Below are 46,016 nucleotides of genomic sequence, written 5' to 3'. Positions count from 1 at the left end.
ACCACGACATCGTTCGGGCCGGGATCGGGAATGGTGATCGTTTCGATCGAGACGGGTGCGCCCTTGCTCTTGGCAACGACGGCACGGACCTGCTGCGGCATGTGTTCCTCCACTGTGTATCGGGGCACTGTTCTATCGGGTGTTGCGTGCTCTGTTCAGCCTCGCACAACGCATCAGCACGTGGCGACATCTGCATGGGTCGGCGCACCGAGTCGTGGAGTTCACAAGGTTGTGACCGGGTGGGCACGCAGTCTTTGCGTGAGAGCGGTACCTATGACGAATGCCTGAACCCATGCAGTACGACCTGGTGGTCATCGGCTCCGGCCCCGGTGGCCAGAAGGCGGCCATCGCGGCTGCGAAGCTCGGCAAGCGGGTGGCGATCGTGGAGAAGGGCCACATGCTCGGCGGCGTGTGCGTCAATACCGGCACCATTCCCTCCAAAACGCTGCGCGAGGCCGTTCTGTATCTCACGGGCATGAATCAACGTGAGCTGTACGGGGCGAGTTACCGTGTCAAAGCCGACATCACTCCCGCCGATCTCCTTGCGCGCACCCAGCACGTGATCGGCAGGGAGATCGAGACGGTTCGCTCGCAATTGCTCCGCAACCGCATCGAGTTGATCACCGGCGTCGGCAAGTTCCTCGACGCACACACCATCGTCATCGAGGACGAGGCGCGGGGCGAACGCATCACGGTCTCGGCCGCCAACGTGGTGATCGCCACCGGTACCGCCCCCGCGCGACCCGCCGACGTCGCGTTCGACGATTACCGGGTGTTGGACTCCGACGGCATTCTCAATTTGGAGTTCATTCCGGCATCGATGGTCGTCGTCGGTGCCGGCGTCATCGGGATCGAGTACGCCTCGATGTTCGCCGCCCTCGGTACCAAGGTGACCGTCGTCGAGAAGCGTGATTCGATGCTCGACTTCTGCGACCGCGAGATCATCGAATCACTACAGTTCCACCTCCGCGATCTCGCGGTGACGTTCCGCTTCGGCGAGGCAGTCACCGCGGTCGATGTCGGCCCGAACGGAACGGTGACCACTCTGGCGAGCGGTAAACGTATTCCGGCGGAAACGGTGATGTATTCGGCCGGCCGACAGGGGTTGACCACAGCCCTCGACCTCGAGAACGCGGGCCTCGAGGCGGACGCGCGCGGTCGCATCTTCGTCGACGAGCACTTGCAGACGAAGGTCGATCACATCTATGCGGTCGGCGACGTCATCGGGTTTCCGGCGCTGGCTGCGACGTCGATGGATCAGGGCAGGCTGGCGGCCTACCACGCGTTCGGTGAGTCCAGCTCCAAATTGACCGATCTACAGCCCATCGGCATCTACTCGATCCCGGAAGTGTCCTACGTGGGTGCGACGGAGGTCGATCTGACGAAGGGATCGGTTCCGTACGAGGTCGGGGTGTCCAGGTACCGAGAACTTGCCCGCGGCCAGATCGCCGGCGACTCCTACGGGATGTTGAAGTTGCTCGTGTCCACCGAGGACCGGTCGATCCTGGGCGTTCACATCTTCGGTTCGGGTGCGACGGATCTTGTGCACATCGGCCAGGCAGTCATGGGCTGCGGCGGGACCGTCGACTACCTGGTCGACGCGGTGTTCAATTACCCGACGCTGTCCGAGGCCTACAAGGTCGCCGCCCTCGACGTCACCAACAAGATCCGAGCGCTCGCCAACTTCGACCGCTGAGGAGCGCCCTGGAGGACAACACGACGACGACCGGGGAATGAACGACGACCGTGTCGTTGTTCTTGTCATCAGTGATTCGCCACGTTCGACGTCGGCGCGTACACGGTGCAAGGAGAGGGGCGGCGTATTCTGGCTCCCGATCTCGCGTCGAGGTACCGACGAGTCGATCCGAAAGGGGCCCGGCCATGACCGAACAGTCGAAGATGTACGAGCTGGAGTTTCCGGCACCGCAAATTTTTTCCAACGACGGCGTCGGACCCGTCCTGGTGCACGGTTTGGAGGGGTTCTCCGACGCAGGTCATGCAGTGAAGCTGGCTACGACGCATCTGCGGGAGAGCCTGGAATCCGAACTGGTTGCGTCGTTCGACGTCGACGAGTTGATCGACTACCGGTCCCGTCGGCCGACCATGACCTTCAAGTCGGACCATTTTTCCGACTACGACGCTCCCGAATTGAATCTGTACGCGGTCAAGGACCGTGCGGGCACGCCGTTCCTGCTGCTCGCCGGAATGGAGCCGGATCTGCGGTGGGAGAAGTTCACCACCGCTGTCCGACTCCTGGCCGAGCAGCTCGGGGTTCGACGCACCATCGGCCTGGGCTCCATCCCGATGGCAATCCCGCATACGCGCCCCCTCGGGGTTACGGCCCACGCCAGCGACCGCGAGTTGGTCAAGGAGGGCAACAGCTGGGCCGGCGACATTCAGGTCCCCGGAAGCGCATCGTCGCTGCTCGAGCTGCGGATGGCGCAGCACGGCCACGAATCGATGGGTTTCTCGGTGCACGTTCCGCACTATCTCGCTCAGACGGACTACCCGGGTGCTGCCGAGACTCTGCTCGAGAACGTCGGCGAGGCTGCCGACCTGGACCTACCGCTTGCGGCGCTCGGCGAGGCCGCGGCGCGAGTCCGCGAACAGGTGAACGAGCACATCACCGGTAACGACGAGGTCCAGTCGGTAGTACAGGCGCTCGAGCGTCAGTACGACACCTACGTCGCCGCACAGGAACAACAGTCCACGTTGCTCGCCGGCGACGAGCCGCTGCCGAGCGGAGACGAACTCGGTGCCGAATTCGAGCGTTTCCTGGCCGAGCAAGCAGGCCAGGGTGAGGGTGGCGACACGAGCGACCAGTGACACGTCGCTCGACGCCAGTGTGAGTGGTCACAGTGCAACGTCGTGGTCGCCGTCCCATACGACAGCGCCAGCAAATCGAAACATGCCTGTAACCGCAAATACGCGCGATGTTCTGCCCTGAACGTCATCTCGTGCGAGAGTCGTAACGACACGTACTTAGGTATGTACCGTCAACACACTCGTACACGGCGATGCCGTACTGCGTTGCGCGTGCTGCGCAGCAGGGAAACAGGAGGCGCAGATGGCGATCACTCCGCGCAGTCGCAAGCTCCGCCCGGTTCCCGACGAAGAGCCACGGCTGATCTTTCGGACTGTTCATGGGTACCGCCGCGCCTTCCGTATGGCCGGCGAGGGGCCGGTTGTCCTGTTGATCCATGGGATCGGCGACAACTCGGAGACGTGGAACGAGGTCATCCCACATCTTGCGAAGAACTACACCGTCATCGCGCCTGATCTCCTCGGACACGGACGGTCCGACAAACCCCGCGCGGACTACTCCGTCGCCGCGTACGCGAACGGCATGCGCGACCTACTCTCGGTGCTCGGCATCGAGCACGTGACCGTTGTCGGCCATTCGCTCGGAGGTGGGGTGGCCATGCAGTTCGCCTACCAGTTCCCCAACATGGTCGACAGGCTGGCGCTGGTGTCCTCCGGTGGCGTCACCAAGGACGTGCACCCCATTCTTCGACTGGCTTCGATGCCGTTTCTGAGCGAGGCGGTCAAACTACTTCGCCTGCCGGGCGCAATACCCGTGGTCAAGCTGGCCGGCGGGATATTGAGCAAGCTACACAGCTCGCCGCTGCGACCCGGTTCGCTGCTGCACGACACCCCGGATCTCATCAGGGTGCTGAGTGAACTTCCGGCCCCCACCACGTACGAGGCATATCTGCGAACACTGCGCGCAGTGGTGGACTGGCGCGGTCAGGTGGTCACGATGCTGGACCGCTGCTACCTCACCGAGAACCTGCCCGTGCTGCTGGTCTGGGGTGACCAGGATTCCGTCATTCCGGTCAGCCATGCGCGCCTCGCCCACTCGGCCATGCCCGGCTCGACGTTGGAGGTGTTCGAGAACTCGGGACATTTTCCGTTCCGCGACGATCCGATGCGCTTCCTCCAGGTTCTCGAGGACTTCATCGACTCGACACCGTCGCTGACGTTCGACGAGGTGCGATGGCGAAATCTGCTCATCACCGGAGTCGGCGAAGACATGATCACCGGGAGCGCCAGCACCCGAATGGCCGTGCTCGGTGCCATGGGCTCGGACGAGCGCAGCGCGACCTGACGCGTCGTCCCGGACACCGACGCTCGGTGTCGATGCGGGAGAGACGGCATATCCCACATAGCCTGTAGAGGTGCTCCTCACCGAACTGATTCCCGATGTCTCCGCCGAGAATTCCGACGGTGTCGACCCGGATGTCCTGTTCGACACCTTCGCCAGCTGGACCGCCGATCGCGGGCTCACGCTCTATCCTGCTCAAGAGGAAGCTCTCATAGAGCTGGTCTCCGGCTCCAACGTCATCCTCGCGACCCCGACCGGGTCGGGCAAGTCGATGGTTGCCATCGGTGCCCATTACGCCGCCATGGCCTCAGGCGTTCGCAGCTTCTACACCGCGCCGATCAAGGCACTCGTCAGCGAAAAATTCTTCGCACTCTGCGAGATTTTCGGTGCCCAGAACGTGGGCATGATGACCGGCGATGCGTCCGTCAATTCCGGAGCCCCGATCATCTGCGCCACAGCCGAGATCGTGGCGAACCTCGCCCTGCGCCAGGGCGCCGGATCGGATATCGGTCAAGTGATCATGGACGAGTTCCACTACTACTCCGAACCCGACCGCGGATGGGCCTGGCAGGTTCCACTGATCGAACTGCCGCATGCGCAATTCCTGTTGATGTCGGCGACCTTGGGCGACGTTTCATTCTTCCGCGACGATTTGACCAGGCGTACCGGGCGAACCACAACGGTGGTCTCCGGCACGGAGCGTCCCGTTCCGTTGATGTTCTCGTACGTCACCACGCCCATCAGCGAGACCATCGAGGAATTGGTGCAGACGCATCTCGCGCCGGTGTACGTCGTGCACTTCACCCAGGCCTCGGCCCTCGAACGCGCCCAGGCGCTGACGAGCGTCAACGTCGCGTCCAAACAGGAAAAAGCCGAGATTGCCGAGGCCATCGGCAACTTTCGCTTCACCACCGGGTTCGGCAAGACCCTCTCGAGACTGGTCAGACACGGTATCGGCGTGCACCACGCCGGCATGCTGCCCAAGTATCGACGCCTGGTCGAGAAACTCGCGCAGGACGGTCTGCTCAAGGTCATCTGTGGGACGGACACTCTGGGCGTCGGTATCAACGTTCCCATTCGTACGGTGCTGTTCACCGGACTGACCAAGTACGACGGCATCAGAACGCGCAAGCTCCGGGCGCGCGAATTCCATCAGATTGCCGGCCGGGCGGGCCGGGCGGGATACGACACGCTCGGCACCGTCGTCGTCGAGGCCCCCGAGCACGACATCGAGAACGCGCGCTTGGTGGCCAAGGCCGGCGACGATCCCAAGAAGCTCAAGCGCGTGCAACGCAAGAAAGCACCCGACGGCTTCGTCTCGTGGGGCGAGCCGACGTTCGAGCGGATCATCGCAGCGAACCCCGAGCCCCTCACGTCCCGATTCTCCGTGAGCAACGCCATGCTGCTCAATGTCATTGCGCGGCCTGGCAATTGCTTCTACGCCATGCGTCACCTGCTCGAAGACAATCACGAGACTCGGCCCGCGCAACGCAAGCACATACTGCGGGCGCTCTCGCTCTACCGCGGCCTGGTCGACGCGGGCATCGTCGAGCAACTCGACGAGCCGGACGCCGACGGTCGACACGCTCGATTGACCGTCGACCTGCAACCGGATTTTGCGCTCAACCAGCCGCTGTCCACGTTCGCAGTCGCTTCATTCGAGCTTCTCGACGTCGAGTCCCCCTCCCACGCACTCGATGTGGTGTCGATCATCGAATCGACTCTCGACGATCCTCGCCAGATTCTCATGGCGCAGCAACATGCCGCGCGGGGCGAAGCTGTGTCGCAGATGAAGGCGGACGGCATCGAGTACGACGAGCGAATGGAATTGCTCGAGGAGGTCACCTGGCCGAAACCTCTTGCGGAACTGCTTGTTCCGGCTTTCGAGATCTACCGCGGGACCCATCCGTGGCTTTCCGAGATCGGGCTGTCGCCGAAATCCGTGGTCCGCGACATGGTCGAGCGCGCGATGACCTTCGCCGAGCTGATCAGCCACTACGGTCTGATGCGGTCGGAGGGACTGGTGTTGCGATATCTTGCCGATGCCTATCGCACACTGCGCCAGACGGTTCCGCCGGAGTCGCGAACCGAAGAGGTCCAGGACATCACCGAGTGGCTGGGTGAGCTGGTCCGACAGGTGGATTCGAGCTTGCTGGACGAGTGGGAGAACCTCACCGATCCCGGTGCCGAGCCCGAAGCCCTCGTGGAGGCGTACGGATCCGATGCACCGCGTCCGATCTCGGCCAATCCCAGGGCGTTTCGGGTTCTGGCCCGCAACGCGATCTTTCGGCGAGTCGACCTGGCGGCGCGCCGCCAGTGGAATGCGCTCGACGAACTGGACGACGGTCCGGATTGGGAGGCCGAACTGGAGCCGTTCTTCGCAGAGTACGGCGAGATCGGTACGGGCCCGTCGGCCAGAGGGCCAGCTCTGTTCACCCTGAATGTCGGCGCGGAATCCACCACCGTCCGCCAGGTACTCGAGGATCCGGACGGGGACCACGGTTGGTCGCTCGACGCCGTCATCGACGTGCCGGAATCCGATGCCGCGGGAGAGATCGTCTTCGATGACATCGTGATCACCGCCGGCTGAGACAGTGTGCCCTCGTCGGCACTCCGTTCGATGCCGACCGCCGATCACACGGAGCGGGGCACGTCGACTTCGATTTCCTCACCCAGGCGGAAGCCCACGGCCAGCGGGAGTCGGTCGCCGCTCCAGAACTTGCCGGGGTCGAACCAGTTGGCTTTCTTGTGACCGGTGAGGAGTCCCATCGAGTCGTAGGTCATGGCGACCACCTCTGCGCAGTAGGCGGCTTCGAGCGTCGATCCGTCATGCTCGCGTGGCCGCCGCGTCGGCACCCGTCCCCGGAACCAGCGGCCCGCGAGCGCCGTCGTGGTGGGAAACGCGGTTCCGTCCATACGCGCTATCGTGCGGAGCAGCGCGTCCTCCTGCGCCTTCGTGATGACCGGAGCGGCACCTGCGGAACGCTCTTCGGGCGACGAGCTCACAGAAAGCTCCGGAGACACATCCAGTTGACGCAACCAGCAACGCTGTCGATACTTCGTGGCCCACTGGGTGACTGCCGCGCGCAGATTGTTCAGCTGCACTCCACGCTGAAAGTTACCGGTCCACATGTCCTGCAGCGACTTTCCCAGCTCTGCGTGCCACATCAGCGGGGGTAGGTCGTCGATCACCACTGCCATTCCGACATGATTGACCGGGCTGTTGGTCAGCGCCTGAATTGCCCGGTCGGCCGTGGACTCTCCGCGAAAAATCCAGATGTCGCCCGTTCTGGTGGCGTCGATGGCGGTATCGAGGCTGATTCGCGACGGATTCATGGCTCTCACCCTAGGTCGTGACGCCGCGGCAACCGCACGTCCGGACGGTACGGTTGCCGAATGAACGTGTGGAAAGCTCTCGGCCTCGCCGGGATGGCCGGTGTCGCGGCCACCGGTGCGCTGGTGGTGCGCTCCGAGCGAAAGCGTCGCGCATACGCGCCGAACGAAGTGCGCGAGCAGCTACACCAACGGTTCGCGGCACTGTCGAGTGAACCGGAACCTGTTGCTGCTCCCCCGCTCTCGCGGAGGCAACAGCTACGCAGCAAGCTCCGGTTCAGCCGAGCGCGCTGAGTATCCGCGCGGCCAGCTCTTCGATCTCGGCGTCCGTCATCACGAACGCCGGTGAGATCTGCATCGCGCCCTGCCCGGCTGCACGGCCGGAAACGCCATGCGCGCGCAGCGTTTTGACGAAGGGTAACGCCTCTGCCGGGTCTGCCAGCTGAACCGCGGCCACCGCGCCGATTCCGCTGCGGATCTCCGACACCCGATCGTGCTCGGCGAGCGGCGCGAGGTGGGTATGAAGCGAGGCTTCGATGCGCTTGGAATGTGCCAGCAGGTCCTCACGCTCGATGATGTCGAGGTTGGCCATCGCGGCGGCGGCAGCGCCTGCGTGACCGCCGTAGGTGTAGCCGTGTCGCCACCAGACTCCGCCCGCGAAGAACGGTTCGGCGATCTTCGGGGCGATGAACACTGCCCCCATGGGAACGTATCCGGAGGTCAGTCCCTTGGCGGTCGTCATCAGATCGGGTTCGAGCTCGAACCGAGTGGACGCGAACCAACTGCCACCGATACGTCCGAATCCGGTGACCACCTCGTCGGCGACGAACAGAACGTCGTGGTCGCGGCAGATCTGCCGAACCTCACGTAGGTAGCCCTCCGGCGGCAGGTAGATCCCGCCTGCTCCGATCACCGGCTCGCAGAAGAAGGCGGCGACGTTCTCGGCACCGACCTCCTCGATCAACGTGAGCAGGGATTTCGCGTCGTCCCACGACACCGTCCTGGCGTCGGGCATGAGTTCACCGTAGTGCTCCTTGTTGACCGGGATGCCGGCCAGCGAGGTGCCTGCAACGTGCATGCCGTGATAAGCCTTCTGCCGACCGACGATCATCTTCTTGGACGGTTGTCCCATTTCCACCCAGTAGCGGCGCGCGAGCTTCGCGGCGGTGTCTATGGAGTCCGATCCGCCCGAGGTGAAGAAGATCTTGCTGCCCGGGACCGGCGCGATTGCAGCGAGGCGATCCGCCAGAGCCAGCGTCGTCTCGGGAACGAAGTCACCGAAGTTCGAGTAGTGGGCAATCGAGCTCAGCTGCGCGGCAACGGCGTCGGCGATTTCACGACGTCCGTGGCCGACGTTGGTGAACCACAGGCCAGCGGTCGCGTCCAGGTACTCGGTGCCCGCGTGGTCGTAGATGTAGGCACCCTCGCCGCGAGAGACGACGAACGGGCCACTGGCCGTGACAGAGCCCATGTCGGCGAAACCGTGCCAGAGCGCGGAAGAGTGTGTGGTTCCGGTGGCAGAAGACATGCGTCACACAGTAGTGGAGGCGCTGCGGCGGTCGACGGTTCGGACGGCATCGCCCGAACGGATATCCTGGACCGAGTATGTCTACCTCCAATCCGTCCGGTCAGCGCAAGGCTTTGGCCACCCGTCTGGCCCAGGTCACCATCCGCGACGAGAACCGGCTTCGTCGTCGACTCGACAAAGCCCGCACCGACGACGCCTTCGCCGCCCTCGAACGCGACATCGTACGTGCGGAAGCCGTGGTCGCGAACCGACGAGCGGCGGTCCCCACCCTCGACTTTCCCGAGTCCCTTCCCGTCAGTCTGCGCAAGGACGACATTGCCGCGGCCATCGCCGAGCATCAGGTCGTGATCGTCGCCGGCGAAACCGGATCCGGTAAGACGACACAGATTCCCAAGATCGCGTTGCAGTTGGGCCGCGGAATTCGCGGGTCGATCGGCCATACCCAACCCAGACGACTCGCCGCTCGCACGGTTTCCGAGCGCATCGCCGAGGAGGTCGGCGAGCCGCTGGGTGAGTCCATCGGCTACAAGGTGAGGTTCACCGACCAGTCCTCGGATTCGACGCTCGTCAAGTTGATGACCGACGGCATTCTCCTGGCCGAGATTCAGCGAGACAGACTGCTTCGCCAGTACGACACCCTCATCATCGACGAGGCCCACGAGCGCAGCCTCAACATCGATTTCATCCTCGGCTACCTCGCGCAACTACTCCCCCGGCGACCCGATCTCAAGATCATCATCACCTCGGCGACGATCGATCCGGAACGATTTGCCCAACACTTCGCCCGCGGCGGTATACCCGCCCCGATCATCGAAGTCTCGGGCCGCACGTTCCCGGTCGAAATGCGGTACAGACCACTGACGGTCGATGCCGGAGAGACGACCATCGACCTGGACCCCGTCGACGCCACGTGCCAAGCCGTCGACGAACTGATGGCCGAGGGCGACGGTGACATCCTGGTCTTCCTGTCGGGTGAGCGCGAGATTCGCGACACTGCAGACGCGTTGAACGACCGCAATCTGCGCAACACCGAGATCGTGCCGTTATACGCAAGGCTCTCTGCGGCCGAACAGCATCGGGTGTTCTCACCGCACTCCGGCCGACGTGTGGTGCTCTCGACCAACGTCGCGGAAACGTCGTTGACCGTCCCGGGAATCCGCTACGTCGTCGATCCCGGCACCGCGCGCATTTCGCGATATTCGTTGCGTACCAAGGTGCAACGATTGCCCATCGAACCGATCTCCCAGGCGTCGGCGCGCCAGCGAGCGGGCCGCTGTGGCCGCGTCGCCGACGGAATCTGCATCCGGTTGTACTCGGAGGAGGATTTCGAGTCCCGTCCGCAGTTCACCGAGCCGGAGATTCTTCGCACCAACCTGGCCTCGGTCATCCTGCAGATGACCGCCCTCGGGCTCGGCAAGATCGACGCATTCCCCTTCGTCGAACCGCCGGACCCGCGCAGCATCCGAGACGGGATCGGACTCCTCGAAGAACTCGGGGCGTTGAAGCCGGCAACCAAGGGCGGCACCGCGGAGCTCACCCCCATCGGCCGTGAACTCTCGGCGCTGCCGGTCGATCCCCGTATGGCTCGAATGCTCGTCGAGGCCAACGGCAACGGCTCGCTGCGCGACGCATTGGTGGTCGTGGCGGCCCTGTCCATTCAGGACGTTCGGGAGCGACCTGCCGAGCATCAGCAGGCGGCGGACGAGAAACACGCCCGATTCGCAGTGGAGAACTCGGACTTCCTGGCCTACGTCAAGCTGTGGACGTATCTTCGCGAACAACGTAACGAGCTGTCGTCCAACCAGTTTCGACGCATGTGCCGTACCGAGTTTCTACACTACCTGCGAATTCGCGAGTGGCAGGATCTCCATGGCCAACTCCGTCAGATCACCCGTGGGCTCGGCTGGACCGTGCCCGACGCGGACTCCACCGAGACAGCGCTCCACCAATCGCTGCTGTCGGGACTGCTGTCGCACGTAGGACTGCGAGAGGGTGACAAGCGCGAGTTCCTGGGTGCCCGCGGCGCACACTTCGCAATCTTCCCCGGATCGGGGCTGTTCAAGAAGCCCCCGCGATGGGTCATGGCCGCCGAATTGGTCGAGACCGGACGCCTGTGGGGCCGAATGGCTGCTCGCATCGAACCCGAATGGGCCGAGCGGCTCGCACCGCACTTGGTCAAGCGCACGTACTCCGAACCGCACTGGTCCATCAAGCGCGAATCGGCGATGGCCTACGAGCGGGTGACGCTGTACGGAATTCCGCTGGTCACCCAGCGACCGGTGAACTACCACCGTATCGACGCCGAAGCGTCACGGGAATTGTTCATCAGACATGCGCTGGTGGAGGGCGAATGGAAAACCCAGCACGCGTTCTTCCACAAGAACCGGGCGCTACTGGACGACGTCGGTGAACTCGAACACCGCGCCCGGCGACGCGACATCGTCGTCGACGACGACGCGCTGTTCGACTTCTACGACGCACGTATCGCACCGGAAGCTGTCTCGGCCCGGCACTTCGACACGTGGTGGAAGAAGGCACGCAGGCAGAATCCACACCTACTCGACTTCACGACCGACACAGTCGTCAACTCCGACGCGGCCTCGGTGCTCACGGGGGCGTATCCCGACGCCTGGCGACAGGGCGAGATCCAGTTTCCGTTGACCTATCAGTTCGAGCCGGGCACTGCGGCCGACGGAGTCACCGCGCGTATTCCGATTGCTCTGCTCGCTCAGGTGCAGCCAGTGGGATTCGATTGGCTGGTTCCGGGGATGCGCGCAGAGTTGGTGACGGCACTGATCAAGTCGCTTCCGAAACCGTTGCGCCGCAACGTCGTTCCTGCCCCCGACTTCGCCGCCGCGGCGTTGGCGGTCATGAGGCCGCGTGCCGAGACTCTGGTGACGGCGTTGGCCCGCGAGCTGTCGAGGGCCGCACAGTGCCACATCACCGCGAAGGACTTCGACACAGCAGCGCTGCCCGACCACCTGAAGATGACGTTCGCGGCCGTCGACCCGGCAGGAAAAGTGTTGGGGAGCGACAAAGATCTGACCGCGCTGCGCGCCCGTCTGTCCGGCGAAGTCGGTCGTCAGGTTGCGAGTGCGGTCGGCGACGCGGAACGCGCACCCACTCTCGCGTGGACCTCGGGCACGTTGGGCCGACTGGAGTCGACCGTCACCCGTGATGTGGGCGGACAGAAGGTCACCGGGTACCCGGCCCTCGTACCGGAAGGACCGGGCGTGGCGGTACGAGTGCTGAGCACACCCGCCCAACAGCGAGCAGCGATGCGCTCCGGTACCCGCACTCTGCTGTTGTCGACGGCACCGAAAGGTACGAAAGCTCTGCTGGCCGGTCTCCCGACTGCGGAACGCCTGGCCCTCGGGCAGAATCCGTACGGCGGAGTCGATGCCCTCCTGGAGGAATGCCGAGTTCTGGCGGTCGAGGAGGCAATGGACGCGCACGGTGGGCCGGTTCGGGATCCGGAGGCCTTCGAGAGACTACGAGCATCGGTCAACGCCGAGGTTCCGCAGCGCACTGCCGCGGCGCTCGCCCTCGTTCGCCCTGTATTGACGGGCGCTCTTGCCGTATCGGGACAACTGCAGACGGCCTCCGGTGAGCCTGCCGAGGATGTCCGCGAACAGCTCGCAGGATTGGTTTTTCGCGGCTTCATCACCGAATTCGGCTCTCGCAGGCTCGCGGACTTGCCCCGATATCTGGCTGCGGCAACCAAGAGGCTGGCCACGCTTCCGAGCAGTGCAGGGCGTGATGCGGCTGCGATGGACGTACTCGACCGCGTCTACGCCTCGTACGGACGGCTACTGGATTCGCTTCCGGACAGCAGAAAGTCCAGCGCCGGTGTGCAGGAACTGTTCTGGATGATCGAAGAACTGCGGGTAGGGCTGTTCGCCCAAGGAATTCGGACGGCGTACCCGGTCTCGGAGAAACGCATCGAGAAGGCGATCGCGGATCAAGCGCGCTGACGAACCGGGCCGTCAGTCGATGTCGGCAGACTCTCGGTGCTTACGCAGCTCGTGAATTTCCTTCTCGAAATCCTCGGCCGAGCTGAACGATCGGTACACGGACGCAAATCGCAGATACGCGACCTCGTCCAGGTCGCGAAGCGGGCCGAGAATGGCCAAGCCCACCTCGTTGCTGGGAATCTCGGCGGAACCGGCGGCGCGAATGGCATCTTCCACCTGCTGAGCCAGGAGATTGAGTGCGTCGTTGTCGACATCTCTCCCCTGGCAGGCCCGGCGTACGCCTTTGACCACTTTCTCGCGGCTGAACGGTTCGGTGACGCCACTGCGCTTCACGACAGCGAGCACTGCGGCCTCGACCGTGGTGAAGCGACGACCGCATTCCGGGCAGGAGCGACGACGGCGGATTGCCTGCCCCTCGTCCATTTCGCGCGAATCGACCACGCGCGAGTCGGGGTGCCTGCAGAACGGGCAATGCATGAAGGAGCCTCCGTCGTAGCCGATGCTCCGACGTCGAACATCTCGGTCGGGGCAGTCAGTCGAGGATACTCAGTCATGACGCACGCAGTGGGACCGGTGGTCATCCGACAGGCGCATACTCGACCACAGCTCCGTCGTGCACCTCGACCACACCGGCCGGCTGCGCGCCGGCATCCGGTGACACGGCCCGGAGATTGGCGATACCGATCAGGCCGGCGGCCACGACGACGACTGCCAGCACCCACAACACCATCGATCGCATCCGAACGGACTGACCGGCGAAGTGCGCCGAGGTCTCGTCGAACTCGCGATCTGCCGCCTCGCGATCGGTGACGTCGGTCCACGACGGCTCCAGCACCGGCAGGCACGGAGTCGTCCGCGCCTCGCGTATCTCGACGGAACTGCGCATCTCGACGGAACTGCGCATCTCGATGGAACTCCGCAGCGCGGGACGAGCACGGCGGCGACGCTCGACGACGGTGGACCGGGTACGGACACCTGCAGTGGTGGGACGATCGGTGGTGATGGTCATCGGAACCTCGTCTTCGCTCATTGGATCGATTGTTCGATCAGGCGTTCGATGGACGCTTGTTCGAAGTTCTATCACGAGCCTCCGACAAAGTCTGTAGAAAACGCGACACGAGTCGAACAGATGTTTGATTCAACAGCTGATACACGCTAGATTCGTGTCAGAAACCACACGCCACACGAGTCGACACCATCAACTCCAGTCCGCGCAGACAGAACCACGCAGACCGGATCCAGAACACCAGCAGGAGGCCGACAGCATGAAGGACCAGACCTCGACGAGGTCGACCACGGGTGCCGAGACGACGGGTTCCAAGACGACGGGTTCCAAGACGACGGGTTCCAAGACGACGGGTTCCAAGACGACCGCCACCACGAAGGTCGCGGCAGGGAAACCGGCCGCGGAGCCGACGCCCAAGGCCATGGAGGTCGGCACCGACATCAGCGCCGGCCTGACGGAGCGTCAGCGCAAAGTGCTCGAGGTCATCAGAGCATCGGTGACCGAGCGTGGCTACCCGCCCAGCATTCGCGAGATCGGCGACGCCGTCGGCCTGACATCGACGTCGTCGGTGGCCCATCAGCTGCGGACTCTGGAGCGGAAGGGATTTCTGCGGCGCGACGCCAACCGCCCCCGCGCGGTCGACGTACGGGGCCTCGACGAGGTGCAGGCAGATCAAGCCGCGGCCGCGGTCGACGGTTCGTCCGAGGAACAGGACCGGTTGCCGACGCCCACGTTCGTTCCCGTTCTGGGTCGCATTGCCGCCGGTGGACCGATTCTTGCCGAGGAAGCCGTCGAGGATGTGTTTCCACTCCCCCGCGAGCTGGTCGGTCAGGGTTCTCTGTTCCTGCTGAAGGTCGTCGGTGAGTCGATGATCGACGCGGCCATCTGTGACGGCGACTGGGTGGTGGTTCGGCAACAGTCCGTGGCGGACAACGGCGATATCGTGGCGGCCATGATCGACGGCGAGGCCACCGTCAAGACGTTCAAGCGATCCAAGGGCGAGGTGTGGCTCATGCCGCACAATCCATTGTTCGAGCCGATTCCGGGCAACAACGCGGCAATCCTGGGCAAGGTCGTCACCGTGATGCGCAAGCTCTGAACTCTGTTCGGACACAACGAAGAAGGGCCGCAGCACACACGCTGCGGCCCTTCTCGTCGGTCCTGAACGATCAGCGGATCACAGATTCAATCCGCGACCGATGATCTCCTTCATGATCTCGGTGGTGCCGCCGTAGATGGTCTGGACGCGAGAGTCCATGTATGCCTTGGCGATCGGGTATTCCTTCATGTAGCCGTAGCCGCCGTGCAGCTGCAGGCACCGGTCGATCAACTTGACCTGATTCTCGGTGGTCCACCACTTCGCCATCGCGGCTTCCTGGACGGTCAACTTGTCGTCGTTGAGCAGTTCGATGAACTTGTCCACCATGATGCGGGTGGCTGTGGTCTCGGTTGCCAACTCCGCCAACACGAAACGGGTGTTCTGGAACTTGCCGATCGACTTACCGAACGCCTTGCGGTCGCGGCAGTACTGGATGGTCATGTCCAGTGCCGATTCCATGGCCGCCGCGGCGACGACGGCGATCGACAGCCGCTCCTGGGGAAGGTTCTGCATGAGGTAGATGAAGCCCATGCCTTCTTCGCCGAGCAGGTTGGCTGCGGGCACTCGAACGTCCGTGAAGCTCAGTTCCGCTGTGTCCTGGGCCTTCATACCGATCTTGTCGAGATTGCGGCCACGCTCGAAGCCGGGCATATCGCGCTCGACGACCAACAGGCTGAAGCCCTGGGCACCCTTTTCCGGGTCGGTGCAGGCCACGACGATGATGAGATCGGCGTTGATTCCGTTGGTGATGAACGTCTTCGACCCGTTCAGCACCCAGTCGTCGCCGTCGCGGACGGCCTTGGTCTTGATGCCCTGCAGGTCGCTGCCGGTGCCCGGCTCGGTCATGGCGATCGCGGTGATCAGCTCACCCGAGCAGAATCCGGGGAGCCAACGCTGCTTCTGCTCGTCGTTGGCCAACTCGATGAAGTACGGCGCGACGACGTCGTTGTGCAGTGTGAAGCCGATGCCGCTGTAGCCGCCGCGGGTGGTTTCCTCGGTGACGATGGCGTTGTAGCGGAAGTCCTTGACTCCGCCGCCGCCGAACTCCTCCGGCGCAGCAGTTCCGAGGAAGCCCTGCTTACCGGCCTCGACCCAGACGCCGCGGTCGACGATGTTCTGCTCTTCCCACTTCGCGTGATTGGGCGCTACGTGCTGTTCGAGAAACTTCCGGTACGACTCCCGGAACAGCTCGTGCTCGGGCTCGAAAAGTGTGCGTTCCACGCAGATCTCCTTGTTCGATGCGCACCGTCGTCGACCACGAGAAAGGGGTGTCACAGCGCGGTCGTCGGTGCGACTGACGTCACCGTTCAACAGTACGTTCGCAGTGCACCGGGGGTCGATGACCAAAACGCGCGCGATCCGTGACCGCCCTCGCTAGCTCCGCCTGCCCGTTCTGCCTCGGGCGAGCGCCGAGACGATCGGGTAGCCGATCAGGATTCCGAGCGAGCCCCACGCGATACCGCCGAGTTCCACCGAGCCGACCGACAGCGTCAGGTCACCGATACCCGCGACGAGCGCCGCGGCGACCACCATGAGATTGACCGGATCGGTGAAGTCGACCTTCGCGTCGGTCCAGATGCGAACGCCCAGCAGTCCGATGAGCCCGTACAGAACCAATGTTGCGCCGCCGATGACGCCGTCGGGCACGGTGAAGATCAGGGCACCGAACTTGGGCGAGAACGCCAGCACGATCGCGGTGACGGCCGCGACCCAATACGCCGCCGTCGAATAGACGCGGGTGGCCGCCATGACGCCGATGTTCTCGGCGTACGTGGTGGTACCCGAACCACCACCGACTCCGGCCAGCGTGGTGGCCAGGCCGTCGGCGATCAGTGCATCACCGGCTACGTCGTCGAGGTTCTTGCCGGTCATTGCCGCTACGGCCTTGACGTGGCCCACGTTCTCGGCGACGAGGACGATCACCACCGGCAGTGCCACCAGAATCACCGAGAGCTCGAACGTTGGTCCGCGGAACTCGGGCAGGCCGATCCAGCTCGCCGCGTCCAGCGCGTCGAGCCGGGCTTGCGCGATGCCACCGGTGACAGCGGCGAACACCCAGCCCACGACGACACCGACGAGAATTCCGAGCCGGCCGACCAGCCCTGGTCCGACCGCTGTGGCCAGCAGGATGGCGACCAGCGTGACGGCGGCGATCAGAGGTTGCGCCTCGAACGACGTGGTTGCGGCCGGAGCGAGGTTGAGCCCGATGAGCACCACCACGGCACCGGTCACGACAGGAGGCATCGCGGCGTCCAACACGCGTCGGCCTGCGACCTTGACGACGACACCGATGGCGGCAAGAACGAGACCTACGCACAGAACTGCACCGAGCTGAGCAGCCGGGCCGTCGGCCTGGGTGGCACCGAGAGGTGCCAGGAATGCAAAGGACGATCCGAGGTAGCTCGGCACCCGGCCCCTGGTGATCACGAGGAACAGGACCGTTCCGATACCCGAGAACAGCAGCGTTGTCGAGACCGGGAAGCCGGTGATCGTCGGGACCAGCAGCGTCGCGCCGAACATCGCGACGACGTGCTGCATGCCGATCCCGATGGTGCGCGGCCAGGTCAACCGCTCGTCCGGTGCCACCACCGCTCCGGCCTCGACGGTTCGTCCGTTTCCGTGCAGCGCCCAACCCAGATTTCTCATGATGGCAAGAGACTATTGCGTCAGCCGAGGATCGCGCTCACTGCCTCACGGGCGGCGGCGGTGCTGTCGGTTTTCAGGGCAGCAGCAGCTGCGGCCTTGCACTGATCGAGGGTGACCGTTGCCAACTTGGAACCCACGTGTGCGACGGCAGCCGACGCAGCGGACAGGGACGTGATGCCCAACCCCACCAACACGCACGCCAGGAGCGGATCGGCAGCGGCCTCGCCACACACACCGACGGGCTTGCCGACTTTGACACCGGCCGCTGCGGTGTGAGCCACGAGCGCCAACACCGCCGGTTGCCACGGGTCGGTCAGCCCGGCGAGCTGCGCAGACATCCGGTCCGCGGCCATCGTGTACTGAGCCAGATCGTTGGTGCCGATGGACAGGAAGTCCACGTGCTCGAGGATGTGTTCGGCGAGCAGAGCCGCGGCGGGAATCTCGATCATCACGCCGGGGGTGAGGCCCCGCTCGCGGACGTCGGCGGCGAAGTCCTTCGCCTCCAGCGCGGTCGCGATCATCGGAGCCATCACCCACGGGGAGGAGTCGGTGGCCTTGGCGGCTGCTGCGATCCCGTCGAGCTGGCGGTACAGAATGCCGCGATCCGCCTCGGCGATGCGAATACCGCGAATTCCCAGTGCCGGGTTGGCCTCGTCGGGATGGGTGGCGAACCGCAGCGGCTTGTCCGAGCCTGCGTCGAGAGTGCGCACGACGACCTTCATGCCTGCGAAGGCATCGAGCACCTGGCCGTAGATCTCGGCCTGCTCGTCGACGGTCGGTTCCACATCGCGGTCCAGGAAGCACAGTTCGGTACGGAACAGTCCGACGCCGTCGGCTGCACTCGATCGCGCGGCGCGGGCACCTGCCCCGTCCTGCACGTTGGCGAGGATGTCGACCGCATGGCCGTCGGCGGTGGTGCCCGGACCCGTCCACTTCGATACCCGGTCGAGCTCGTCGCGGGCGGAGATCACTGCAGCGCGGGCGGACTCGGCGTCCGGTTCGAGGTCGATGCGGCCACTGGTTCCGTCGACGGACGCGTGCGTGCCCGCGGCGATGTCGTCGAGCCCCGCCACCGCGACGATGCATGGGATACCGAGCTGGCGGGCGATGATTGCCGTGTGGCTGGTCGGGCCGCCGAGCGAGGTAGCGAGTCCGACGATGAGGGTGGGGTCGAGGCCGGCGGTATCGGCGGGTGCGAGATCGTCGGCGAACAGCACCGACGGTTCTTCCGGCACCGGAACACCGGGCTCCGGAACGCCGAGGATCTCGGCGATGACGCGATCGCGGATATCACGCAGGTCGGTCACCCGCTCGGCCATCAGTCCGCCGAGCTGGGTGAACATAGCCGCGAACTTCTCGGTGGCTGCTGCGGTTGCGGTGACGGCAGAGCTGCCCTTGGCGATGGAGGAGCGCGCCGCACCGAGCCAGCCGCGATCCGTTGCCATCGCGGCATTGGCCGAGAGGACCTCCGACGCAGCTCCCGTCGCCAGCTCTGCGCGACCGCGCAGTCGAGTGGCGACGGCATTCGCGGCGGCATCGAACACCGCCTTCTCGGATTCGCGGTCCGCCTCGGCCACCTCGCCGGTATCGGCGGGAATGGACGGGCGGGCACCGGGGCGGATGACAGGGCCGTATCCGACACCGGGTACGACGGGCGTACCGCGCAGCGTCGTCTGCGCCGCTCCGGTCCCGGCGGCATCAACTGTCGTGCCTGCGTGTCCGGTCGACGCGGTGCTGACCGATCCCGTCATGTGGTCCTCCTCGGATCTTGCGTGAACAAAAGATCATCGCATCTGTTCGGCGAGCTGTGGCGCGCTCATTTTCTCGCCTGTGTTGTGACCGAGATTACTCCAAAGCCTTGACATGTCAACACACACGGGCGTAAAACAACATAAAGCAACATCAACTCGGAAGGAGACGCAGGTGTACGCCGAAGAAAGACAGCACGCGATCGCCGAACTGATCAGCACGCACGGCCGCGTCTCCGTCAACGATCTCTCCGCCACGTACGGCGTCACCACCGAAACCGTGCGACGCGATCTCGCCACCCTCGATCGACTGGGAGTGGTGCGGCGCGTTCACGGTGGAGCCGTACCCGCATCTGCGCTGACGACGCTCGAGCCCGGCGTCTCCGAGCGAGAGTTCACCCGCGCCGATCAGAAGGATGCAATAGCAGCTGCAGCGCTGGCCTTCCTGCCACCGGTCGGCGGAAGCGCGGTGTTCGACGCGGGCACCACCACAGGACGGCTCGCGGGCCTACTGCCGCACGATCGCGAACTGACACTGGTGACCAACTCGGTGCCGATCGCAGCCCGGGCCGCAACCATGCCGGCCGTCAACCTTCGACTGCTCGGCGGGCGGGTCCGCGGAACCACCCAGGCCGCCGTCGGTGACGAAGCATTACGCGCCCTCGAATGGCTCCGGGTGGACGTCGCGTTCATCGGAACCAACGCCATCAGCGTCGGACACGGCCTGTCCACCCCGGACAGCGACGAGGCAGCGGTCAAGCGGGCCATGGTCCACGGTGCCAATCACGTTGTGGTGCTTGCCGACTCGTCGAAGATCGGCCGCGAACACCTGGTGAGTTTCGCCAGAGTGGAATCCATCGATGTCATCGTCACCGACAGCGATATCACCAACACCGACCGTAAGAATCTCAGCGACAAAGGAATCGAGGTGGTGATCGCATGATGGTCACACTCACGGCCAACCCGAGTATGGACCGCACGGTCACACTCGACGCACCGCTCGTTCGCGGCGGCGTACATCGGGCATCGACGTCGGTCACCGACCCGGGTGGCAAGGGCGTCAACGTCGCCCGTGTCCTCGGCGGATCCGGAGTGGAGGCACTGGCCGTACTCCCGGCCAATGTCGGAGATCCCTTGCTCGACGCGATGTCCGACAAAGGTGTGCGGTTTTCCGCCGTTCCGACGTCGGGTCCGGCGCGTACCAACATCACGGTGAGCGAGCTCGGTGGTACCACCACCAAGATCAACGAGCCGGGCGCCACGGTGTCGGAGCACACCCGCGTCGAGCTACGCGATCGAATCATCGGTCTCGCAGTCGATGCCGAATGGGTGGTCCTCTCGGGTTCCCTGCCGCCGGGCTTGCCCGTCGGCTGGTACGCCGAGCTCGTCGTCGCTCTGCGCGCCACCTCTGCGAAGGTTGCCGTCGATACGTCCGACGAACCACTGCTGGCTCTCGCTGCAGGGTTCCCGGCGTCGGCCCCGGACTTGATCAAGCCCAATTCCGAGGAACTCGCCCAACTCACCGGGTACGATTCGAGCGAGCTGGAAGATGCTGCAGCACAGGGCGACCCCACTGCAGCCATCGCCGCGAGCACCATACTTCTCGGTCGAGGCGTCGGCGCTGTCCTGGCCACCCTCGGCAGCGCCGGAGCCGTACTGGTCACCGCGGACGGATCCTGGTTCGCCAGCCCGCCCCCGATAACGGCGGTCAGCACCGTCGGTGCGGGCGATTCCTCCCTCGCCGGCTACATCCTCGCCGATGCCGAGAACTGTTCCGACGCAGACAAACTTCGCCGCGCCGTGGCCTACGGAACGGCAGCCACCGCGCTACCAGGCACCACGCTTCCCCTGCCCGAGCAGACCCACCCGAATTCGGTGACGGTTCGCGCGCTCGACATCTCCACCTCCGTCTCCCCGTCCACGCTCTCCCCTTCCTCGAACCGTCTCTAGGAGTCTGCAATGTCCACCCCCACCGAAGATCGTCCGATCATCGCCGAGGAACTGATCCTCCTCGACGCAGATCTCGGCGAATCCAAAGCTGACGTGATCGAGCGCCTCGCAGGCGTTCTCGGTTCTGCCGGTCGCGCAACCGACAACGACGCTCTCCGCGACGCCGCGCTCGCCCGCGAAGCACAGTCGGCGACCGGCCTGCCCGGCGGAATCGCCATCCCGCACTGCCGATCCGAAGCCGTCACCTCGGCGTCCCTCGGATTTGCCCGACTCGACCCCAAGGTCGATTTCGGTGCGCCCGACGGCCCCGCAGACCTCGTCTTCCTGATCGCAGCGCCGGCCGGAGCCGGCTCGGCACACATGAAGTTGCTCTCCAGCCTGGCCCGCGCACTGGTCAAGCCCGAATTCGTCACCTCGCTTCGCAACGCGTCCTCGGCAGCCGAGATCGTCGCGCTCGTCGACGGTGTCATCAACCCCGCGGCCAAGCCCGCCGTAGCGGTTCCGGCAGCTGCGGCTCCAGCAGCTCCGGTGTCCACCGCCAAGCACAGCGCGGTCGCCACTCCGGCAGAGGCGTCGTCGGCTCCGAAGCACATCGTCGCAGTCACCGCCTGCCCCACCGGAATTGCGCACACCTACATGGCTGCCGATTCGCTCGTCGCAGCAGGCGAGCGCGCCGGGGTCACGGTCCACGTCGAGACCCAGGGATCGAGCGGCAGCACGCCGCTGGACCCCTCGATCATCGCCGGAGCGGAAGCCGTCATCTTCGCCACCGATGTGGGTGTGAAGAACCGCGAGCGTTTCGCCGGTAAGCCCGTCATCTCCTCCGGCGTCAAGCGCGCCATCAACGAGCCCGACGTCATGGTCACCGAAGCTCTTCGTGCGGCATTGAACCCGGACGCGGCTCGCGTCGGCGGCACGGCGGTTGCGGCAGGCTCCAACGACTCGGCCGGCGAGCTCGGCTGGGGCACGAAGCTGCGCCAGATTCTGTTGACCGGTGTCAGCTACATGATTCCGTTCGTCGCGGCCGGTGGTCTGCTGATCGCTCTCGGCTTCTTCATCGGCGGATACGAGATCTCTGGAACTGCTGAAGAGATCGTTATCAACAACTCGTTGACGGCCCTTCCGGATGGGGGGCTCAAGATCTACCTCGGCGCCGTCCTGTTCCAGATCGGTGCGTTGTCGTTCAGCTTCCTGGTCCCCGCGCTGGCCGGCTATATCTCTTACGCCATCGCCGACAGGCCCGGCCTCGCACCAGGTTTCACTGCAGGTGCGGTGGCCGTACTCGTCGGTGCAGGCTTCCTCGGCGGTCTCGTCGGTGGTCTGATCGCCGGCTTCATCGCCCTCTGGGTCAGCCGTTGGAAGATTCCGACAGTTCTGCGCGGACTCATGCCCGTCGTGGTGATTCCACTCGTCGCCTCTCTCGTCGTCGGCGGCATCATGTTCCTGCTGCTCGGCAAGCCGCTTGCCGCCATCACGAACGGACTGACCAACTGGCTCAATGGCCTCAGCGGATCCGCGATCATCATTCTGGGCATCATTCTCGGCCTGATGATGTGCTTCGACCTCGGTGGCCCGGTCAACAAAGCTGCCTACGCCTTCGCCACCGCGGGCCTGTCGGTCACCGATATCGCATCACTGCGCATCATGGCAGCCGTCATGGCCGCAGGAATGGTGCCGCCCCTGGCCATGGCACTCGCTTCCACGGTTCGTTCGCGTCTGTTCACCGAAGCCGAGCGCGAGAACGGCAAGGCCGCATGGTTCTTGGGAGCTGCCTTCATCTCCGAGGGTGCAATCCCGTTCGCCGCGGCCGACCCGCTTCGCGTCATCCCGTCGATGATGGCCGGTGGCGCAGTGACCGGTGCGCTGATCATGGCCTTCGACGTCACCCTGAGTGCACCCCACGGCGGCATCTTCGTCTTCGTCGCCATCGGCGGAATCCTGTGGTTCCTCATCGCACTGGTTGCCGGAACACTCGTCTCGGCGTTCCTGGTTGTCACAGCCAAGCAGTTCGTCAAGGGCAAGAATGCCCCGTCGGACGCCGAAATCGATCCGGAACTCGCCACCGTCTGACACTCGCTACGATCGCAACGAACCCACTACGAAGGAGCACCACATGCCCAGCACCACAGTCGCCGTCGGATCCTCGATCGGTCTGCACGCTCGTCCCGCAGCACTGATCGCCGACGCCGTCGCCGAGGCCGGCGTGGACGTCACCCTCGCAGTGGCCGACTCGGAGCCGGTCGATGCAGGTTCGGCCCTGATGATCATGACGCTCGGTGCCACCAAGGGGACCGAAGTCACCGTCACTAGTGACGACCAGGCAGCCCACGACAAAGTCGTCGCTCTCGTCCAGGCAGATTTGGACGCCTGACACGACCGCCTAGCGAGAACGCATCGATCGCCGGACGGTGAACCCCACCGCTCCGGCGATCAGCACCACCCCAGCAGCGACGGCAGCTCGGAATCCCCATTCCGAGTCCGTCGCTGCCGGCGTCTGGGCTGGTTGCTCGGCCACGGCGGACGACGATACCGAAGCGGGGGTGGCGGCCGGAGCGCCAAGTTCCAGCGACTCGGCGTTCGGAATCCGAAGTATCGGCGGAAGCGATCCGTCCGTCGGACCGAATCCCGCCTCCGACGCCAGGAGCAGACTTCCGTCGCCGAGAAATGCCAGTGCCTCGCCCTGCGGCTGGTCGGGCAACGGCACCACGGCCCGAGGCGCTGTCGGATCGACCAACGCCGACGCGATGTCCCCGTCGGACGTGCGGAACAGGTACGCATCGGTGTACGTGCGCACGGCAGCGACTGTGCCGTCGGCGTTCACCGCTCCCCCGGTTGCCAGAATCGATCCCACCACGAACGGCGGCCCACCGACCGTGTCGGTTGCGGTGAACACCAGATCGCCGACCTTGCGCATCGGCGTCGGCCCCGGGTTGGTCAGATCGGCGACGGATTCGTCGCCGGCCGGTACGTACACCCCGCTCACGCCCGAGAGTTCCTTGGTGACGATCACCGGCCTACCACCGTGCTCGATCAGTATCGTCTCGGCGTCGTGTGCACCGTCGGGGTAGGTCAGTCGGTACAGCTCGCCCGCGCCTGTCGTAGGGTCAATTCGCGTCAGTGCGACTGTGTCACGACGCATCTGGTTGTCGCCGATGTCGGCCAACCACAGCGAACCGTCGTACGAGGTGAGGTCCTCGACGTCGTATGGGTCGACGGGTACGTCGATCCACCGTTCTACGGCACAGTTTCCGTTCAGCACCGCGACGCGATCGTCGGCTCCGCTGTCTCCGATTCCGAACAGAACTCCGTCGATCGACGTCAATCCGGACAGTTCGGCGAGGCCGGGATCAGTTGGCCGACAGTATGTTTCCGTGTCGATCGGCGCAGCGAACGCGGTCCCGGCGAATGCGGTGGCGAACACGGACACAGCAGCACCCCGCACCGCCACCCGGCACCACATCGACGTCAGACGCTGGGAACGGTTGCCGCGAACTCGACGAGCGCCGCCGCAAGCGATTGCGGCACACGAGCTTCCACGCGGGTGCCCTCTTCCTCGTGAGTGGACTTCACGATCCGGCCGTCGGTATGGATTCGCGCGACCAGATCACCACGGGTGTAGGGCACGAGAACGTCGACCAACACGTCCGGCTCGGAGAGGATCTCGGCCAGGTGATCTCGGAGGGCGTCGATGCCCTCGCCGGTCTTGGCCGAGACGAACCGCGCACCGTCGAGCAGTCCGCGCAGTTGGGTCAGCTGCACCGGATCGGCGGCGTCGATCTTGTTGACCACCAACAACTCCGGCGGCATCTTCGCATCCTGCTCCCGAACCACGTCGGTGATCACTTCGCGCACGGCCTTGATCTGATCGACCGGCAGAGGATCCGATCCGTCGACCACGTGCAGCAGCAGATCGGCGTCGGTGACTTCCTCGAGCGTCGAGCGGAACGCTTCGACCAACTGGGTCGGCAGATGTCGGACGAATCCGACGGTGTCGGTCAGCACGATCTCGCGACCGTCCTCCAGAGTGGACTTGCGCGTGGTGGGGTCGAGGGTCGCGAACAACGCGTTCTGCACCAACACACCGGATCCGGTCAGCGCATTCAACAGACTCGACTTGCCGGCGTTGGTGTATCCCACGATGGCGATGGACGGCACCGTGCCACTGAGTCGCTGTTCACGTTTGGTGTCGCGGGCCTGCTTCATGCCCTTGATCTCGCGGCGCAGCTTGGCCATCCGCTCACGGATGCGTCGACGGTCGGTCTCGATCTTCGTTTCACCCGGTCCGCGAAGACCCACACCACCGTTGCTGCCTGCACGTCCACCGGCCTGACGCGACATCGATTCACCCCAGCCACGAAGCCTGGGCAACATGTATTCCATCTGCGCGAACGCCACCTGCGCCTTGCCTTCTCGGGAGGTCGCATGTTGGGCGAAGATGTCGAGAATCAACGCGGTCCGGTCGATGACCTTGACCTTGACGACCTTCTCCAACGCGTTGAGCTGAGCAGGCGTCAGTTCACCGTCGCAGATCACGGTATCGGCACCGGTCGCGAGCACGATGTCGCGCACCTCCTGGGCCTTACCGGAACCGATGTACGTCGCGGCATCGGGCTTGTCGCGCCGTTGCATCAGCGCTTCGAGAACCTCCGAGCCGGCGGTCTCGGCCAGCGCTGCCAGTTCGGTCATGCTGGACTCGGCCTGCGCGGCCGTACCGGTGGTCCAGACGCCCACCAGCACGACGCGCTCGAGGCGCAGCTGCCGGTACTCGACCTCGGTGACATCGGTGAGCTCGGTGGACAATCCGGCCACTCGTCGGAGCGCCGTGCGATCTTCGAGCTGCATGTCACCCGAGGACGGCGAGTCCTCGTCATTGAGCGGCGAGCGAGACAGCCGCCTCGACCATGCGTCGGACTCCTCGCGGGTCCACGCAGATGCGGTGTCGGGTGAATCGTCGGCGTTCGTGTCGATCGGTTCGCCCGCAGGGGAGGTTTCATGTGAGTTCGTCATACGTCCCCCATGATCCACGAAAAGCCCAGCGTGTGCACGCGGGTTTCGCCTCGGCCCACACAGCGCCCCGAGCGGACGTCAGTTCTGCGCCTCGAACCATCGGGTGTCGATCTCGCCGCGAGCGAGCAGAACCGAGGGCCCACGGAGGGTGGCACCCACATGGTCGATGGCCACGCGAACCCGGCCGCCGAGCACGCCCACGCTCACCTCGCCCGTTTCGAGGCCCTCGTACGACAGCGCAGCGGCTGCGGCGGCCACGGTGCCGGTGCCACACGACCGCGTTTCGCCCACTCCACGCTCGAACACTCGCATCTCGACGCGGCCGTCGTCGAGCCTGGTCACGATCTCGAGGTTTGCACCGCGGGGGAAGAACTCGGCGTCCAGGGACGGTGGAGCGGAGAAGTCGAGAGCCCCCAGAGCAGCACGATCGAGCGTGCCGTCGACACAGGCCAGGTGCGGGTTGCCGACATCGATTCCGACGCCCTCGTACGACCCGCCCGCAAACGTCGCCGAGCTCGAGCCCAACAACGTGACGTCGCCCATTGCAACGGTGACATCGGCGTCGGTGTGGTCGAACGAGTGCACCGTCACCGCACGAGCCCCGGCCCGCGATCCTACGACGAACTGGTCGCGTTCTTCCAGGTCGTGTGCGCGGAGGTAATGGGCGAACACGCGCACCCCGTTGCCGCACATCTCGGCGATGCTGCCGTCGGCATTGCGGTAGTCCATGAACCAGTCTTCGGGCTCCACACCCGCCGGAATGCGATCGAGAACACCGGCATCTCGCAGCACGCCGGCTCGCGCGACCCGCAGAATGCCATCGGCTCCCAGACCCTGGCGTCGATCACACAGCGCCACCACTGCCGACCTGGTGAGCTCGAGTTCGGCCGAAGGATCGGGAAGTACGACGAAATCGTTCTGCGTTCCGTGGCCCTTGGCGAATTCCATGACCGCGAGTCTACGGGGACGCCGTTATCGAGGGCCGATGGCGGACAGGGCGTCCGACAGCAGTGTCGACGACGCCCCGTCGAGCCATCGCACGCGGTCGTCTCGGCGAAACCAGGAGCGCTGGCGTCGCACATATCGTCTGGTGCCGATGAACGTGCGCTCCCGGGCGTGCTCGATGTCGCACTCCCCCGCCAATACGTCGAGAACCTGCGCGTAGCCGATCGCCCGCGACGCCGTGACTCCCTCGCGCAATCCCAGCTCGAGCAGACTTTCCACCTCGTCGAGCAGTCCGGACTCGAACATCAGCCGCGTGCGGGTGTCGATTCGCTCGTCCAGTTCGGCGGTCTCCCGGTCGACCCCCAATATTATTGTGTCCCATCGCGGTTCACCGATCGTGGGAGCCGATGCCGCGAAGGGTTGCCCGGTCAGCTCCACGACCTCGAGTGCGCGGACCATGCGACGACCGTCGGTGGGCAGAATGGACGCCGCGGCCTCGGGATCGGCCGCGACCAACGCGCGATGGACCTCTTCCACCCCGCCGCTCGCCAACACCTCTTCCCACTTCGCACGAACCACCGGATCCGTCGCCGGGAAGGCCCACTCGTCGAGCAACGACTGCACGTACATCATGGACCCGCCGACGATGATCGGTCGCCGACCTCTGGATCTGATGTCGTCGACGTCGGCGACGGCCGCGGATTGGTACCGCGCGACGGTCGCTGTCTCGGTGACCTCGAGCACGTCCAACTGGTGGTGACGTACGCCGCGGCGGTCTGCCACCGGCAGCTTCGCAGTTCCGATGTCCATCCCCCGGTACTGCTGCATCGCGTCGATGTTGACGATCTCACCGTCGAGCTTCTCGGCCAGGTCGAGTGCCAGTTCGGACTTACCGGTCGCGGTCGGCCCAATCACTGCGATCGGGGTCGTGGGCGAATTCCCCGCGTCGGGTTCGTCGGTCACCGGACCCACGTTCCGACGTAGTACCCGACCCCGAACGGTGCCCGGCGGTAGTGCTCTGTGGCCGTGATCGTGTCCGATTTCGCCAGCGCCGCCAGAACCTGCCACGCGGCCCGTCCACCGACGCCGATGGACGCACACAGATCCACGTCGAGGCTCGCCAGTGCATCGACATCGGCTGCGGCGAGGGCGTCGTCGATCAGCTGCTGGACCTGCGCCGACCGCTCGTCGAACGATCCCGGCGCCTTGTCGGTCAGCGTGTTCGCGCCGTCCGCCAGCAGCAACACGCCCCAGTTCTCGTCGGAGGCGTCCAGTTCCCGCCGCAACGCCGCCCCGACGTTCGCGCACCACTGCGCACTCGCGTCGGCGGGGATCGTCCGAACCTCGATCGCGGAGTCGGGCGCAGCCGTTCCGCGCAACCAACCGGCTGTCAGTACCGCGAGTGGCAGATCAGGGTCCGGCACTGTCGACACCGAGTCATCGGCCAGGCTCACGACCACGTCGACGCCGAACCCGAGAAATGTACCGACCGTCGAAGGCGTGTACGTCGCCTCGGAGTCATCGACACCGATGGCCAACCACCGGTCGGTCGACGACGTCAGCTCGCCCATCGCTCGCACAGCGGCCGAACGAAGATCGGCCGTCTCGTCGGCACTCGAGCCCGTCAGTTCGGGGACGAGCAACGGTGGAGAGGGCACCAGGGCCACAGCGCGAAACACGAACACCACGCTAGTCGGTGACGCGACTTGGCCGGACGAGTCCACCTCGAGTCGTCTGAGCTGTTTCAATGGTCCGATCGGTCGTCACCTAGTTCAATGGTGTCCAGATCGCGAGTGAAGGCAGCCGTGACGCGCGGCAGAGATGAGGAACGATGACCGACCCGAACGCCGGCACCCCCACCGAGGCAACCACCTCGGACGTAGCCGCCCCCACCACCGGTGCCACCGAGCCCGGTACCTCGAGCCCCGGTGGATCCGTCCCGGGCAGTGGCACCCAGTCCAGCAGTGGACCCAAGCCGGGCGGTGGACCCAAGCCGGGCGGCGGTGCTCCTCGACCTGCAGGTTCGGCCGGCGCAAAACCACATCCGACGCCGTCGCACGTCCCGTCCACTGTTCCAACGGTTGCCCCGGCCAGCGATCCCAGCAAGTTCGGCAGAGTCGACGACGACGGCACCGCGTGGGTGACCACCGCCGACGGCGAGCGGCAGATCGGCTCCTGGCAGGCCGGTGACGCAGCGGAGGGCCTGGCTCATTTCGGACGACGTTACGACGATCTGGCCACCGAGGTAGGTCTTCTCGAAGCACGGTTGTCCTCGGGTACCGGCGATGCCAAGAAAACCAAGGCCGCTGCTTCCGCCCTGATGGCGAGTCTTCCCACAGCGGCGGTGATCGGAGACCTCGACCTGCTGGCCCGACGACTCGACGCGGTCGTCGAGCACTCCGACGCCGCGGCAGCGGTGGCCAAGCACGAGAAGGAACTCGAACGAGCCGAGCACACCGCGCGCAAGGAGGCCCTGGCGGCCGAGGCCGAGGTGATCGGCAGCGAATCGACGCAGTGGAAGCAGGCCGGCGATCGGCTGCGCGAGATACTCGACGAGTGGAAGACGATTCGAGGGGTCGACCGCAAGGTCGACGATGCACTGTGGAAGCGCTACTCCAAGGCGCGGGAGAATTTCAATCGTCGCCGCGGGGCTCATTTCGCCGATCTCGATCGCGAACGAGGCGCCGCGAAAGTCCGTAAGGAAGAGTTGGTCGAGCGCGCCAAGGCGCTGTCTTCGTCCACCGATTGGGGCCCCACCGCAGCAGCGTTCCGCGATCTCCTGGTGGAGTGGAAGGCATCCGGGCGAGCTCCGCGCGACGCCGACGATGCACTGTGGAAGAACTTCAAGGCTGCTCAGGACGTGTTCTTCGCCGCCCGAAACGCTGCCGCCTCCGAGCGCGACGCCGAATTCGAGGGCAATGCCGAGGCCAAGGAAGCACTGTTGGCCAAGACCCACATCGATCCGAGCAAGGACCTCGACGCCGCCCGCTCGGCGCTGCGCGATCTGCAGGACAAGTGGGATGCCATCGGCAAGGTTCCGCGAGAAAAGATGCAGGAACTCGAAGGCAAACTACGCGCGATCGAGAAGTCCGTGCACGATGCGGTGGAGTCGCAGTGGCGTCGCTCCGACCCCGAGGCCGTGGCCCGCGCTGCTCAGTTCCGCGAGCGGGTGGCTCAGTTCGAGGATCAGGCAGTCAAGGCGACGGCAGCCGGCAAGACGAAGGACGCCGAGCGGGCGCTGGCACAGGCGCAGCAATGGCGTGAATGGGCCGACGCAGCGGAGAGCGCAGTCGACGAATTGTGACTCCCGGGCTCTACCGCTGACTGGGGCGGCCATTCGGTTCTACGGGGCCGAGCGGCCGTCCCACAGTCGCAACTTCTGTTCGCCCGATGCGGCTGCGATCCGCCGCTGTTCCTGGGCCGCGAGCTGAGAGTTGGTCTTGTTCCATACCGCTTTGAGCCAGTGAAACGTCAGCACGATCACGGTGATCCACGCAATGATGAGCCCGATTCCCGGTCCGCTGCCCTGCAGGTTGTCCGGCACTGTCTGCCTCGTCCAGATCGAGAGCATCCCGTACACCGACGACACCGCACACCCTGCCAACGCAGCCCAGGCCAGCGCCCACACGCGGGTGACCAGCGCAAGCACCGACATCACCACACCGAACGTCATTATCAGCACGACGAAGATGCGCGAAGGCAGCGCAATCGATTCGGCGACTGCCGCGTCGCTGCCCGTGAGCACGTCGAAGCCGCTGGCCGATCCGGTGTGCGGCAACGCGAACGTGACCAACAGAACCAGCACCAGCCCGGCCACCACCATTGCCCGCGCACCCGGGTCCAGCTCGGTCATCACCGCACGTTCGGTTCGCCCCAGTTCCTCTGCGGATCGAAAGGGCACGACGCGATCGGGTCCGTCTTTCTCTGTCATGCGGTACATCCTGTCTGAGCCGGTAGCGGCGCAGGTGCGCCGACCGTGGGAAGTCCGAGGCCGACGCCGATCGGTGCCGTCTTCGGCATGACTCCGCGTTCGTGGGCGTCTCCTGCCGCGGTACGGCGGTGGGTGAGCACGCCTGCATCGGCGATGAGATGGTACGGAGCGGCCGCCGTGAGGGTGGTCGTGACGATGTCGCCCGGGCGGATATCGCTCGACGTGTCGGCGTCCACGGCGAAGTGCACGAGTCGGCCGTCCCGGGCTCGCCCGCTCATCCGATGGGTTGCCGCGTTCTTGCGACCTTCGCCAGTGGCGACGAGCAGTTCGACCTCGGTCCCTATCAGCGCCCAGTTGGCCTCGAGGACGATGTCTTCCTGCAGGGCGATCAATCGCAGATACCGTTCTTGCACAACTTCTTTGGGTACCTGGTCGGGCATGTCGGCCGCCGGCGTTCCCGGCCGCTTGGAGTACTGGAAGGTGTAGGCGTTGGCGAATTTTGCCCGACGCACCACGTCGAGCGTCTGCTCGAAATCCTCCTCGGTCTCGCCCGGGAATCCGACGATGATGTCGGTCGTGACCGCCGCATGTGGCATGGCCTCGCGGACCTTGTCGATGATGCCCATGAACTTGCTCTGCCGATAAGAACGACGCATCGCCTTGAGGATGCGGTCCGAACCGGACTGCAACGGCATGTGCAGAGTGGGACAGATGTTGGGAGTGGACGCCATGGCATCGATGACATCGTCGGTGAACTCGGCCGGGTGCGGCGACGTGAAGCGCACTCTCTCGAGGCCCTCGATCGCGCCGCAGGCAGTCAGCAGCGACGCGAATGCGCCGCGATCGCGAGGCATGTTCGGATCGGCGAACGAGGCACCGTATGCGTTGACGTTCTGTCCGAGCAGCGTCACCTCCAGCACGCCCTGATCCACCAAAGCCTGTACCTCGGCAAGGATGTCGCCCGGCCTACGATCGATTTCCTTGCCGCGTAGAGCAGGCACGATGCAGAACGTGCAGGTGTTGTTGCAGCCCACCGAGATCGACACCCAGCCCGCGTATGCCGATTCGCGCTTCGCAGGCAGGGTCGACGGGAAAGCATCGAGCGACTCGAGTATCTCGACCTGCGCCTGTTCGTTGTGTCGAGCGCGTTCGAGCAACACCGGTAACGACCCGATGTTGTGGGTGCCGAAGACAACGTCCACCCACGGTGCCTTCTTCACGACGGTGTCCCGGTCCTTCTGCGCCAGACACCCGCCGACCGCGATCTGCATGTTGGGGTTGCGGGTCTTGGCGGGCCGCAACATACCGAGGTTGCCGTACAGCTTGTTGTCTGCGTTCTCACGTACCGCACAGGTATTGAAGACAACGAGGTCGGCGTCGATTCCCGCGTCCGCCGGGACGTATCCGGCCTCCTCGAGCAGTCCCGACAGACGCTCCGAGTCGTGCACGTTCATCTGACAACCGTGCGTACGCACCTCGTAACTACGAGGGCCGAGCGCCGACGGGTCGGCAGTCGGCACGGGATCGGAACTTCCGCGATCGGCCACGTTCACGGTCGGAAAAACACTAGTCTGCACCCCTCCAGGGTACGTCCATCGCACCGACCGGCCCGCCGGGGTTCCGGGCGTCACCTCGGACTGTGCAGGGCCGATACGAGCCGACAGTAAAGTTTCCATTACATAATCGACGAAGGCAGGCGAAAACACCGGTCGGCGAGGAAACTACGCATAGGGTTTCGACTTATGACGCACGCCACCGAAGCGCCGGCATCGACACCCCCGCCGGGCGCACCATCGATGATCTCGCTCAAATCCGTCGACAAACACTTCGGTGATCTGCACGTCCTCAAGGACATCAACCTGGAAGTGCCGGCCGGACAGGTCGTCATCGTCGTGGGTCCTTCCGGATCGGGCAAGTCGACCCTCTGCCGCACCATCAACCGGTTGGAGCCGATCGATTCCGGTGCCATCGAAGTCGACGGCGATCTACTTCCCGCCGAGGGAAAGGCCCTTGCCGCACTGCGCGCCGATGTTGGCATGGTGTTCCAGTCGTTCAACCTGTTCGCGCACAAGACAATTCTGCAGAACGTCATGCTCGCACCCATGAAGGTGCGCAAGCAGAAGAAGGACGAGGCGGAGAAGAGTGCCCTGGCCCTCCTCGAGCGCGTCGGAATCGCGAATCAGGCCGACAAGTATCCCGCTCAGCTGTCCGGTGGTCAGCAGCAGCGTGTCGCCATCGCGCGATCCCTGGCCATGAACCCCAAGGTGATGCTCTTCGACGAGCCGACCTCGGCCCTCGACCCCGAAATGGTCAACGAGGTACTCGATGTCATGACCTCGCTCGCCAAGGAGGGAATGACGATGCTCGTCGTCACCCACGAGATGGGCTTCGCCCGCAAGGCCGGCGACCGCGTCATCTTCATGGCCGACGGTGCTGTCGTCGAGGACACCGATCCGGAGACCTTCTTCAAATCTCCCAAGTCCGAACGAGCCAAGGACTTCCTCGGCAAGATTCTCGGTCACTGACCCCCGAACACCGCTCGACCCCGTACATACGACCCAACCGAAGGACTTTCACTGTGAGAATCACCCGACCGCTTCGCCTCGGTGTCGCCATCGCCGCTCTGTCCATCGTTGCCACCGCCTGCGGCGGCGGAGAAGAAGCCCGCACCATCTCGACCAGCGCCGAGTCCGGCAACCTCATCGTCGGCATCAAGTTCGATCAGCCCGGTCTCGGTCTTCGTAACCCCGACGGCACCTACAGCGGATTCGACGTCGAGGTGGCCAAGTACGTCGCCGGTCAGCTCGGCGTCGACGAGGCGAACATCGAGTTCAAGGAATCCCCTTCGGCCCAGCGCGAGACTCTGATCGAGAACGGTGAGGTCGACTACATCGTCGCCACCTACTCGATCACCGATACCCGCAAGGAGAAGGTCGGCTTCGCCGGACCGTACTTCGTGGCGGGTCAGTCTCTACTGGTGAGCCAGGACAACACCGACATCACCGGTGCCGACTCGCTCGAGGGCAAGCGTCTGTGCTCGGTCACCGGCTCCACACCCGCACAGAACATCGCCGACGAGTACCCGGGCGTGCAGCTCCAGCCGTTCGACACCTACTCCGCCTGTGTCGAGGCCCTGCGCAACGGCACTGTCGATGCGGTGACGACGGACGACATCATTCTCGCCGGCTACGCCGCGCAGTCTCCCGGACAGTTCAAGGTCGTCGGCGAGCCCTTCACCACCGAGAACTACGGCATCGGCCTGAACAAGGACGACACAGAGGGACGCAACCAGATCAACGACGCCATCGAAGAAATGGTGTCGAGTGGCGCATGGGAGCAAGCCTTCAACGACACCGTCGGGGCTTCGGGCTACCCGCTTCCCGCCGAGCCCACAGTCGACCGTTACTGATCGACTCCTCTCGTCGTGTTCCGCATGCCACTGCGTGCGGAACACGACGAGTCGATCTCGCTGACCGTGAGGATCAACAAGCACCGTGAACCTATTGAGCAAGTACGGCGATCAACTGATCGACGCGTTTCTGTCGACCATCTATCTGACGTTGGCGTCCCTCGTGGGTGCGTTGGTCATCGGGACGATCATCGCGGCGATGAGGGTCTCACCCATCCCGATCGCCCGCGGCATAGCCGCGACGTACGTCACCATTTTTCGTAATACCCCGTTGACCCTGATCATCCTGTTCACCTCGTTCGGCCTGTACCAGACCATGGGTGTCTCGCTCGCGTCGGAAACATCATCGACGTTTCTCGACGACAACAACTTTCGGTTGGCGATCCTCGGTCTGAGTGTCTACACCGCGTCGTTCGTGGCCGAATCCCTCCGGTCGGGAATCAACACGGTCCCGGTCGGTCAGGCCGAGGCCGGCCGATCGCTGGGCATGACGTTCACGCAGAACATCTCCATCGTCGTTCTGCCGCAGGCATTTCGAGCCGTGGTCGGCCCTCTCGGCAGCGTGGTGATCGCCCTGACGAAGAACACGACCATCGCATCGGTCATCGGCGTCGCCGAGGCATCGTTCCTGATGAAGAACATGATCGAGAACGAGGCAGCGATCTTCGTGGTCGGCGGCATCTTCGCGCTCGGCTTCATGCTCTTGACGCTCCCGACCGGGTTGCTGTTCGGGTATATCAGCAAGCGATTGGCGGTGTCCTGATGAGTGACGCAGTAGCAGTTCTGTACGACGTTCCGGGCCCGAAAGCGGTTCTCCGATACCGCATCCTGACCGTGGTCGTTGCAGTCATCTCGCTGGGAATTGCATTCCTGATCTACCGGGCACTCGACTCCAAGGGGCAGTTGACCGCGGAGAAGTGGGACCCGTTCCTCGAATCGACCACGTGGACTACGTATCTACTGCCCGGCATCCAGGGCACGTTGGTGGCGGCGGCCCTGTCGATCGTGTTCGCTTTGATTCTCGGTGCCGTACTCGGTATCGGCAGGTTGTCCGATCACCGAGTCGTCCGGGTGATCAGCGGTACGTTCGTCGAGGTGTTCCGCGCCGTTCCGGTGCTGATCCTGATGATCTTCCTGTACGCCGTGTACGCCGATTACGAGGTCTTCAAGGTCAAGTATCTGGCGTTGGCTGCAGTGGTCACAGGCCTGACGCTGTACAACGGTTCGGTCATCGCGGAAATCGTTCGCGCCGGTGTCAATTCGCTACCCAAGGGCCAGCGTGAGGCCGCGTCGGCTCTGGGCATGCGCAAGAGCCAGGTCATGCTCCTGGTCCTACTCCCCCAGGCCGTCACCGCGATGTTGCCTGCGATCATCTCGCAGATGGTGGTGGCGCTGAAGGACTCGGCGCTCGGCTACGTCATCGGTTACGTCGAGGTCGTCCGTTCCGGCCAGCAGGTGGGCGCGTTCTACAGCAACTATCTGCCGTCCTTGGTGATCGTCGCCGTCATCATGATCATCATCAACTCGGCGTTGACGAAGTTGGCAACCGTAGTCGAACGTCGCCTGCGTTCCCGTAAGCGCAAGGGCGGCAAGACCGATGTGGTGCCGGCTCTCGACGGTGGCCAGGCAGCCTGACCTTCGGCCGGCTGACACGTCGGGCAAACCGTGAACGAGTAAGGCCCGCAACACCGATGGTGTTGCGGGCCTTACTGTTTCTCGACGGACCCGGCTCGAGGTGGACGATCACATCGAGTCGGGGCCGTCGAAGTCTTCGGTATCGGCACCTGCGCGGTCGAGCTGTTCTTTGACCACCGCGAACGACATTCCCTGCGAGTAGCCGCGGCGGGCCAGCATGCCGACCAGTTTGCGCACTACTTTGTCTCGCTCCGCACGTGCGTCTGGACCACTCGGGTCCGGTAGCTGCAGAGTGCGAAATTTCTTTCGCACCAGCTCGGCGGCACGCCGGCGTTCGTCGTCGGCGTCGATCAGATCGAGTGCGTTGACAGCGAGTTCGTTGCTCACGCCTTTGTTGCGTAGTTCCATGCTCAGAGCGCGTTTGCCCTTGCCGGAGTATGTGTGCCGGGATCGGACCCACTGGTGCGCAAATGATTCGTCGTCGACCAGTTTGGCCTTCTCCAGCCGGTCGAGAACAGCGTTCGCGATCTCTGCAGTGAAACCCTTCTTGGCCAGGCTCGCTTCGAGTTCGTGCCTGCTACGTGCTCGGTCGGTCAGCAGCCGAAGGCAGACATCTTTTGCCTGCGCCTCGGTGCCGCCGCTTTCGTCTCGCTGCTGCACAGCGACAACAGGTTAGAAGTCGACCGGAGCAGCTGCGGGCTCCTCTGCGGTGACGTCCGCGCCGATCTGCAGCTTCTCCATGATCTTCTTCTCGATCTCGTCCCGCACGTCGGGATTCTCGAGCATGAACTTGCGGGCGTTTTCCTTGCCCTGGCCGAGCTGATCGCCTTCGTAGGTGAACCAGGAGCCCGACTTGCGGATGAAGCCGTGCTCGACGCCCATGTCTATCAACGAGCCTTCGCGGCTGATGCCCTTGCCGTAGATGATGTCGAACTCGGCCTGCTTGAACGGCGGCGCGACCTTGTTCTTGACGACCTTCACCCGGGTGCGGTTACCGATGGCCTCGGTTCCGTCCTTCAGGGTTTCGATACGACGGATGTCGAGGCGCACCGAAGCGTAGAACTTCAATGCCTTACCACCGGTGGTGGTTTCGGGTGAACCGAACATCACGCCGATCTTTTCGCGCAGCTGGTTGATGAAGATCACGGTGGTACCGGAGTTGCTCATCGCACCGGTGATCTTTCGGAGCGCCTGACTCATCAGACGCGCCTGCAGACCCACGTGGCTGTCACCCATCTCACCTTCGATCTCGGCGCGAGGTACCAGTGCAGCCACCGAGTCGACCACGAGAATGTCGAGGGCACCGGATCGGATCAGCATGTCGGCGATCTCGAGGGCCTGTTCACCGGTGTCGGGCTGCGAGACCAGCAACGCGTCGGTGTCGACGCCCAGCTTCTTCGCATAATCGGGATCGAGTGCGTGCTCGGCATCGATGAAGGCGGCGATGCCTCCGGCCCGCTGAGCACTGGCGACCGCGTGCAGGGCGACGGTGGTCTTACCCGAGGATTCCGGACCGTAGACCTCGATGACACGTCCACGCGGCAACCCTCCGATGCCGAGTGCCACGTCGAGCGCGATCGATCCCGTGGGGATGACGGCGATGGGCTGGCGGACCTCGTCACCGAGGCGCATCACCGAACCCTTACCGAAGTTCTTGTCGATCTGCGCAAGCGCGAGATCGAGTGCTTTGTCGCGATCGTATGCAGCCATCGTGAGCTCCCTGTGTCGTGTCGTTCAGCTGTGTCGTGTCGATCAGCTTTGTCGTCGGTAACGCTAGAACGGGGTACCGACAAGAAGTTCTCGAGACCGATCAGCAACCGTTGGAATCAGCATAGGGGAACACGTGTTCGAGTCAACTACCGTCGCTGCCGACACGCCGAGAGACTCGGACGACCGACGAGTTACCAGCGTTCCTTGGGCACATCGAACTCGTAACAGATCGAGCGCCACACTTCACGAGGATCCACACCGTCTTCGATGGCCTGCGCTCCGGTTCGCCCGATGCCGGACAGCACATGATCGGCCAGCAGGGAGTTTCCACGAACGGAGCCGAACTCCTCGGTGAGCAGTTCACGAAATTCGGTCAGACGCACGATGACAACCCTAACGCCCTGTCCCTCGCGTGCTCCGAGCGAGGACCTCATGGCACACCGACACCGGATCCTCGACCGATGTCGCGCCGGACGCCGCCGTCGCTGCAGCCCGAGCGAATCGTGGATCACCGAGAACGTCGGCCACCGCGTCGGCGATCGAGGTCGCCGTAGGCGGTCGAACGATCACCGCGCTCCCCTGCCGCGCGGCCCGATTCGCCAGTTCCCACTGATCACCGCCACCGGGCACGGTCACCACCGGCACTCCGTGCACGAGCGCTTTGGCCAACATGCCGTGGCCACCCCCGCACACCACCACATCGGCGCGTCGTAGAAGTTCGTCCTGACGACCGAGGCCCGCAGTCGCCCAGTTCGGCAACACATCGGGGCCTCCATCGAGAACCGACGCCACGACGCGAAGTCCGCTGCCGTCCAACCCTTTCAGGGCCATCTCCAGCATCCCCTCCGCACCGGTGAACGCAGTGGACGGTGCGACCATGACCAGCGGCGCGTTGCCATCGGGTGCGTCGAGTACGTCGTCGGTCGGCTCCCACAGCAGAGGTCCGACCACATGGGCATCGTCCGGCCAGTCGGGTCGCTCCACTTCGAGCGCGGGAATGGTCGCGATCAAGCGGGCCGCCGGGCCGGGATCACTGGCCGGCAACCCGATGCTCGTCCGGGCGCGGGAGCGCTGAGTTCGTCCCTGTGCGATGGAGCGAGCCGTCAGCGCGCGCATCACGGTGTCGCGGAGCCGGCCCCGAAACCCGGTTCCCGGCGCCAGCCCACTGCCGATCGGTGGCAGCCCTCGTGAAGGCGAGTACAAGGGGTGAGGCGACAGTTCGATCCACGGGATTCCAAGCCGCTCGGCCGCCATGCCGCCCCCTGCGGTCAGGATGTCCGACACCACCAGATCGACGTTCTCGGCTTCGAGATCCGCTAGCAATTCTGCCGAGACGAACGCCGCCCGTGAATGGATGCGTTGTCCGGCGTCCAGGTCGTCGTCTTCCGGTCGCGGTGCCAGGCCGCCCAGGGGAAGAGCTCGCAGCCCTGCGGAACGGGCGTCGGACACCCACCGACTTCCGGTGAACAGGACCGGTTCGTCCCCGGCCTGGCGAAACAACAGAGACAGGGCAATAGCCGGAAATGCATGCCCCGGATCAGGCCCGGCCACCACTGCTACTCGCACCGACCCAGCGTGCCACACCGGACCGGACGAGCCCGACGCATGTCTTCGATCACCGCGACCGGCAGCGCGCTCGCGTCACGAACTCCGAGGACGCAGATAGGCGTCGACCGCGTACGCCATCTGGCGCATCACCTCGGTACCGGGGAGGCGCTCGGAGACCATCTCGGCCGACTGGACCGCCGACTGCACCATCAGCAGCAACATCGTTGCCAACGTGGCGGGGTCTCCTGCGCGAATCGACGAATCGCGCTGTCCCACAACGATCAACGACGAGAGGGTGTCGATGATCAATGCCTGGCTGGTACCGAGCCGGTGCAGGATGTACGTGGCAAGAACATCGGAATCGGAACGCAGAATCTTCACGAACAGCGGATGGACTCTGATTCGATCCGCAGCCTCGCCCACGGCGGTGACAATCTGCTCGCGCCCGGATGCGGTCGATTCGAAGCGAGGAATGACCGCGCTGATCTCGCGAGTGAGCAGACTGGACACCACTGCCCGAGTATCGGGCCATCGACGGTAGACCGTCGGCCTGCTGACCTCTGCTCGCCGGGCGATCTCGGCAAGTGTCGTACGCCGAACACCATGCTCGAGAATGCAGGATCGGGCCGCGTCGAGAACGGTGTCCTCGATCGACTTCTCGGGCGTATTCGTGGACGATGCCGCCTCTACGGACTGAGTCGAGACAGAACTCGACACCGGCTGCTCGGTCACGTGCCACCCTTCACGATATGGACCAAGGAACTGTAACGCGGGTAAAGCCAAGCGATTTCGTTACTGTACCTCACAGCTTCGGCCACATTGGGAACGAACATCACCGACAGCGTGCATCGGCAATCTACGCCGATGCCGGTCGACGGGAAACAGCAGCGCTCACCGACACGGCGATCGCCGACCTGGCAAGCTGATCGACGTGACCGACGAATCCGGACGATCATGACCCGATCGGTGACAGTGCTGACCAATCCCGCGGCCGGTGGCGGGCGGGCAGGACACACCGGTCGACGCGCGGTGGCCCGACTCCGCGAGCGCGCACTCGACGTCACGGCCATCGAAGGGCGCACCCCCGGAGACGCGTTGGCGTTGTTGAACAAAGCCGTCGACAGCGGAACCGACGCCGTGATCGCGGTCGGTGGCGACGGTATGGCCAATCTCGTACTGCAGGTACTCGCCGGCACCGACACCCCGATGGGCCTCATACCTGCGGGCACCGGAAACGATCTGGCGCGCGTTCTGGGGATACCCCTCGACGATCCGGTACGAGCAGCTGACCTCGTTGTCGACGACATCACGCGATCGATCGATCTGGGTCGTAGCGGGGACCGGTGGTTCGCAACTGTCCTGTCGAGTGGTTTCGATTCCCTGGTCACCGAAAGAGCCGGTCGACTTCGGTGGTTCCGTGGGCCCCTGCGTTACAACGCCGCGATGATCATGCAGATGGCCAGGCTCGAAAAGTATTCGTACGTCATGGAATTGGACGACGCCGAAATTCGGATCGACGCCACTCTGGTCGCGATCGGGAACGGCAGCTGTTACGGCGGCGGAATGGCGGTCTGTCCGACGGCTCGGGTGGACGACGATCTGCTCGACATCACCGTCGTTCCAGGGGTCAGTCGAACCCGACTGCTCAGGATGTCGCCGACTCTGTACCGGGGAACGCACATCGATCTCCCGGAGGTCGATACCTACACCTCGAAGCGGGTCACCCTGCGGTGCGACGGGATGGTCGCATATGCGGACGGTGAACGCATCGGTGAACTACCGGTCACGGTTCGGTCGGTACCACGTGCACTACGGGTGTTCGTCGACCGGAACCACCCACCACGGGGGTGACGGATGCCGGGGTCAGAACTTCATCGACGCCCGGTTGTCGCCGGAGGCGATCGCCTTGTACAGCCAAACCAGCCCCAGTACTATCGCACCGGCGACGACCAGCCAGAACACACCCTTGATGATGGTGCCCAGTAGCGCGAGCGCGATCCAGATCAGAACGATGAATGCCAGTACTTTCCAGAACATGAGGAACTCCAACCGCGTCTCCGCGCACCGTGTCGTGTCGCATACATCGATCTTGGCACCGGCGCGCTCCGAGCACATCGGGGTGAACCCTGAAATGCGTCAGCGGTGCCGCGCCCGGATCCGGTCGATTTCGGTGAGTGCCTCGGCCCATCCCTGCAGTCGGTCGGTGGCCGACTCGAGTTCTCGGCGGTGGTTGTCCACGATCGTCGTCGACGAGAATCCAGCTGGTCCAGCCATCCGTGCTGCGGCCGCGACGAGTTGTTCGTACTGGTCGACTCCGGCCGCGAGATCTGCTGCAGCCGAATCTATCCCACTGCGCAGGTGCTCACGCGTGGCGACGCTGGCTGCACCGGCCCGTTCCAGAGCAGCGATGTCGACGGCGACACCTTCGAGGCCGTGCACAGCTTCCGAGGCGACACCGATCGTCTCTTCCACCTCGGCGGTTCCGATCGTCTCCGATCGCGCCAGTATTCCCAGCAGCTCGAACAGACTCTTCTCGGCACCGGCCAACCGAGCCATCGGCTCGAATGCGGCAGACCCCCGCTGCGGCAACACGCGCTTGGCCGGCATCCCCACGGGTACCGGCTGAAACCGCAGTCGGCGTAAACGGGCGACCGCGAACACCGCCGGAACGGCCATGAGTGCGGCACTTCCGCTGCCGGCGTACAACGACCACTCCGGTGCGGACAGCACGGCAAGCCCTACTGTTCCCGCAGCGGTCGTGGTGGAGGCGGCACCGAAGCGGATGCCTCGCCGCCTGGCTCGACGAATCTTCTTCAAATGTTTGACACGAGGATCTTTTCGACGGCCGGCAGCATCGAACACCGACTTACCGACACTGCGCGCGGACTCCGCCAGCGACCTGACCACCGCACCGGACTCTGCGACTGCTGCAGTGATGGACTCACGATCGAGCGAAACGGCCGGCCGCTTGCGCGACCGGCCGAATTCGTGTTCTTTCCTACCCATACCGAGACCGTTGTCAGTCGACAGCCGTATCGGCCACGACGATCACGCCTGAGCCGGGGGCTCGGGCGTGGCGTTCGGGGACTTGGCGATCGAGGGCTTGGCCGCGGAGTCGCCGGACGGCAACGAGTCGCCTGCCATCGACGCTCGTATCTGCTCGAGCCGACTGTGACCCGCCATCTGCACCGAAGCCTGCTGGACCTCGAGCATGCGACCCGAGACGGTGTTCTGAGCCAGCTCCGCCGAACCGAGAGCATCGGCGTAACGGCGTTCGATCTTGTCTCGAACGGCATCCAAGCTGGGCGTGTTGCCCGGGGCGGACAGCGTGGTGTCCATGGACCGCAGCGATTCGCTGACCTTCTCCTGCATCTTCGCCTGCTCGAGCTGGCTGAGCAGCTTCGTACGCTCGGCGACCTTCGACTGCAGAGCCATCGCGTTCTGCTCGACGGCCTTCTTGGCCTGCGTGGCGGCCTGCAGAGACTGATCGTGCAGGACCTTGAGATCTTCGACGCTCTGCTCCGCGGTCACCAATTGGGCGGCGAACGCCTCGGCGGCGTTGGTGTACTGCGTGGCTTTCTCGACGTCACCTGCGGTGTTCGCCTGATCGGCCAGCGTCACCGCCTGCCGAGCGTTCGCGTTGAGCTTCTCGACCTCGTCCAGTTGCCGGCTGAGCTTCATCTCGAGCTGACGCTGGTTACCGATGACGGACGCGGCCTGCTGAGACAGAGCCTGATGCTGCCGCTGCGCGTCCTCGATCGCCTGCTGAATCTGAACCTTGGGGTCGGCCTTCTCGTCGATCTTGGAATTGAAGAGCGCCATCATGTATTTCCAGGCCTTGACGAAAGGATTAGCCATGGGGTGGTCCTGCCTCCATCTGTTGCGCCGCGGTGGCCGCGTACGGGTCGGCTGCTCTCGCAGTGACCGAAATGAACCTGTCGGTACTTGTCCGTGCTGAAGAAGTCGCGTGATCGGTCTGGGTCAGGGGTCGAAGCTGCGTGCTTTCCCGATCTTAGGCGGCAGCGAGAGCTCTGGCAGCAGGTGCGGGAATCACGACTCGGGTATCGCCGTCGATCCGAGTGGCCACGGCCGCATCGTCCAGCCGAGCCGCAGCGACGGACGCGTCCGACAGCGTCACACTGACGTCGCTCATGACGTCCGCGAGCGGGACGGCGAGGGCATCGCAGATCGCGGCGAGCAGTTCGCTCGACGCCTCCTTCCGACCACGCTCGACCTCGGAGAGATACCCGAGGCTCACGCGTGCGGTGTTGGAGACTTCACGCAGGGTTCGGCTCTGTGCGACGCGAGTACGCCGCAGACTGTCGCCGAGTGCTTCACGCAATAGCAGCGCCATCTCGCTCCTCCTCGTTGGTGTCCGTACCGACGGCCGAGCCGTCGAGACGACAACGTTCTCATCTCGTTCGTCCGGAGCCGTCTGCATGTTCAACGTCTCGGTCGGTCCTATTGGTTCCCGACCCTATATGCCGGTTCGGTCCGAGACGCCTCGAAGGTCATCCGACACGGTTGCCAAGACTGTAGTCCTCCGACACTCTCACGAGGTGGACACACCTCGGCGCAGCCGAATGGCCTGCACGACGTAATCGATTCCGGTGTAGAGGGTCAGCACGACCGCCAGAGCCATCAGCGTCATCGCGACCGGATCGACCGCGCTCGGCAGCGGACACAGGTACACGCCGATCGCGAAGGTCTGCACCAGTGTCTTGACCTTTCCTCCGCGCCCGGCGGGGATGACGCCATGCCGGATGACCGCGAAGCGGACCGCGGTGATGCCGATCTCCCGCACTGCGATGACCACGGTCACCCACCAGGACAGATCTCCCAGAACCGACAGGCCGACGAGCGCGGCACCGATCAGGGCCTTGTCTGCGATGGGGTCTGCCATTTTCCCGAAATCGGTGACCAGACCGTACTTGCGTGCCACTTGGCCGTCGATGCGGTCGGTGATGGCGGCAACCGCGAAGATCGCGGTGGCCGTCAGCCGCCAGGTGGTGTCGTGGCCGTCGCCGACGAACAACGCCGCCAGGAACACCGGTACCAGTGCGATGCGGAGAACGGTCAGGACGTTGGCGATGTTGAGCAACGGCACGTCGTCCGTCGCCCCGGGAACGGCGTTGCCATGCGGCAATTCCGGGCTGCGTCCGGTCACCCCGGCGCGCGAGGCATCGCCGCTACTCGAACTACCGCTGCTCGACGGAACGCCCTGACCAGGCGCAACCGGACCGCTCATCGTCCAACTCGCGACCCGACAACGCCGAATCGGGCGGTGTGCCCGCCCTCGGGCAGCATCCACCCACCCAGACGGGGACACAGCTCGATCGACGACACACGAAAAGTTTATCGGTTGCGGTGGTGACTACTGTTCACCCCATGAGTTCTGGGACGAATCGGGCGAGTCGCGACACCACCGATACCGAATCCGGCGCACCTCTCGAGTCCGCGGACCGGCGTCCCGAGCACGACGGCACCCTCGTCGTGCGCCGCGCCAGGACATCCGACATTCCCGAGATCAAGCGGCTGATCGACATCTATGCGGGCCGCATCCTGCTCGAGAAGAACCTGGTCACACTCTACGAAGCCGTACAGGAATTCTGGATCGCGGAACGCGACGGCGAGGTCATCGGCTGCGGGGCGTTGCATGTGCTCTGGGCCGATCTAGGCGAGGTTCGTACGGTGGCAGTGGATCCCGCTGCGAAAGGTCATGGCGCTGGGCATCTGATCGTCGCCAAGCTCATCGACGTCGCACGCGATCTGGCACTGCAGAAAGTGTTCGTGTTGACGTTCGAGGTGGACTTCTTCGCTCGGCACGGGTTCGCCGAAATCGACGGAACACCCGTCACGGCCGAGGTGTACGCGGAAATGTGCCGGTCCTACGACACCGGCGTCGCAGAGTTTCTCGACCTCAGCTTCGTGAAGCCGAACACGTTGGGCAACACGCGCATGCTGCTCTCGCTCTGACAGAATTCTCCGGACACCCCTCGAATCCGGAAGTGAGCTCCATGGCCCTGATCGCCGTCACCTACACGTACTCCCCTGCGACCACCGAGGGCCGCAACACCCATCGCGCGACACACCGAGCGTGGCTGGCCGAGTTGTCGGAGCAGAAGACGCTCGTCTCCAGTGGCCCGTTCGCCGACGACAGCGGCGCGCTGCTGTTGGTCGAGGGCGCAGACGCCGCGTCAGTGGAATCACTGTTCGCGCAGGATCCGTTCGCAATCGAGAACCTGATCGAGTCGGCGTCGTTCCGCGAGTGGATTCCGGTGATGGGCACCTTCTCGTCCTGATCGATCCGCTCACCCGGCTCGCGTGAATGGACCATTGCACCGTCCAGGGCAGTTTCAAGTGATGGTTGCAACACAGCTCCTGACCTGAGGAGATGTGGAGCAGATGTCCCGACGTGTCATCCCGAACCGAGCAGAGGTAG

Annotated in this window: 43 protein-coding genes; 19 read left to right on the top strand and 24 right to left on the bottom strand. The window is 64.5% G+C overall.

Going from position 1 to position 46,016, the window contains the following annotated elements; all coding sequences use genetic code 11:
- The first annotated feature begins 280 nt into the window (after positions 1–280).
- The 4 genes from sthA to ACIGGF_RS23320 all read left to right on the top strand — a co-directional run bounded on the left by sthA (position 281) and on the right by ACIGGF_RS23320 (position 6,695).
- Positions 281–1,696, top strand: a complete 1,416-nt coding sequence (gene sthA, locus ACIGGF_RS23335) for a Si-specific NAD(P)(+) transhydrogenase (RefSeq protein ID WP_397523483.1) — start codon at positions 281–283, stop codon at positions 1,694–1,696.
- Positions 1,697–1,881: 185 nt separating this feature from the next.
- Positions 1,882–2,826 carry a proteasome assembly chaperone family protein gene (locus ACIGGF_RS23330; protein ID WP_397523482.1) on the top strand — a complete coding sequence of 315 codons (945 nt, stop codon included), beginning with the start codon at positions 1,882–1,884 and terminating at the stop codon, positions 2,824–2,826.
- A gap of 241 nt (positions 2,827–3,067) precedes the next feature.
- Positions 3,068–4,108, top strand: coding sequence for an alpha/beta fold hydrolase (locus ACIGGF_RS23325; RefSeq protein ID WP_397523481.1), 1,041 nt, complete (start codon positions 3,068–3,070; stop codon positions 4,106–4,108).
- A 70-nt stretch (positions 4,109–4,178) separates the two neighbouring features.
- Positions 4,179–6,695 (top strand): DEAD/DEAH box helicase, encoded by a 2,517-nt coding sequence (locus ACIGGF_RS23320; RefSeq protein ID WP_397523480.1) that lies wholly within the window; start codon positions 4,179–4,181, stop codon positions 6,693–6,695.
- A 44-nt stretch (positions 6,696–6,739) separates the two neighbouring features.
- On the opposite strand, the gene ACIGGF_RS23315 is transcribed toward ACIGGF_RS23320, so the two are convergent.
- Positions 6,740–7,441 (bottom strand): hypothetical protein, encoded by a 702-nt coding sequence (locus ACIGGF_RS23315; RefSeq protein WP_397523479.1) that lies wholly within the window; start codon positions 7,439–7,441, stop codon positions 6,740–6,742.
- Between the two features lie 60 nt (positions 7,442–7,501).
- Here ACIGGF_RS23315 and ACIGGF_RS23310 point away from each other — a divergent pair, with 60 nt between their 5' ends.
- On the top strand, positions 7,502–7,732 hold the full coding sequence (locus ACIGGF_RS23310; protein WP_397523478.1) for a hypothetical protein: 231 nt from the start codon (positions 7,502–7,504) through the stop codon (positions 7,730–7,732).
- Here ACIGGF_RS23310 and ACIGGF_RS23305 read toward each other — a convergent pair.
- On the bottom strand, positions 7,716–8,966 hold the full coding sequence (locus tag ACIGGF_RS23305) for an aspartate aminotransferase family protein (protein WP_397523477.1): 1,251 nt from the start codon (positions 8,964–8,966) through the stop codon (positions 7,716–7,718). The two genes, ACIGGF_RS23310 and ACIGGF_RS23305, sit on opposite strands and share 17 nt — an antisense overlap.
- Positions 8,967–9,043: 77 nt before the next feature.
- Here ACIGGF_RS23305 and hrpA point away from each other — a divergent pair, with 77 nt between their 5' ends.
- Positions 9,044–12,940 carry an ATP-dependent RNA helicase HrpA gene (gene hrpA, locus ACIGGF_RS23300; protein WP_397523476.1) on the top strand — a complete coding sequence of 1,299 codons (3,897 nt, stop codon included), beginning with the start codon at positions 9,044–9,046 and terminating at the stop codon, positions 12,938–12,940.
- 12 nt (positions 12,941–12,952) lie between these two features.
- On the opposite strand, the gene nrdR is transcribed toward hrpA, so the two are convergent.
- Both nrdR and ACIGGF_RS23290 read right to left on the bottom strand, forming a co-directional pair.
- Positions 12,953–13,417 carry a transcriptional regulator NrdR gene (gene nrdR / locus ACIGGF_RS23295; RefSeq protein WP_008716872.1) on the bottom strand — a complete coding sequence of 155 codons (465 nt, stop codon included), beginning with the start codon at positions 13,415–13,417 and terminating at the stop codon, positions 12,953–12,955.
- A 100-nt stretch (positions 13,418–13,517) separates the two neighbouring features.
- Positions 13,518–13,970: a hypothetical protein gene (locus tag ACIGGF_RS23290; protein WP_397523475.1), complete on the bottom strand. Its 453-nt coding sequence runs from the start codon at positions 13,968–13,970 to the stop codon at positions 13,518–13,520.
- Between the two features lie 397 nt (positions 13,971–14,367).
- Between ACIGGF_RS23290 and lexA the strand changes: the two genes are divergently transcribed.
- A complete protein-coding gene (gene lexA / locus ACIGGF_RS23285; RefSeq protein ID WP_397523486.1) occupies positions 14,368–15,045 on the top strand; it encodes a transcriptional repressor LexA in 678 nt (225 codons plus the stop codon).
- Positions 15,046–15,123: 78 nt separating this feature from the next.
- Here lexA and ACIGGF_RS23280 read toward each other — a convergent pair whose 3' ends face one another.
- The 3 genes from ACIGGF_RS23280 to ACIGGF_RS23270 all read right to left on the bottom strand — a co-directional run bounded on the left by ACIGGF_RS23280 (position 15,124) and on the right by ACIGGF_RS23270 (position 19,442).
- Positions 15,124–16,266 carry an acyl-CoA dehydrogenase family protein gene (locus ACIGGF_RS23280; RefSeq protein WP_397523474.1) on the bottom strand — a complete coding sequence of 381 codons (1,143 nt, stop codon included), beginning with the start codon at positions 16,264–16,266 and terminating at the stop codon, positions 15,124–15,126.
- 153 nt (positions 16,267–16,419) lie between these two features.
- Entirely contained in the window at positions 16,420–17,691 is a 1,272-nt protein-coding gene (locus tag ACIGGF_RS23275) for a uracil-xanthine permease family protein (RefSeq protein WP_397523473.1), read from the bottom strand.
- Positions 17,692–17,711: 20 nt separating this feature from the next.
- Positions 17,712–19,442, bottom strand: coding sequence for a phosphoenolpyruvate--protein phosphotransferase (locus ACIGGF_RS23270; RefSeq protein ID WP_397523472.1), 1,731 nt, complete (start codon positions 19,440–19,442; stop codon positions 17,712–17,714).
- A gap of 172 nt (positions 19,443–19,614) precedes the next feature.
- On the opposite strand from ACIGGF_RS23270, the gene ACIGGF_RS23265 reads away from it, so the two are divergent.
- The 4 genes from ACIGGF_RS23265 to ACIGGF_RS23250 are packed head-to-tail and all read left to right on the top strand — an operon-like array spanning position 19,615 to position 23,760.
- Positions 19,615–20,382 carry a DeoR/GlpR family DNA-binding transcription regulator gene (locus tag ACIGGF_RS23265; RefSeq protein ID WP_397523471.1) on the top strand — a complete coding sequence of 256 codons (768 nt, stop codon included), beginning with the start codon at positions 19,615–19,617 and terminating at the stop codon, positions 20,380–20,382.
- Entirely contained in the window at positions 20,379–21,389 is a 1,011-nt protein-coding gene (locus tag ACIGGF_RS23260; protein WP_397523470.1) for a 1-phosphofructokinase family hexose kinase, read from the top strand. Before ACIGGF_RS23265 ends, ACIGGF_RS23260 begins: the two co-directional genes overlap by 4 nt.
- 9 nt (positions 21,390–21,398) lie before the next feature.
- Positions 21,399–23,459, top strand: a complete 2,061-nt coding sequence (locus ACIGGF_RS23255) for a fructose-specific PTS transporter subunit EIIC (protein WP_397523469.1) — start codon at positions 21,399–21,401, stop codon at positions 23,457–23,459.
- 43 nt (positions 23,460–23,502) lie between these two features.
- Positions 23,503–23,760, top strand: coding sequence for an HPr family phosphocarrier protein (locus tag ACIGGF_RS23250; protein ID WP_397523468.1), 258 nt, complete (start codon positions 23,503–23,505; stop codon positions 23,758–23,760).
- A 9-nt stretch (positions 23,761–23,769) separates the two neighbouring features.
- Here the strand turns inward: ACIGGF_RS23250 and ACIGGF_RS23245 are convergent, their stop codons facing one another.
- The 5 genes from ACIGGF_RS23245 to ACIGGF_RS23225 all read right to left on the bottom strand — a co-directional run bounded on the left by ACIGGF_RS23245 (position 23,770) and on the right by ACIGGF_RS23225 (position 29,020).
- Positions 23,770–24,816 carry a hypothetical protein gene (locus tag ACIGGF_RS23245; protein ID WP_397523467.1) on the bottom strand — a complete coding sequence of 349 codons (1,047 nt, stop codon included), beginning with the start codon at positions 24,814–24,816 and terminating at the stop codon, positions 23,770–23,772.
- A 38-nt stretch (positions 24,817–24,854) separates the two neighbouring features.
- Positions 24,855–26,396 carry a GTPase HflX gene (gene hflX / locus ACIGGF_RS23240; protein ID WP_397523466.1) on the bottom strand — a complete coding sequence of 514 codons (1,542 nt, stop codon included), beginning with the start codon at positions 26,394–26,396 and terminating at the stop codon, positions 24,855–24,857.
- A 78-nt stretch (positions 26,397–26,474) separates the two neighbouring features.
- On the bottom strand, positions 26,475–27,344 hold the full coding sequence (gene dapF, locus ACIGGF_RS23235) for a diaminopimelate epimerase (protein WP_397523465.1): 870 nt from the start codon (positions 27,342–27,344) through the stop codon (positions 26,475–26,477).
- A gap of 24 nt (positions 27,345–27,368) precedes the next feature.
- On the bottom strand, positions 27,369–28,304 hold the full coding sequence (gene miaA / locus ACIGGF_RS23230) for a tRNA (adenosine(37)-N6)-dimethylallyltransferase MiaA (protein ID WP_397523464.1): 936 nt from the start codon (positions 28,302–28,304) through the stop codon (positions 27,369–27,371).
- Positions 28,301–29,020, bottom strand: coding sequence for a hypothetical protein (locus tag ACIGGF_RS23225; protein WP_397523463.1), 720 nt, complete (start codon positions 29,018–29,020; stop codon positions 28,301–28,303). Before ACIGGF_RS23225 ends, miaA begins: the two co-directional genes overlap by 4 nt.
- Positions 29,021–29,172: 152 nt before the next feature.
- On the opposite strand from ACIGGF_RS23225, the gene ACIGGF_RS23220 reads away from it, so the two are divergent.
- Positions 29,173–30,645: a DUF349 domain-containing protein gene (locus tag ACIGGF_RS23220; RefSeq protein ID WP_397523462.1), complete on the top strand. Its 1,473-nt coding sequence runs from the start codon at positions 29,173–29,175 to the stop codon at positions 30,643–30,645.
- Positions 30,646–30,684: 39 nt separating this feature from the next.
- On the opposite strand, the gene ACIGGF_RS23215 is transcribed toward ACIGGF_RS23220, so the two are convergent.
- Positions 30,685–31,272, bottom strand: coding sequence for a hypothetical protein (locus tag ACIGGF_RS23215; protein ID WP_397523461.1), 588 nt, complete (start codon positions 31,270–31,272; stop codon positions 30,685–30,687).
- On the bottom strand, positions 31,269–32,792 hold the full coding sequence (gene miaB, locus ACIGGF_RS23210; protein WP_397523485.1) for a tRNA (N6-isopentenyl adenosine(37)-C2)-methylthiotransferase MiaB: 1,524 nt from the start codon (positions 32,790–32,792) through the stop codon (positions 31,269–31,271). Before miaB ends, ACIGGF_RS23215 begins: the two co-directional genes overlap by 4 nt.
- A gap of 276 nt (positions 32,793–33,068) precedes the next feature.
- Here miaB and ACIGGF_RS23205 point away from each other — a divergent pair, with 276 nt between their 5' ends.
- The 4 genes from ACIGGF_RS23205 to ACIGGF_RS23190 all read left to right on the top strand — a co-directional run bounded on the left by ACIGGF_RS23205 (position 33,069) and on the right by ACIGGF_RS23190 (position 36,316).
- Positions 33,069–33,797, top strand: coding sequence for an amino acid ABC transporter ATP-binding protein (locus ACIGGF_RS23205; RefSeq protein WP_170944851.1), 729 nt, complete (start codon positions 33,069–33,071; stop codon positions 33,795–33,797).
- A gap of 53 nt (positions 33,798–33,850) precedes the next feature.
- Positions 33,851–34,681 carry a glutamate ABC transporter substrate-binding protein gene (locus ACIGGF_RS23200; RefSeq protein ID WP_397523460.1) on the top strand — a complete coding sequence of 277 codons (831 nt, stop codon included), beginning with the start codon at positions 33,851–33,853 and terminating at the stop codon, positions 34,679–34,681.
- 85 nt (positions 34,682–34,766) lie between these two features.
- Positions 34,767–35,444 carry an amino acid ABC transporter permease gene (locus ACIGGF_RS23195; RefSeq protein ID WP_397523459.1) on the top strand — a complete coding sequence of 226 codons (678 nt, stop codon included), beginning with the start codon at positions 34,767–34,769 and terminating at the stop codon, positions 35,442–35,444.
- Positions 35,444–36,316, top strand: a complete 873-nt coding sequence (locus ACIGGF_RS23190; protein WP_397523458.1) for an amino acid ABC transporter permease — start codon at positions 35,444–35,446, stop codon at positions 36,314–36,316. Before ACIGGF_RS23195 ends, ACIGGF_RS23190 begins: the two co-directional genes overlap by 1 nt.
- 108 nt (positions 36,317–36,424) lie before the next feature.
- Here the strand turns inward: ACIGGF_RS23190 and ACIGGF_RS23185 are convergent, their stop codons facing one another.
- From ACIGGF_RS23185 to ACIGGF_RS23165, 5 genes are all read right to left on the bottom strand, one after another.
- A complete protein-coding gene (locus tag ACIGGF_RS23185; RefSeq protein ID WP_397523457.1) occupies positions 36,425–36,976 on the bottom strand; it encodes a regulatory protein RecX in 552 nt (183 codons plus the stop codon).
- Between the two features lie 12 nt (positions 36,977–36,988).
- Positions 36,989–38,026, bottom strand: a complete 1,038-nt coding sequence (gene recA / locus ACIGGF_RS23180) for a recombinase RecA (RefSeq protein ID WP_027496834.1) — start codon at positions 38,024–38,026, stop codon at positions 36,989–36,991.
- Between the two features lie 191 nt (positions 38,027–38,217).
- Positions 38,218–38,409 carry a DUF3046 domain-containing protein gene (locus tag ACIGGF_RS23175; protein WP_027496833.1) on the bottom strand — a complete coding sequence of 64 codons (192 nt, stop codon included), beginning with the start codon at positions 38,407–38,409 and terminating at the stop codon, positions 38,218–38,220.
- A 10-nt stretch (positions 38,410–38,419) separates the two neighbouring features.
- Positions 38,420–39,592 (bottom strand): glycosyltransferase, encoded by a 1,173-nt coding sequence (locus tag ACIGGF_RS23170; protein WP_397523456.1) that lies wholly within the window; start codon positions 39,590–39,592, stop codon positions 38,420–38,422.
- 75 nt (positions 39,593–39,667) lie between these two features.
- The gene (locus ACIGGF_RS23165) at positions 39,668–40,306 is read right to left on the bottom strand and encodes a TetR/AcrR family transcriptional regulator (RefSeq protein ID WP_397523455.1); all 639 of its coding nucleotides are present in this window, start codon (positions 40,304–40,306) and stop codon (positions 39,668–39,670) included.
- Positions 40,307–40,528: 222 nt separating this feature from the next.
- On the opposite strand from ACIGGF_RS23165, the gene ACIGGF_RS23160 reads away from it, so the two are divergent.
- On the top strand, positions 40,529–41,425 hold the full coding sequence (locus ACIGGF_RS23160) for a diacylglycerol kinase (protein ID WP_397523454.1): 897 nt from the start codon (positions 40,529–40,531) through the stop codon (positions 41,423–41,425).
- Between the two features lie 12 nt (positions 41,426–41,437).
- On the opposite strand, the gene ACIGGF_RS23155 is transcribed toward ACIGGF_RS23160, so the two are convergent.
- The 5 genes from ACIGGF_RS23155 to pgsA all read right to left on the bottom strand — a co-directional run bounded on the left by ACIGGF_RS23155 (position 41,438) and on the right by pgsA (position 44,822).
- Complete coding sequence (locus ACIGGF_RS23155; RefSeq protein WP_397523453.1) at positions 41,438–41,611, bottom strand: hypothetical protein; 174 nt, start codon at positions 41,609–41,611, stop codon at positions 41,438–41,440.
- Positions 41,612–41,710: 99 nt separating this feature from the next.
- Positions 41,711–42,580 carry a hypothetical protein gene (locus ACIGGF_RS23150; protein WP_397523452.1) on the bottom strand — a complete coding sequence of 290 codons (870 nt, stop codon included), beginning with the start codon at positions 42,578–42,580 and terminating at the stop codon, positions 41,711–41,713.
- 42 nt (positions 42,581–42,622) lie between these two features.
- Positions 42,623–43,432: a PspA/IM30 family protein gene (locus tag ACIGGF_RS23145; RefSeq protein ID WP_397523451.1), complete on the bottom strand. Its 810-nt coding sequence runs from the start codon at positions 43,430–43,432 to the stop codon at positions 42,623–42,625.
- 154 nt (positions 43,433–43,586) lie between these two features.
- Positions 43,587–43,928, bottom strand: coding sequence for a helix-turn-helix domain-containing protein (locus ACIGGF_RS23140; protein WP_397523450.1), 342 nt, complete (start codon positions 43,926–43,928; stop codon positions 43,587–43,589).
- Positions 43,929–44,126: 198 nt separating this feature from the next.
- Positions 44,127–44,822: a CDP-diacylglycerol--glycerol-3-phosphate 3-phosphatidyltransferase gene (pgsA, locus tag ACIGGF_RS23135; RefSeq protein WP_397523449.1), complete on the bottom strand. Its 696-nt coding sequence runs from the start codon at positions 44,820–44,822 to the stop codon at positions 44,127–44,129.
- 140 nt (positions 44,823–44,962) lie between these two features.
- On the opposite strand from pgsA, the gene ACIGGF_RS23130 reads away from it, so the two are divergent.
- Both ACIGGF_RS23130 and ACIGGF_RS23125 read left to right on the top strand, forming a co-directional pair.
- On the top strand, positions 44,963–45,550 hold the full coding sequence (locus tag ACIGGF_RS23130; protein WP_397523448.1) for an amino-acid N-acetyltransferase: 588 nt from the start codon (positions 44,963–44,965) through the stop codon (positions 45,548–45,550).
- 41 nt (positions 45,551–45,591) lie between these two features.
- A complete protein-coding gene (locus ACIGGF_RS23125; RefSeq protein ID WP_397523484.1) occupies positions 45,592–45,876 on the top strand; it encodes a YciI family protein in 285 nt (94 codons plus the stop codon).
- The last annotated feature ends 140 nt before the right edge of the window (positions 45,877–46,016 follow it).

This window comes from Rhodococcus sp. NPDC078407 (genome assembly GCF_044542515.1).
Taxonomy (GTDB): Bacteria; Actinomycetota; Actinomycetes; order Mycobacteriales; family Mycobacteriaceae; genus Rhodococcoides.
The sequence above is the reverse complement of the archived record's forward strand: the minus strand, read 5'-3'. Positions and strand labels throughout refer to the sequence as shown.

What these genes read in the sequence shown, in the direction of transcription:
- ACIGGF_RS23255 (WP_397523469.1), top strand. Translation starts at nt 21,399, where the DNA reads ATGTCCACCCCCACCGAAGATCGTCCGATCATCGCCGAGGAACTGATC.
- recA (WP_027496834.1), bottom strand. Translation starts at nt 38,026, where the DNA reads ATGGCTGCATACGATCGCGACAAAGCACTCGATCTCGCGCTTGCGCAG.
- ACIGGF_RS23260 (WP_397523470.1), top strand. Translation starts at nt 20,379, where the DNA reads ATGATGGTCACACTCACGGCCAACCCGAGTATGGACCGCACGGTCACA.
- lexA (WP_397523486.1), top strand. Translation starts at nt 14,368, where the DNA reads ATGGAGGTCGGCACCGACATCAGCGCCGGCCTGACGGAGCGTCAGCGC.
- ACIGGF_RS23150 (WP_397523452.1), bottom strand. Translation starts at nt 42,580, where the DNA reads ATGGGTAGGAAAGAACACGAATTCGGCCGGTCGCGCAAGCGGCCGGCC.
- ACIGGF_RS23220 (WP_397523462.1), top strand. Translation starts at nt 29,173, where the DNA reads ATGACCGACCCGAACGCCGGCACCCCCACCGAGGCAACCACCTCGGAC.
- ACIGGF_RS23215 (WP_397523461.1), bottom strand. Translation starts at nt 31,272, where the DNA reads ATGACAGAGAAAGACGGACCCGATCGCGTCGTGCCCTTTCGATCCGCA.
- pgsA (WP_397523449.1), bottom strand. Translation starts at nt 44,822, where the DNA reads ATGAGCGGTCCGGTTGCGCCTGGTCAGGGCGTTCCGTCGAGCAGCGGT.
- ACIGGF_RS23205 (WP_170944851.1), top strand. Translation starts at nt 33,069, where the DNA reads ATGATCTCGCTCAAATCCGTCGACAAACACTTCGGTGATCTGCACGTC.
- ACIGGF_RS23275 (WP_397523473.1), bottom strand. Translation starts at nt 17,691, where the DNA reads ATGAGAAATCTGGGTTGGGCGCTGCACGGAAACGGACGAACCGTCGAG.
- sthA (WP_397523483.1), top strand. Translation starts at nt 281, where the DNA reads ATGCCTGAACCCATGCAGTACGACCTGGTGGTCATCGGCTCCGGCCCC.
- ACIGGF_RS23270 (WP_397523472.1), bottom strand. Translation starts at nt 19,442, where the DNA reads ATGACGGGATCGGTCAGCACCGCGTCGACCGGACACGCAGGCACGACA.
- ACIGGF_RS23190 (WP_397523458.1), top strand. Translation starts at nt 35,444, where the DNA reads ATGAGTGACGCAGTAGCAGTTCTGTACGACGTTCCGGGCCCGAAAGCG.
- ACIGGF_RS23130 (WP_397523448.1), top strand. Translation starts at nt 44,963, where the DNA reads ATGAGTTCTGGGACGAATCGGGCGAGTCGCGACACCACCGATACCGAA.
- ACIGGF_RS23305 (WP_397523477.1), bottom strand. Translation starts at nt 8,966, where the DNA reads ATGTCTTCTGCCACCGGAACCACACACTCTTCCGCGCTCTGGCACGGT.
- ACIGGF_RS23315 (WP_397523479.1), bottom strand. Translation starts at nt 7,441, where the DNA reads ATGAATCCGTCGCGAATCAGCCTCGATACCGCCATCGACGCCACCAGA.
- ACIGGF_RS23250 (WP_397523468.1), top strand. Translation starts at nt 23,503, where the DNA reads ATGCCCAGCACCACAGTCGCCGTCGGATCCTCGATCGGTCTGCACGCT.
- ACIGGF_RS23310 (WP_397523478.1), top strand. Translation starts at nt 7,502, where the DNA reads ATGAACGTGTGGAAAGCTCTCGGCCTCGCCGGGATGGCCGGTGTCGCG.
- ACIGGF_RS23140 (WP_397523450.1), bottom strand. Translation starts at nt 43,928, where the DNA reads ATGGCGCTGCTATTGCGTGAAGCACTCGGCGACAGTCTGCGGCGTACT.
- dapF (WP_397523465.1), bottom strand. Translation starts at nt 27,344, where the DNA reads ATGGAATTCGCCAAGGGCCACGGAACGCAGAACGATTTCGTCGTACTT.
- ACIGGF_RS23155 (WP_397523453.1), bottom strand. Translation starts at nt 41,611, where the DNA reads ATGTTCTGGAAAGTACTGGCATTCATCGTTCTGATCTGGATCGCGCTC.
- hrpA (WP_397523476.1), top strand. Translation starts at nt 9,044, where the DNA reads ATGTCTACCTCCAATCCGTCCGGTCAGCGCAAGGCTTTGGCCACCCGT.
- ACIGGF_RS23325 (WP_397523481.1), top strand. Translation starts at nt 3,068, where the DNA reads ATGGCGATCACTCCGCGCAGTCGCAAGCTCCGCCCGGTTCCCGACGAA.
- ACIGGF_RS23330 (WP_397523482.1), top strand. Translation starts at nt 1,882, where the DNA reads ATGACCGAACAGTCGAAGATGTACGAGCTGGAGTTTCCGGCACCGCAA.
- ACIGGF_RS23145 (WP_397523451.1), bottom strand. Translation starts at nt 43,432, where the DNA reads ATGGCTAATCCTTTCGTCAAGGCCTGGAAATACATGATGGCGCTCTTC.
- nrdR (WP_008716872.1), bottom strand. Translation starts at nt 13,417, where the DNA reads ATGCATTGCCCGTTCTGCAGGCACCCCGACTCGCGCGTGGTCGATTCG.
- hflX (WP_397523466.1), bottom strand. Translation starts at nt 26,396, where the DNA reads ATGACGAACTCACATGAAACCTCCCCTGCGGGCGAACCGATCGACACG.
- ACIGGF_RS23160 (WP_397523454.1), top strand. Translation starts at nt 40,529, where the DNA reads ATGACCCGATCGGTGACAGTGCTGACCAATCCCGCGGCCGGTGGCGGG.
- ACIGGF_RS23125 (WP_397523484.1), top strand. Translation starts at nt 45,592, where the DNA reads ATGGCCCTGATCGCCGTCACCTACACGTACTCCCCTGCGACCACCGAG.
- ACIGGF_RS23290 (WP_397523475.1), bottom strand. Translation starts at nt 13,970, where the DNA reads ATGAGCGAAGACGAGGTTCCGATGACCATCACCACCGATCGTCCCACC.